55 protein-coding genes (1 of these 55 running past the window's edge) are annotated in these 56,695 nt (G+C 56.3%); 34 read left to right on the top strand and 21 right to left on the bottom strand.

Translation table 11 applies throughout. The features are described from left to right. Nucleotides 1–105 carry the 3' portion of a DUF2754 family protein gene (locus LDK53_RS03350; RefSeq protein WP_025756225.1) on the top strand. The gene continues 132 nt to the left of window position 1, outside the view, so the window shows 105 of its 237 coding nt (coding positions 133–237); its start codon lies off the left edge, out of view; its stop codon occupies nucleotides 103–105. On the opposite strand, the gene ddlA is transcribed toward LDK53_RS03350, so the two are convergent. Continuing rightward, nucleotides 102–1,202, bottom strand: a complete 1,101-nt coding sequence (gene ddlA, locus LDK53_RS03345) for a D-alanine--D-alanine ligase (RefSeq protein ID WP_225284312.1) — start codon at nucleotides 1,200–1,202, stop codon at nucleotides 102–104. The two genes, LDK53_RS03350 and ddlA, sit on opposite strands and share 4 nt — an antisense overlap. Nucleotides 1,203–1,305: 103 nt before the next feature. On the opposite strand from ddlA, the gene LDK53_RS03340 reads away from it, so the two are divergent. From LDK53_RS03340 to adrA, 6 genes are all read left to right on the top strand, one after another. Further along, nucleotides 1,306–1,989, top strand: a complete 684-nt coding sequence (locus tag LDK53_RS03340) for an extensin family protein (RefSeq protein ID WP_225284296.1) — start codon at nucleotides 1,306–1,308, stop codon at nucleotides 1,987–1,989. A 168-nt stretch (nucleotides 1,990–2,157) separates the two neighbouring features. Continuing rightward, nucleotides 2,158–3,372 (top strand): multidrug efflux MFS transporter, encoded by a 1,215-nt coding sequence (locus LDK53_RS03335; RefSeq protein WP_225284294.1) that lies wholly within the window; start codon nucleotides 2,158–2,160, stop codon nucleotides 3,370–3,372. Nucleotides 3,373–3,526: 154 nt separating this feature from the next. After that, nucleotides 3,527–3,787: an anti-adapter protein IraP gene (iraP, locus tag LDK53_RS03330; protein WP_045285202.1), complete on the top strand. Its 261-nt coding sequence runs from the start codon at nucleotides 3,527–3,529 to the stop codon at nucleotides 3,785–3,787. Nucleotides 3,788–3,886: 99 nt separating this feature from the next. Continuing rightward, a complete protein-coding gene (gene phoA, locus LDK53_RS03325; protein WP_225284292.1) occupies nucleotides 3,887–5,302 on the top strand; it encodes an alkaline phosphatase in 1,416 nt (471 codons plus the stop codon). Between the two features lie 89 nt (nucleotides 5,303–5,391). Continuing rightward, entirely contained in the window at nucleotides 5,392–5,712 is a 321-nt protein-coding gene (psiF, locus tag LDK53_RS03320; protein ID WP_025756219.1) for a phosphate starvation-inducible protein PsiF, read from the top strand. Nucleotides 5,713–5,814: 102 nt separating this feature from the next. Next, the gene (gene adrA, locus LDK53_RS03315) at nucleotides 5,815–6,918 is read left to right on the top strand and encodes a diguanylate cyclase AdrA (RefSeq protein ID WP_104556247.1); all 1,104 of its coding nucleotides are present in this window, start codon (nucleotides 5,815–5,817) and stop codon (nucleotides 6,916–6,918) included. Between the two features lie 16 nt (nucleotides 6,919–6,934). Here adrA and proC read toward each other — a convergent pair whose 3' ends face one another. After that, nucleotides 6,935–7,744 carry a pyrroline-5-carboxylate reductase gene (gene proC, locus LDK53_RS03310; RefSeq protein WP_025756217.1) on the bottom strand — a complete coding sequence of 270 codons (810 nt, stop codon included), beginning with the start codon at nucleotides 7,742–7,744 and terminating at the stop codon, nucleotides 6,935–6,937. Between the two features lie 97 nt (nucleotides 7,745–7,841). Here proC and LDK53_RS03305 point away from each other — a divergent pair, with 97 nt between their 5' ends. The 5 genes from LDK53_RS03305 (at nucleotide 7,842) to ppnP (ending at nucleotide 10,479) form a co-directional block, all read left to right on the top strand. Further along, a complete protein-coding gene (locus LDK53_RS03305) occupies nucleotides 7,842–8,300 on the top strand; it encodes a YaiI/YqxD family protein (protein WP_045285205.1) in 459 nt (152 codons plus the stop codon). Between the two features lie 144 nt (nucleotides 8,301–8,444). Next, nucleotides 8,445–8,969 carry a shikimate kinase AroL gene (gene aroL, locus LDK53_RS03300; RefSeq protein WP_094918613.1) on the top strand — a complete coding sequence of 175 codons (525 nt, stop codon included), beginning with the start codon at nucleotides 8,445–8,447 and terminating at the stop codon, nucleotides 8,967–8,969. A 44-nt stretch (nucleotides 8,970–9,013) separates the two neighbouring features. Beyond that, complete coding sequence (yaiA, locus tag LDK53_RS03295; RefSeq protein WP_008503272.1) at nucleotides 9,014–9,205, top strand: protein YaiA; 192 nt, start codon at nucleotides 9,014–9,016, stop codon at nucleotides 9,203–9,205. A gap of 237 nt (nucleotides 9,206–9,442) precedes the next feature. Next, nucleotides 9,443–10,120, top strand: a complete 678-nt coding sequence (locus tag LDK53_RS03290) for an AroM family protein (protein ID WP_225284281.1) — start codon at nucleotides 9,443–9,445, stop codon at nucleotides 10,118–10,120. A 71-nt stretch (nucleotides 10,121–10,191) separates the two neighbouring features. Beyond that, nucleotides 10,192–10,479 carry a pyrimidine/purine nucleoside phosphorylase gene (ppnP, locus tag LDK53_RS03285; RefSeq protein WP_008503270.1) on the top strand — a complete coding sequence of 96 codons (288 nt, stop codon included), beginning with the start codon at nucleotides 10,192–10,194 and terminating at the stop codon, nucleotides 10,477–10,479. A gap of 46 nt (nucleotides 10,480–10,525) precedes the next feature. Here the strand turns inward: ppnP and rdgC are convergent, their stop codons facing one another. Continuing rightward, the gene (gene rdgC / locus LDK53_RS03280; RefSeq protein ID WP_025756213.1) at nucleotides 10,526–11,440 is read right to left on the bottom strand and encodes a recombination-associated protein RdgC; all 915 of its coding nucleotides are present in this window, start codon (nucleotides 11,438–11,440) and stop codon (nucleotides 10,526–10,528) included. A 123-nt stretch (nucleotides 11,441–11,563) separates the two neighbouring features. On the opposite strand from rdgC, the gene mak reads away from it, so the two are divergent. After that, entirely contained in the window at nucleotides 11,564–12,469 is a 906-nt protein-coding gene (mak, locus tag LDK53_RS03275) for a fructokinase (RefSeq protein WP_032672414.1), read from the top strand. Nucleotides 12,470–12,567: 98 nt separating this feature from the next. Here the strand turns inward: mak and sbcC are convergent, their stop codons facing one another. After that, nucleotides 12,568–15,699 (bottom strand): exonuclease subunit SbcC, encoded by a 3,132-nt coding sequence (sbcC, locus tag LDK53_RS03270; protein WP_225284279.1) that lies wholly within the window; start codon nucleotides 15,697–15,699, stop codon nucleotides 12,568–12,570. After that, on the bottom strand, nucleotides 15,696–16,901 hold the full coding sequence (sbcD, locus tag LDK53_RS03265) for an exonuclease subunit SbcD (RefSeq protein WP_225284277.1): 1,206 nt from the start codon (nucleotides 16,899–16,901) through the stop codon (nucleotides 15,696–15,698). Before sbcD ends, sbcC begins: the two co-directional genes overlap by 4 nt. A gap of 187 nt (nucleotides 16,902–17,088) precedes the next feature. On the opposite strand from sbcD, the gene phoB reads away from it, so the two are divergent. From phoB to LDK53_RS03230, 7 genes are all read left to right on the top strand, one after another. Further along, complete coding sequence (gene phoB / locus LDK53_RS03260; protein ID WP_008503265.1) at nucleotides 17,089–17,778, top strand: phosphate response regulator transcription factor PhoB; 690 nt, start codon at nucleotides 17,089–17,091, stop codon at nucleotides 17,776–17,778. A 21-nt stretch (nucleotides 17,779–17,799) separates the two neighbouring features. After that, complete coding sequence (phoR, locus tag LDK53_RS03255; protein WP_025756209.1) at nucleotides 17,800–19,095, top strand: phosphate regulon sensor histidine kinase PhoR; 1,296 nt, start codon at nucleotides 17,800–17,802, stop codon at nucleotides 19,093–19,095. Nucleotides 19,096–19,504: 409 nt separating this feature from the next. Then, nucleotides 19,505–20,824 carry a branched-chain amino acid transporter carrier protein BrnQ gene (gene brnQ, locus LDK53_RS03250; protein ID WP_025756208.1) on the top strand — a complete coding sequence of 440 codons (1,320 nt, stop codon included), beginning with the start codon at nucleotides 19,505–19,507 and terminating at the stop codon, nucleotides 20,822–20,824. An 80-nt stretch (nucleotides 20,825–20,904) separates the two neighbouring features. Next, nucleotides 20,905–22,278, top strand: a complete 1,374-nt coding sequence (gene proY, locus LDK53_RS03245) for a proline-specific permease ProY (RefSeq protein WP_045285210.1) — start codon at nucleotides 20,905–20,907, stop codon at nucleotides 22,276–22,278. A 163-nt stretch (nucleotides 22,279–22,441) separates the two neighbouring features. Beyond that, complete coding sequence (gene malZ / locus LDK53_RS03240; RefSeq protein WP_225284276.1) at nucleotides 22,442–24,259, top strand: maltodextrin glucosidase; 1,818 nt, start codon at nucleotides 22,442–22,444, stop codon at nucleotides 24,257–24,259. Between the two features lie 91 nt (nucleotides 24,260–24,350). Next, nucleotides 24,351–26,966, top strand: coding sequence for a DUF2339 domain-containing protein (locus LDK53_RS03235; RefSeq protein ID WP_225284274.1), 2,616 nt, complete (start codon nucleotides 24,351–24,353; stop codon nucleotides 26,964–26,966). Further along, nucleotides 26,963–28,348 carry a DUF3999 family protein gene (locus LDK53_RS03230; RefSeq protein ID WP_225284264.1) on the top strand — a complete coding sequence of 462 codons (1,386 nt, stop codon included), beginning with the start codon at nucleotides 26,963–26,965 and terminating at the stop codon, nucleotides 28,346–28,348. Before LDK53_RS03235 ends, LDK53_RS03230 begins: the two co-directional genes overlap by 4 nt. 42 nt (nucleotides 28,349–28,390) lie before the next feature. On the opposite strand, the gene LDK53_RS03225 is transcribed toward LDK53_RS03230, so the two are convergent. After that, a complete protein-coding gene (locus tag LDK53_RS03225; RefSeq protein WP_225284255.1) occupies nucleotides 28,391–28,993 on the bottom strand; it encodes a peroxiredoxin in 603 nt (200 codons plus the stop codon). 127 nt (nucleotides 28,994–29,120) lie between these two features. Next, complete coding sequence (gene acpH, locus LDK53_RS03220; protein WP_025756205.1) at nucleotides 29,121–29,702, bottom strand: ACP phosphodiesterase; 582 nt, start codon at nucleotides 29,700–29,702, stop codon at nucleotides 29,121–29,123. 92 nt (nucleotides 29,703–29,794) lie between these two features. Between acpH and queA the strand changes: the two genes are divergently transcribed. From queA to LDK53_RS03185, 7 genes are all read left to right on the top strand, one after another. After that, entirely contained in the window at nucleotides 29,795–30,865 is a 1,071-nt protein-coding gene (gene queA, locus LDK53_RS03215; protein ID WP_025756204.1) for a tRNA preQ1(34) S-adenosylmethionine ribosyltransferase-isomerase QueA, read from the top strand. A 55-nt stretch (nucleotides 30,866–30,920) separates the two neighbouring features. After that, nucleotides 30,921–32,048, top strand: coding sequence for a tRNA guanosine(34) transglycosylase Tgt (tgt, locus tag LDK53_RS03210; protein WP_025756203.1), 1,128 nt, complete (start codon nucleotides 30,921–30,923; stop codon nucleotides 32,046–32,048). A 22-nt stretch (nucleotides 32,049–32,070) separates the two neighbouring features. Then, entirely contained in the window at nucleotides 32,071–32,403 is a 333-nt protein-coding gene (gene yajC, locus LDK53_RS03205; protein WP_000007630.1) for a preprotein translocase subunit YajC, read from the top strand. Nucleotides 32,404–32,430: 27 nt separating this feature from the next. Then, the gene (gene secD, locus LDK53_RS03200) at nucleotides 32,431–34,278 is read left to right on the top strand and encodes a protein translocase subunit SecD (protein WP_071994021.1); all 1,848 of its coding nucleotides are present in this window, start codon (nucleotides 32,431–32,433) and stop codon (nucleotides 34,276–34,278) included. A 10-nt stretch (nucleotides 34,279–34,288) separates the two neighbouring features. Then, on the top strand, nucleotides 34,289–35,260 hold the full coding sequence (gene secF, locus LDK53_RS03195; protein ID WP_025756201.1) for a protein translocase subunit SecF: 972 nt from the start codon (nucleotides 34,289–34,291) through the stop codon (nucleotides 35,258–35,260). Between the two features lie 142 nt (nucleotides 35,261–35,402). Further along, nucleotides 35,403–35,768, top strand: a complete 366-nt coding sequence (locus LDK53_RS03190; RefSeq protein ID WP_225284245.1) for a VOC family protein — start codon at nucleotides 35,403–35,405, stop codon at nucleotides 35,766–35,768. 14 nt (nucleotides 35,769–35,782) lie between these two features. Beyond that, on the top strand, nucleotides 35,783–36,463 hold the full coding sequence (locus LDK53_RS03185) for a helix-turn-helix transcriptional regulator (protein WP_025756199.1): 681 nt from the start codon (nucleotides 35,783–35,785) through the stop codon (nucleotides 36,461–36,463). Nucleotides 36,464–36,573: 110 nt separating this feature from the next. On the opposite strand, the gene LDK53_RS03180 is transcribed toward LDK53_RS03185, so the two are convergent. Together LDK53_RS03180 and LDK53_RS03175 are read right to left on the bottom strand one after the other, a co-directional pair. Further along, nucleotides 36,574–37,458, bottom strand: coding sequence for a nucleoside-specific channel-forming protein Tsx (locus LDK53_RS03180; protein WP_025756198.1), 885 nt, complete (start codon nucleotides 37,456–37,458; stop codon nucleotides 36,574–36,576). Nucleotides 37,459–37,726: 268 nt separating this feature from the next. After that, the gene (locus LDK53_RS03175; protein WP_025756197.1) at nucleotides 37,727–38,266 is read right to left on the bottom strand and encodes a DUF3251 domain-containing protein; all 540 of its coding nucleotides are present in this window, start codon (nucleotides 38,264–38,266) and stop codon (nucleotides 37,727–37,729) included. Between the two features lie 152 nt (nucleotides 38,267–38,418). On the opposite strand from LDK53_RS03175, the gene nrdR reads away from it, so the two are divergent. From nrdR to thiL, 5 genes are all read left to right on the top strand, one after another. Next, nucleotides 38,419–38,868: a transcriptional regulator NrdR gene (nrdR, locus tag LDK53_RS03170; RefSeq protein ID WP_025756196.1), complete on the top strand. Its 450-nt coding sequence runs from the start codon at nucleotides 38,419–38,421 to the stop codon at nucleotides 38,866–38,868. Between the two features lie 4 nt (nucleotides 38,869–38,872). Then, nucleotides 38,873–39,976, top strand: a complete 1,104-nt coding sequence (gene ribD / locus LDK53_RS03165; protein WP_225284242.1) for a bifunctional diaminohydroxyphosphoribosylaminopyrimidine deaminase/5-amino-6-(5-phosphoribosylamino)uracil reductase RibD — start codon at nucleotides 38,873–38,875, stop codon at nucleotides 39,974–39,976. Nucleotides 39,977–40,063: 87 nt separating this feature from the next. Then, nucleotides 40,064–40,534, top strand: a complete 471-nt coding sequence (ribE, locus tag LDK53_RS03160) for a 6,7-dimethyl-8-ribityllumazine synthase (RefSeq protein WP_003859098.1) — start codon at nucleotides 40,064–40,066, stop codon at nucleotides 40,532–40,534. A gap of 21 nt (nucleotides 40,535–40,555) precedes the next feature. Continuing rightward, a complete protein-coding gene (gene nusB / locus LDK53_RS03155; protein ID WP_006809908.1) occupies nucleotides 40,556–40,975 on the top strand; it encodes a transcription antitermination factor NusB in 420 nt (139 codons plus the stop codon). A 77-nt stretch (nucleotides 40,976–41,052) separates the two neighbouring features. Then, entirely contained in the window at nucleotides 41,053–42,024 is a 972-nt protein-coding gene (gene thiL / locus LDK53_RS03150; RefSeq protein WP_025756194.1) for a thiamine-phosphate kinase, read from the top strand. Nucleotides 42,025–42,086: 62 nt separating this feature from the next. Here thiL and LDK53_RS03145 read toward each other — a convergent pair whose 3' ends face one another. The 4 genes from LDK53_RS03145 to xseB all read right to left on the bottom strand — a co-directional run bounded on the left by LDK53_RS03145 (nucleotide 42,087) and on the right by xseB (nucleotide 46,153). After that, complete coding sequence (locus LDK53_RS03145) at nucleotides 42,087–43,061, bottom strand: aldo/keto reductase (protein WP_045285217.1); 975 nt, start codon at nucleotides 43,059–43,061, stop codon at nucleotides 42,087–42,089. A 62-nt stretch (nucleotides 43,062–43,123) separates the two neighbouring features. After that, a complete protein-coding gene (gene dxs / locus LDK53_RS03140) occupies nucleotides 43,124–44,986 on the bottom strand; it encodes a 1-deoxy-D-xylulose-5-phosphate synthase (protein WP_025756192.1) in 1,863 nt (620 codons plus the stop codon). A 24-nt stretch (nucleotides 44,987–45,010) separates the two neighbouring features. Beyond that, the gene (gene ispA, locus LDK53_RS03135; protein ID WP_047957876.1) at nucleotides 45,011–45,910 is read right to left on the bottom strand and encodes a (2E,6E)-farnesyl diphosphate synthase; all 900 of its coding nucleotides are present in this window, start codon (nucleotides 45,908–45,910) and stop codon (nucleotides 45,011–45,013) included. Next, complete coding sequence (xseB, locus tag LDK53_RS03130) at nucleotides 45,911–46,153, bottom strand: exodeoxyribonuclease VII small subunit (protein WP_008503331.1); 243 nt, start codon at nucleotides 46,151–46,153, stop codon at nucleotides 45,911–45,913. It abuts the gene before it with no gap. Nucleotides 46,154–46,344: 191 nt separating this feature from the next. Here xseB and thiI point away from each other — a divergent pair, with 191 nt between their 5' ends. After that, nucleotides 46,345–47,793, top strand: coding sequence for a tRNA uracil 4-sulfurtransferase ThiI (gene thiI, locus LDK53_RS03125; protein ID WP_047957877.1), 1,449 nt, complete (start codon nucleotides 46,345–46,347; stop codon nucleotides 47,791–47,793). A gap of 93 nt (nucleotides 47,794–47,886) precedes the next feature. On the opposite strand, the gene yajL is transcribed toward thiI, so the two are convergent. Both yajL and panE read right to left on the bottom strand, forming a co-directional pair. Further along, nucleotides 47,887–48,480, bottom strand: coding sequence for a protein deglycase YajL (yajL, locus tag LDK53_RS03120; protein ID WP_069303737.1), 594 nt, complete (start codon nucleotides 48,478–48,480; stop codon nucleotides 47,887–47,889). Continuing rightward, a complete protein-coding gene (gene panE, locus LDK53_RS03115) occupies nucleotides 48,443–49,354 on the bottom strand; it encodes a 2-dehydropantoate 2-reductase (RefSeq protein ID WP_025756187.1) in 912 nt (303 codons plus the stop codon). Before panE ends, yajL begins: the two co-directional genes overlap by 38 nt. Before the next feature lie 121 nt (nucleotides 49,355–49,475). Between panE and LDK53_RS03110 the strand changes: the two genes are divergently transcribed. Then, entirely contained in the window at nucleotides 49,476–49,967 is a 492-nt protein-coding gene (locus LDK53_RS03110) for a YajQ family cyclic di-GMP-binding protein (protein ID WP_025756186.1), read from the top strand. 31 nt (nucleotides 49,968–49,998) lie between these two features. Here LDK53_RS03110 and LDK53_RS03105 read toward each other — a convergent pair whose 3' ends face one another. From LDK53_RS03105 to cyoA, 6 genes are all read right to left on the bottom strand, one after another. Then, nucleotides 49,999–51,360 (bottom strand): MFS transporter, encoded by a 1,362-nt coding sequence (locus LDK53_RS03105; protein ID WP_059385596.1) that lies wholly within the window; start codon nucleotides 51,358–51,360, stop codon nucleotides 49,999–50,001. A gap of 149 nt (nucleotides 51,361–51,509) precedes the next feature. Next, nucleotides 51,510–52,397 carry a heme o synthase gene (gene cyoE / locus LDK53_RS03100; RefSeq protein WP_025756184.1) on the bottom strand — a complete coding sequence of 296 codons (888 nt, stop codon included), beginning with the start codon at nucleotides 52,395–52,397 and terminating at the stop codon, nucleotides 51,510–51,512. Between the two features lie 11 nt (nucleotides 52,398–52,408). Then, nucleotides 52,409–52,735, bottom strand: coding sequence for a cytochrome o ubiquinol oxidase subunit IV (locus LDK53_RS03095; protein ID WP_025756183.1), 327 nt, complete (start codon nucleotides 52,733–52,735; stop codon nucleotides 52,409–52,411). After that, nucleotides 52,735–53,349: a cytochrome o ubiquinol oxidase subunit III gene (locus LDK53_RS03090; RefSeq protein WP_025756182.1), complete on the bottom strand. Its 615-nt coding sequence runs from the start codon at nucleotides 53,347–53,349 to the stop codon at nucleotides 52,735–52,737. Before LDK53_RS03090 ends, LDK53_RS03095 begins: the two co-directional genes overlap by 1 nt. After that, nucleotides 53,339–55,330, bottom strand: coding sequence for a cytochrome o ubiquinol oxidase subunit I (gene cyoB / locus LDK53_RS03085; protein ID WP_025756181.1), 1,992 nt, complete (start codon nucleotides 55,328–55,330; stop codon nucleotides 53,339–53,341). Before cyoB ends, LDK53_RS03090 begins: the two co-directional genes overlap by 11 nt. 16 nt (nucleotides 55,331–55,346) lie before the next feature. Then, the gene (cyoA, locus tag LDK53_RS03080; RefSeq protein WP_013095851.1) at nucleotides 55,347–56,294 is read right to left on the bottom strand and encodes a cytochrome o ubiquinol oxidase subunit II; all 948 of its coding nucleotides are present in this window, start codon (nucleotides 56,292–56,294) and stop codon (nucleotides 55,347–55,349) included. Between the last annotated feature and the right edge of the window lie 401 nt (nucleotides 56,295–56,695).

Raw genomic sequence — 56,695 nt, 5'->3', positions numbered from 1 at the left:
TTGGTGACCTGGGTCATCAGTTTCTGGCTGGCGGGGTTGATTATCCGCCGTCGTCCTGAAGAGACGACAGCGGATGAGACGGAAACGGCGAAGAGAGCCGATTAACCGTTTACGGAACTTTTCAGCGCGCTGTCGGCGGCGTGACGCTCCAGCGCCAGTTCAATCAGGCGGGTGATCAGGTCTGAGTAGCTCAGGCCGCTGGCCTGCCACAGTTTCGGATACATGCTGATGTTAGTGAAGCCCGGCAGCGTGTTGATTTCATTGATCACCACCTCGTTTTCCGGCGTCAGGAACACATCCACGCGCGCCATGCCGCAGCAGCCGAGCGTCTGATAGGCGCGAATGGCGATCGCCCGGATCTTATCGTTGATGTCCGGATCGATAGCCGCAGGCACAACCACCTGGGCGCCTTTATCATCAATGTATTTGGTGTCGTACGAGTAGAAATCGCTATTTAAAACCACTTCACCGCAGGTGCTCGCCTGCGGAAAATCGTTGCCCAGAACGGCGCATTCAATTTCGCGGCCTTTGATGCCCTGCTCAATCACCACTTTATGGTCGAACTCAAATGCCAGACGGACGGCCTCGGTGAACTGTGCCTCGTTTGTCACTTTGCTGACGCCCACGGAAGAGCCCTGGTTGGCCGGCTTCACAAACAGCGGCAGACCCAACTGTTCGCTAATCTGCGCGAAGCTGTGTTTGTCGCGGTTGGCGCGGGTCAGGGTGACGAACGGCGCAATATTCAGCCCGGCATCGCGCAGCAGGCGTTTGGTGACGTCTTTGTCCATGCAGGCGGCGGAACCGAGAACATCCGAGCCGACGAACGGCAGGTTGGCCATGCGCAGCATTCCCTGCAGAGAACCATCTTCGCCCAGGGTGCCATGAACGATTGGGAAAACAACATCAATCTGGGCGAGAGCCTGTGCGTTACCTGCGTCGATGAGCTGCCCCTTCACGACGCCGGGTACGGTGGCGACGCTAATTTCCGAACGATTAAGGGCGATATGTGCCGGATCGTGGGCATTAAGCAGATACTGGCTGGCATCGTTAACGTGCCACTGGCCCTGTTTATCAATGCCCAGCAGCACCACGTCGAAACGGCTTTTATCGATCGCATCGACGATATTTTTGGCCGATTGCAATGACACTTCGTGCTCCGCTGATTTTCCCCCAAAGACAATACCTACGCGCTGCTTAGCCATCTCACTCTCTTCCAGTCTGACGAAAAGCCAATAACATACCACGATGCCCGGCGGGTTTCGCGACCTTCTGCCATAATGTTTTGGGGAATGTTGAGGGGGGCGAGTGAAAGGAAAAACGCTGCTGACCGTTTTGATTCTTATCGCAGTCGCAACGGTGGGTTACCACTGGTTGCCGCCTTACTACAACCCTTTCATACCGCTGACGCTTGACGACCCACCCGGCCGAATCACCCAGTATAAGCTGCGGCGTTTAACCCCCGAGGCGTGCACGAGTCTGCTGTCCCAGGCTAACCAACGCGCGCTAATCCGCTCCCAGCCGGTGGCGGACAGCGGCGGAGCGTGCCCGCTTAACAACGTCGTGCGCGTGCGCGATTTCGGCCCGGTCAGCCTGAACAGCAGTTTCCTTGCCAGCTGTCCGCTGGCGCTCGGCTCAGCGCTCTATATCCACCAGCAGGCCCGGCCACTGACAAAACGCTTTATGGGCAGTGAGCTGACGCGCATCGATCACCTCGGCAGCTTTGCCTGCCGCAATATTTATCACCGCCCCGACGCGCGACGCAGTGAACATGCCACGGCGGAGGCGCTGGATATCGCCGCTTTTCGGCTGGCAAACGGAGAGCGCGTCACGGTGCTGAACGGCTGGAAAGGAGCAAAAACGCAACCATGGCTTAAGGCCATGCTGGCGGCGAGCTGCGGCTATTACGGGAACGGCCTGGGGCCGGAGTATAACGCGGCGCATGCCAACCACTTTCATCTGGGGATGCGCGGCTTCGGGCTCTGCCGCTGAAGCATAATATTCCGTCAGAAAATGGATGAATTGTGACTTATTTCACAAATATGATGACTGGGAAGATAAAACACCAAAGTCTGTCGGGCCGCATCTCTGGTGCGACGTCAACACGCGTAACTTGCTAATCTGTCGGCGAATTCGCCTAAAAATGAAGACTGTTTCTTTATGGAATCCTGGAAAGTTAATCTCATCTCGGTCTGGTTCGGTTGCTTCTTTACCGGGCTTGCCATCAGCCAGATCTTGCCGTTCCTGCCACTGTACGTTTCACAGCTGGGGGTAACCTCGCATGAAGCGCTTTCCATGTGGTCCGGTTTGACCTTCAGCGTCACGTTTCTGGTGTCCGCGATTGTGTCGCCGATGTGGGGCAGCCTGGCCGACCGGAAGGGCCGGAAGCTGATGCTGCTGCGCGCTTCGCTCGGGATGGCGATCGCCATTCTGCTGCAGGCCTTTGCCACCAACGTCTGGCAGCTGTTCATCCTGCGGGCGGTGATGGGACTGACTTCCGGGTATATTCCCAATGCCATGGCGCTGGTCGCCTCTCAGGTACCGCGTGAGCGGAGCGGCTGGGCGCTGAGTACGCTCTCCACAGCGCAGATAAGCGGCGTTATCGGTGGCCCGCTGCTGGGAGGCTTTCTGGCGGACCATGTCGGGCTGCGCGCGGTATTTATCATCACTGCGGTTCTGCTGGTGATCAGTTTTCTGGTGACGCTCTTTCTTATCAAAGAGGGCGGCCGCCCGGTTATCAGCAAGTCTGAACGCCTGAGCGGTAAGGCCGTGTTCGCCTCGCTGCCTTATCCGGGGTTGATGATCAGCCTGTTTGTGACCACCATGGTTATCCAGCTCTGTAACGGTTCGGTGGGGCCGATTCTGGCGCTGTTTATTAAATCGATGGAGCCAGACAGCAACAATATTGCGTTTCTCAGCGGGATGATTGCCGCCGTGCCGGGGGTATCGGCGCTGATTTCCGCGCCGCGTCTTGGAAAACTGGGTGACCGGATCGGCACCGCGCGCATTCTGATGGCGACGCTTTGCTTTGCGGTGGTGCTCTTTTTCGCCATGTCGTTTGTCACCTCTCCGCTGCAGCTGGGCGTCCTGCGTTTTCTGCTCGGCTTTGCCGATGGTGCCATGTTGCCTGCGGTACAGACCTTGCTGGTCAAATATTCCAGCGACCAGGTGACCGGGCGTATTTTTGGATATAACCAGTCATTTATGTATCTGGGGAATGTTGCCGGTCCGCTTATTGGCGCATCCGTTTCGGCGATGGCGGGTTTTCGTTGGGTATTTGCTGCCACGGCGATGGTTGTTTTAATCAATATTATCCAGCTGGCAATTGCGCTGCGCCGCCGCAGACAAATGGCGGAGGCGAAATCGGCGAGATAACCGTATCGCTTTTTAATAGAAAAACGTTTCGCTGGTCGTGATGGGCATTTATTTTTATGCCCACATCACTTTTGCATACCATAATAAATATCTTCTCTTTGCATAACCGATTCAGAATGCTAACTTCAGACAAAACTGATAAGGAAATAGCACGATGAAAAATCTGATTGCGGAATTGCTGGTCAAGCTTGCACAAAAGGAAGAGGAATCAAAAGAGCTGGTCGCCCAGGTCGAAGCGCTGGAAATTGTGGTTACCGCGCTGCTGCGACAGATGGCGAAAAGCGAGCAACAGGCGTTGATTGAGAGCGTGGAAGGTGCGCTGGAGAGCGTCAGGCCTGAATCGCAGGTGCCGGTTGAGGATGCAGAGATGCTTCATCAGTACGTAAAGAAGCTGTTAAGGCATCCGCGCAGCTAAACCGTCACAGGACGTAACGACGTGTCATAGAATTGTCATGCAGGATGCCTATAGTCGCTCTGTTTTTATTTTTATGTATTTGTACATGGAGAAAATAAATTGAAACAGAGCGCACTTTTCATTGCATTACTTCCCCTGTTATTTACCCCTGCCATTTATGCTGACACCCACCAGACCCGCGTGCTGGATAATCGTGCAGCAAAAGGGGATATCACCCAGCCTGGCGGCGCGCGCCGATTGTCGGAAGATCAAACCGCCGCTATTCGTGCTTCGCTTAATGACAAACCCGCGAAAAATATTATTCTGCTTATCGGCGATGGAATGGGTGATTCCGAAATCACGGCGGCGCGAAATTATGCTGAAGGTGCGGGCGGTTTTTTTAAAGGTATCGACGCATTACCCTTGACCGGACAATATACCCATTATTCGCTGGATAAAAAAAGCGGTAAACCGGATTACGTAACCGATTCGGCGGCCTCGGCCACGGCGTGGTCCACGGGCGTGAAAACCTATAATGGCGCGCTGGGTGTCGATATTCACGAAAAAGATCATCAAACGATTCTGGAGATGGCAAAAGCGGCGGGGCTGGCAACCGGCAACGTCTCCACCGCTGAGCTTCAGGACGCAACCCCGGCGGCGCTGGTGGCCCATGTAACCTCCCGTAAATGCTATGGCCCGTCAGTGACCAGCGAAAAATGCCCCACGAACGCGCTGGAAAAAGGCGGCAAGGGTTCCATTACGGAACAGCTGCTGAATGCGCGTCCTGACGTCACCCTGGGCGGCGGCGCGAAAACCTTCGCGGAGACCGCGACGGCGGGCGAGTGGCAGGGCAAAACGCTGCGCGAGCAGGCACAGGCTCGCGGCTATCAGCTGGTGAGCGATGCCCGTTCTCTGGCGGCGATAACCGAGGCGAACCAGGACAAACCGCTGCTGGGGCTTTTCTCCGACGGCAACATGCCCGTGCGCTGGGAAGGACCCAAAGCCTCTTATCACGGCAATATCGATAAGCCTGCCGTGACCTGTACGCCTAACCCGAAACGCACTGACAGCGTACCGACGCTGGCGGAGATGACCGATAAAGCGATCTCGCTGCTGAGCAAGAGCGAAAAAGGATTCTTCCTGCAGGTAGAGGGCGCGTCGATCGATAAGCAGGATCACGCGGCCAATCCGTGCGGCCAGATTGGCGAAACGGTCGATCTGGACGAAGCGGTGCAGAAGGCGCTCGCGTTCGCGAAAAAAGAGGGTAACACCCTGGTGATCGTCACCGCGGACCATGCGCACGCCAGCCAGATCATTCCGGCGGATACCAAAGCCCCGGGCCTGACGCAGGCGCTGAACACCAAAGATGGTGCCGTCATGGTGCTGAGCTATGGCAACTCGGAAGAAGAGTCCATGGAGCACACGGGCACCCAGCTGCGCATTGCCGCCTACGGCCCACATGCGGCCAACGTGGTCGGGCTGACCGATCAGACGGATCTGTTCTACACCATGAAGGCGGCGCTGGGTCTTAAATGATAAAAGCCCGGTGGAAATCACATCTGCCGGGTGGTTTTTTTCCTGTCACGAACCAGACTTACAGGGAATGTTCACAAAAGGATGGTGCAATGAAAACAACATTACTGGTCACTCTGCTTTCTGGTCTGTTCCTGGTCACATCAGCGAACGCGGAAGAGAAAACGTTAACGCCGCAACAACAGCGTATGACCACCTGTAATCAACAGGCGACGTCACAAAGTCTGAAGGGGGATGCCCGTAAGACCTATATGAGCGACTGCCTCAAAAACGGTGCTTCGAAGCCTGATGAAAAAAGCCTGACGCCGCAGCAGCAAAAAATGCGCGAGTGTAATGCGAAGGCAACCGAGCAGTCCCTGAAAGGGGACGACCGCAGCAAGTTTATGAGTGCCTGTCTGAAGAAAAAAGTGTAGTTCTAACGGGTGAGTGGCTCCGGCGGCTCACCCGAAATTTCATACTTTCCCCGCAGACCCCCTCTCTATAATTTGGGAAAATGTTTCAGAATATTCCCAAAAATGATGAATGATGAAACGTATTACAACAAAAAGCGCATTCGGGAAGAGTGGAATTTAACCCTTTCTCAGGATGACCCTCACCGAGCCGGCATTCAGTTTGCCCGGCGGGTTCGGCTGGCGCGCGCTGTCGGGCTGGCAGTCATGTTTTTTCCCATTGCCGGAATGCTGGTCACCCATTTCTTACCCGGTGGCTGGTGGCTGTTACTGGTGGGGTGGTCCTTCGTCTGGCCCCATTTCGCCTGGCAGCTTTCCTGCCGTGCCGCTTCACCGCATCAGCAGGAAATCTTCAATCTGAAGATCGATGCCATTATCGCCGGGGTCTGGATTGGTCTGATGGGGATGAATGCGTTGCCCACCGCCGCGCTGGTGATGATGGTGGGGATGAATATGATGGGCTCTGGCGGCTGTCGTCTGTTTGTTCCGGGGATCTTCCTGACACTGCTCTCCGCGCTGGTGACGCTGCCGCTGGCCGGACGGATAGTTTTCTTCACTCCCGATCCGGTGGAGTGGGGGTTAACGCTTCCCGTGCTTGTGCTTTATCCCATGCTGTTTGCCTGGCTTAGCCACCGCACCGCCGTCAGGCTTGCAGAGCATAAACGGCGGCTGGAAATGATGAGTACTCGCGACGGCATGACCGGGGTCTTTAATCGCCGGCACTGGGAAATGCTGCTGCGAAATGAATTTGAGCAGTGCCGTCGCAACCACTGCACCGCCACGATACTGCTGATCGATATCGATCATTTCAAAAATATCAACGACACCTGGGGGCACGATGTGGGCGACGAGGCGATCATTGCCATTACGCGCCAGCTGCAGATGTCGGTGCGGGCAGGGGATGCTATCGGCCGCTTTGGCGGGGATGAATTTGCGGTGATTATGTCGCAGACCGCGGCGGAAAGCGCCATCGCCGTCATGTCCCGGGTACACGAGCGGCTGGAAAAACTGTCGTTACCGTGCGCGCCAAAAGAAGCGCTGCGCATAAGCGTAGGCGTTGCCCCCTGGGGGCCGCAGTTTGGACATTATCGGGAATGGCTGAAGGCGGCTGACGTCGCGTTGTACAGGGCGAAAAATGCCGGGCGCAGCCGCACCGAAGTGGCTGCCTGACGCCCGGCGGAGGTCATCAGGATTTACTCAGCTTCTCTGATTTTTCCATGCATTTTGCCATCGCTTCAATGACCGCCGAGCGGAACCCGCGCTCTTCCAGCACCCGCACCGCTTCGATGGTGGTACCGCCCGGAGAGCAGACCATATCTTTCAGTTCACCAGGGTGTTTGCCGGTCTCCAGCACCATTTTGGCGGAGCCCATGACGGCCTGGGCGGCGAACTTATACGCCTGCGCGCGCGGCATACCGCCAAGCACCGCGGCGTCGGCCATCGCTTCTAAAAACATAAAGACATACGCCGGGGCAGAACCACTCACGCCGACCACCGGGTGGATCATCGGTTCGGCAATCACTTCCGCCTCACCGAAGCAGCGGAAGATGTTCAGCACATCGGCCACTTCCTCTGAGGTCACCAGGGCGTTTGGCGTGACGGAGGTCATGCCGGCGTTCACCAGTGAAGGGGTATTGGGCATCGCGCGGACGATTTTGCGGTCGTGGCCCAGCGCGCGCGCCAGCTGATCGAGCGTGATGCCAGCGGCAATCGACACCACCAGCGTCTCTTTATTCAGGCTGGAGGTGATGTCGCTCAGCACTTTGATCATAATGTTCGGCTTAACGGCACCAAAGACGATATCGGCGACCTGGGCCACTTCCTGCGCGCTTTCGGCGGCGTTGATCCCGTATTGATCGCGCAGCGCGGCGACCTTGTCCGGTGACGGGGTATAGACCCAAATCTGACCCGGCAGCACCTGCCCGCTGGCGATCAGGCCGCCCAGAATGGCTTTGCCCATGTTACCGCAGCCGATAAACCCGATTTTCTTGTCCATCACGATCCTCCGTCATTATGCGTTGTTTTCTCTGATTGATAGCTTAACAACGAAATGCAGGCGACAATAGTCGGCAGAGTCATTATGGGGAGACAATATGGCGATTTGGGTTGATGCGGACGCGTGTCCGAATGTGATTAAAGAGATTTTGTTTCGCGCTGCCGAGCGCGTTCAGATGCCGCTGACGCTGGTGGCGAACCAGAATATTCGCGTACCGCCATCGCGGTTCATCCGCTCGTTGCGGGTTCCTGCGGGGTTTGACGTGGCGGACAACGAAATTGTGCGTCTGTGCAGCGCGGACGATCTGGTGATCACGGCGGATATCCCACTCGCCGCTGAAGTGCTGGAGAAAGGGGCGGCGGCGCTCAATCCGCGCGGCGAACGTTACTCGCCATCGACCATTCGGGAAAAGCTCACGATGCGCGATTTTATGGATACACTGCGGGCCAGCGGCGTCCAGACCGGCGGACCGGACAGCCTGTCCCAGCGCGATCGCCAACAGTTCGCTGCCGAGCTGGATAAATGGCTGCTGGAAGTGAAGCGCCGCACCGCGTAATGATAATTATTGTCAATTTGTGGTACAGTGTGGCCTCCACAGGGTTGTCATCCCGTACCGCTTTGCAGTAAAGTAATCGCAACATCTTCTGCAATTATTTCTTTACACTCTTCAGCCATCCGGCATCAAGGGGAACACCTGGTTATGACCCAACCCATCTTTTTAGTTGGCCCCCGCGGCTGTGGGAAAACCACCGTTGGTCTGGAGCTGGCACGCGTATGTCATCGCCAGTTTGTGGATACCGACCACTGGCTGCAAACCGAGGCCGGTAAAACCATCGCCGACATTGTAGAGCAGGAAGGGTGGGAGAGTTTTCGCGCACGCGAAACGGCCGCGCTGAAAGCAGTCACCACGCCATCAGCGGTGATTGCGACCGGCGGAGGCATTGTTCTGGCAGAGTGTAATCGTCGCTTTATGCGCGAAAAGGGGATTGTTATCTATCTCAGCGCGCCGGTTTCGGCTCTGGTCGGGCGTCTGGAGGCGTTTCCGGAAGAGGGGCAACGCCCGGCGCTGACCGCCAGACCGCTCAACGAAGAGGTGAGTGAAGTGCTGGCCGAACGCGATGCCCTGTACCGCGAAGCGGCTCATCACATCGTGGATGCGTCAGCGGCGCCCGAAGACGTTGTGATTCAGATTATTACCGCCCTGCGATTGGCGTGTGCCAGCTAAGCGGCGTCTATACTTATAGCTCAGACATAATAGAAGGATGAGCTATGCCAACCAGACCTCCCTATCCGCGTGAAGCGCGCATTGTTACCGTTGAAAAAGGCCAGACGGGTCATACCGTGACCTGGTATCAACTGCGTGCCGATCACCCCAAACCGGACTCGCTGATCAGTGAACACGAAACTGAACAGGAAGCGCTGGATGCGAAACGGCGCTACGAAGATCCCGACATAACCTGAACGTTTTCCTAAACGCTCCAGAATCGTGCCTGAATCACACTTTTTACTCATCGGGAAAGTTAAGCAGGAGTTAATATTTAGTTATTACAAGTAACTCCGGTATCGGCAGGCGATCTTTACATTTCGATGTCGGGATCACCTGCTACGCTTGGTGCTGTTTTGTTGAAAAAACGAACTGTACAGCGTAGTGAGCCTGTACCTGTGTGCACGATGTTGGAGTAATGGAAGGCGATAAAGATGAAGGCAACGTTGGCGATCCTCACCATTGGTGTGGTCCCTGTAAGCGAAGTGTTACCGCTCTTAACCGAGCATGTATCTGAACAACAGATAACGCATCTCAGCCTGCTGGGCAAGATGAGTCGGGAAGAGGTCATGGAAGACTACGCTGTAGAGGCGGGGGAGGATCCCCTGGCGACGTTATTAAGTGACGGTAACCTGGCGCATGTTTCCCGCCAGAAGATCGAGCGATCGCTACAGGGCGTGATAGAAGTGCTCGATAATCAGGGTTATGACGTGATTTTGCTGATGAGTACCGCACCCATTAAGGGACTCACGGCGCGCAATGCGATTTTGCTGGAGCCGATGCGGATTATTCCGCCGCTGGTGGCCTCGATTGTTGATGGTCATCAGGTGGGGGTGATTGTCCCCATCGAGGAGCTTATGGACAATCAGGAAGCAAAATGGCACGTACTTGAAAAAGTGCCCTTATATGCACTGGCCAATCCGTTCTGGGACAGTGAGGCCAAACTCATTGCCGCCGGGAAGGAGCTGCTCGAGAGAGGGGCCGATGTCTTGATCCTGGATTGCCTGGGTTTCCACCAGCACCACCGTGATTTACTGCAAAAAGCGCTGGATGTGCCCGTGCTGTTATCCAACGTTCTGATGGCTCGCCTGGCCTCGGAGCTTTTGATGTAATGATTTTGCGTGACAGGTGATGAGCATGGCCCCTATAGTGAATTTTTATCTAAAAATATAAGGGCCAGTTCATGCTTCAGAGTAACGAATACTTTTCCGGTAAAGTGAAATCCATTGGTTTTACCAGCAGCAGTACTGGCCGCGCCAGTGTTGGCGTGATGGCGGAAGGGGAGTACACCTTCGGCACGGCGGAAGCGGAAGAGATGACGGTGGTCAGCGGGGCGCTGAACGTCTTACTGCCGGGTGAAACGGAATGGAAAGTTTACGCTGCCGGACAGGTTTTCAACGTGCCTGGTCACAGTGAGTTCCATCTGCAGGTCGCTGAACCGACCTCTTATTTGTGCCGCTACCTGAAATGATTTTATCCCCTCTCCCCCATGGGGAGAGGGTTAGGGTGAGGAGGAATTATCTCTGCGCTTCGCCGCCGAGGCCTTCCACCAGATTCTGAATCAACGCGGCCAGCTCGCCGGTCATCAGGATGAAGTCCGCGTCAAAGCGCTGGGCGTAATCTTCCCTGTCGATATCTTCGTTCTGATCGCGCAACTCATCGCAGAACTTCAGACGCTTGATGGATCCATCGTCGCACATCACAAACTGAATACGCTGCTGCCAGTCGAGCGCCAGTTTTGTCACCACTTTTCCCGCTTCGATATGTACGGCGATCTCGTCGCTCACCAGATCCTGCTTTTTCGCACGGATCACGCCGCCATCTTCCAGTAGAGCTTTCAGCTCGGCTTCATCAAGGATCTGGAATCCCTGCGCCGCCGCACCGCTGCGTACCCATTCGGTCAACGTTAGCTCAATTGGCGTCTCCAGCGCTAGCGGAACGACCGGTAAAGAGCCGATACTTTTACGCAGCAGGGCCAGCGTATCTTCCGCTTTTTTCGCGCTGGCGCAGTCCACCATGATCAGCCCGTTAACGGTATCGATCCACATCATGGTCTGGCTGAAGCGGCTGAAGGCGCGCGGCAGCAGTGAGTGCAGAACTTCGTCTTTCAGCGAATCTTTTTCGGTTTTTTTCAGCTTGCGGCCCTGCTCGGCTTCCAGCTTGAAAATTTTCGCTTCGAGCGCCTGCTTCACCACCGGCGTGGGCAGAATTTTCTCTTCTTTACGGGCGCAGACGATGATTTGACCCGTGCTGCTGGCGTGGGTCAATGCATCGCTCTGTGAACCCATTGGCGGAACCCAGCCGGTTTTTGCCATATCCTGGCTACCGCAAGGGGAAAAGGTATAAGCGGCTAACTGTTTTTCCATCTCTTCTGCACGCAGCGAAACGTCGCGGCTGAGACGGTAAACCATCAAATTTTTGAACCACAGCATGATAATTTCCACGGCCTTGTCGTTAAATCAGCGGGCATGATAACGAATTGTCGCATCGCTTGCATTGCTAATCGGGAAGCGTGCTTCTACTCTGTTGATAATCAAAATAATGAGGAGAGTCTTGTGCGTATTGGGATTGATTTGGGCGGCACCAAAACCGAAGTCATCGCGCTGAGCGAGCAGGGCGAGCAGCTGTTCCGCCACCGTTTGCCGACGCCGCGCGATGATTATCACCAGACTATCGAGACGATTGCCACGCTGGTCGGGATGGCAGAGCAGGCGACAGGGCAAACCGGCAGCGTCGGGATGGGGATCCCAGGGTCGATCTCACCGTATACCGGGGTGGTAAAAAACGCCAACTCGACCTGGCTCAACGGCCAGCCATTTGATAAAGATTTAAGCGCGCGCCTCAACCGTGAAGTGCGTCTGGCTAACGACGCTAACTGTCTGGCGGTCTCTGAGGCCATCGACGGCGCGGCAGCCGGCGCCCAGACCGTGTTTGCCGTCATTATTGGTACCGGCTGCGGCGCGGGCGTGGCCTTTGGCGGTCGCGCCCATATCGGCGGTAACGGCACCGCGGGCGAATGGGGGCATAACCCGTTACCGTGGATGGATGAAGACGAGCTCAAATACCGCACTGAAGTCCCGTGCTACTGCGGAAAACAGGGCTGTATTGAGACGTTTATCTCCGGCACCGGTTTTGCGACCGATTACCATCGTCTGAGTGGTCAGCCGCTCAAGGGCAACGAGATCATGCGTCTGGTCGAGGAGCAGGATCCGGTGGCGGAGCTGGCCCTGAGCCGCTACGAAATGCGTCTGGCGAAATCTCTGGCGCATGTGGTGAATATTCTCGATCCGGACGTGATTGTGCTGGGCGGCGGCATGAGCAACGTCGACCGGCTGTATGCCACGGTACCGACGCTGGTGAAGCAGTGGGTCTTTGGTGGCGAGTGTGAAACCCCTATCCGCAAAGCTGTCCACGGTGACTCCAGCGGCGTGCGCGGCGCGGCGTGGCTGTGGCCGGAATGAACGCAAAACGGCAACGCAAGTTGCCGTTTTTAATGTTTGTACCCTCTCCCTGTGGGAGAGGGCCAGGGTGAGGGCACCAGACCGCACCATCCCACCATTTATTCCACCGCAAACACCTTATCCAGCCTGCTATACCCCAGCCCGTTAATCTTCTTCACCTTGATCTGCACCGGAATACGCTCTTTCATCGCCTCAACGTGGCTGATCACGCCGATGGTTTTCCCGGTGGCGTTCAGCGCATCAAGCGCATCCAGCGCGGTATCCAGCGTTTCGCTGTCGAGCGTGCCAAACCCTTCATCCAGGAACAGCGAATCGATCCGCGTTTTATGACTCACCAGATCGGAAAGCGCCAGCGCCAGCGCCAGACTGACCAGGAAGCTCTCGCCGCCGGAGAGGGTACGGGTATCGCGCACCGCATCCGCCTGCCAGGTGTCGACCACTTCCAGCTCCAGCGCGTCGCTGGCCTTGCGCTGCAGCAGGTAGCGCCCGTGCAGGCGGTTAAGCTGCTGGTTGGCGAGCCAGACCAGATTATCCAGCGTCAGCCCCTGCGCAAATTTACGGAATTTGTCGCCGGTGCTGGAGCCGATAAGCGCGTTGAGATATCCCCAGTCGTCTGCCAGACGCGCAGCCTCTTCAATTTGCTGCATCAATGCCAGCTGATGCTGCCGGTTGTCGCTGTCCTGCTTAAGCTGTTGGCGGATCTCGCCCTGATGGGTGGCGTTCTCCCGAAGCTGTTGCGCCAGCTGCTGCAGATGGGTTTGAAGCGTCGGCGCGTCGGCGTCGAGCCCTTCCGGCCGCAGCGCCAGATGAGACTGCAGCTGCTGGTTAGCTTGTCCGCACAGCGCCGCGGCCTGCTGGATCTGGTTTTGCAGCGTCTGTTTCAGCTGTTCGAGGTGACGAAGCGTGGCTTCGTCCAGCAGCGCAGCAAGAAACGCATCCTGGTCGGCAAAACAGCTTGCAGAGAGCGCCGAGGTGAATTGCGTCTGCGACTGCTGCAGGCGCGCTTGCTCCAGCGCTTCCTGCTGCTGCTGTGCACTAAGCTGGCTTTGCAGCGACACGCACTCGTCGTGGATGGCGCGCCAGTCATCCGGAATAGTCGCTTCAGTGTCTTCACCCGGGCTTACCGGCAGCGCGTCGAGCAGCGGCTGCAGAGCGTTCATTCGTTCCTGAAGCACACCCTGCTGCGTTTGCTTCTCCTGCCACTGGGCAAATTCAGCCTCACGGGCCTGCAGCCAGGCGGCTTCATCTCCCTCTTCCGGGACGTTAAGTGATAATGAGAACAGGGTGTGCTCCAGCGCCTGTCGCGCGGCGGCCAGCTGCTGCTGATACTGCCGCTCCTGTGCCTCCTGTTCATGCAGTTGGTTTTGCAGGGTCAGGCGCTGACTGAGCTGATAAAGCTGGCGCTCGTAGTGTTCCTGCTCGTTCATCCATGGCGCGATATCGTCCTGAATCGTTAACGCGACATTCAGGGACGCGCAGGTTTCCTGCCACTCTTTAGCGAGCGCTTGCTCTTCCTGAGACAGCGTCTGCGCGTCGTCTGTCTCACGCTGGATCTGCTGAGTGAGGGCATTGACCTGTCCCAGCACCAGCAGGCCTTCCTCTTTAAGCGAGGCGACCTCTTTTTCCAGGGCATCACGGCGACGTTGATTATCCGTCAGTTCAAGCGAGCGGTATGTCTCCACGGCAGGATGCTCGCTGGAGCCGCACAGCGGACAGGGTTTGCCTGCCTCAAGTTGAGAACGGTAATGCTCCAGCTTCTTAATTGTCGCTTCGGTTTCGCACAGGGCTTTCAAATCGAGATAGTGCTGGTTTTTCTCTTTGTACTGCTGGCGGCGCAGCGTCAGCGTTTCAGTGAGCTTCGCCTGTTCCGCCTGGGCTTTTTGCAGGATTTGCGCATTCTGAAGCAGACGTTTTTGCAGTGGCTGATAGCGCGCATGAAGCGACGTTAGCCGCTGGCGCAGTGGGCGCGTCCGGGACTGTTGCTCCATGGCGGCGCTCATCTCATCGGCGGTCAGCGTCAGCGTGTTTTCCGGCATCTCTGCCAGCTTCTGGCGTAGCTCAGCCATTCGTGCGGCAAGGGTGGCGATGTGCGTTTTATCGCGGGTCAGCTGGCTGAATTGCGCGCGCCAGCCGGCAATTTCCTGGCCCAACAGGCGATAGCGTTCGTGCTCCGCCAGCCACTGCGCCAGTGCGGTCAGTTCGGTCTGAAGCTGCGCGTGGTTACGCAGGGCGGTATTGCGGATCCGCGCACGCAGCGCAGTTCTGGATTGTAAGCGAGTATTTACTTCGATAATTCGCTGCCGGGTTTGCGTCAGACGCACGGTTTGCTCCTGCAGATGTTCCCAAAGCGGGCGGAGCTGAGCGGCTGGCTGAGCAAGCTGGAGTTTGGCCAGTTCAGGCGCAGCGTTCGTCAGCGCCTGTTGCGCCTGCTGCTGCATCGCGGTGACACGCTGCTGCTCGCGCACCAGTTCATCATGGCGCGTAAGCCACTGAAAATCTTTCTGCTGGCTTTGCTGCTGTACCAGCAGGGTTTTCTCTTCGTCAGTAAGTGCCTGCAAACTTTGCTGTAACTGCTGCTGTTGCTCTTCGCTCAGCAGCACGACGCCCGCCGCCTGCGCCTCATACTTTTCAAGCCTACTGCGGGCGGATTTATGTTTCTCAAAGACCATGGCGGAGATCTGGCCGTAGATCTCGGTGCCGGTCAGCTCTTCCAGCAGTTCAGCCCGATCGCCCGGTTTGGCATTGAGGAAGGCGGCAAATTGTCCCTGAGAGAGCAGCATTGAGCGGGTAAAACGGCCATAATCCAGCCCGGTGAGGGCGGCAGTTTGCTCCAGCTTATCCGTCACTTTGTCGGCCAGGATTTTGCCATCTTCGCAGCGCGCCAGCTCCACACGCGGCGCCTGCAGGTTGCCGTCAGGCTGATTGCGCGCCCGGTTCTGGCTCCAGAAAGCGCGATAGGCCGTCCCTTTTACCTCAAACTCAACCTCAGCCAGACACTCGGCGGTGTCGCGCGTCATCAGGTCATTTTGCGCCTGAGAAACCTTACTCAGACGTGGGGTTTCGTGATAAAGCGCCAGGCAGATGGCGTCGAGCAGGGTGGTTTTGCCTGCCCCGGTCGCACCGGTAATGGCAAACAGTCCGTTGCTGGCAAAGGGCTCAGCGGTAAAGTCAATTTTCCACTCGCCCTTGAGGGAGTTGAGGTTTTTCAGGCGCAGGCTCAGAATTTTCATGCGTTTTCATCCTCATCATTGAGCGCATGCAGGGTATGGGAGAACAACTCGCTGAGCCTTGCGCGCTTCGCGTCGTCTATCTCCTCCTGCAAAAGCCTGCGTTCGAACACCTCTTCTACCTTCAGCTCGCTGAGGGTTTCACGCCGGGCGCTGAGCAGAATTTTCTCGCGCTGCTCGCGGCTGCGGCGCACCAGTAAGACTTCAACCGGCAGATCTTCAGTCAGCGCCTGGATTTTTCGCTGCATATCATGCAGGTAGTCATCGGTGGTGATTTCGATGTCCAGCCAGATGGGGGGATCCTGCTCGACATCGCGCCACTGCTCCAGCTGGGCGGTAATGGCGTCGAGATCGCCTTTCAGCACCGCCAGTGGCTGAGTGACCGGAACGTCCAGCGTCTCGACGGCGCTGAGTTTTCCGTCGCAGAAGCTCACCAGATGCACGGATTTGGCTTTACCCGTTTCATCGAAGCTGAGTGAAAGGGGGGAGCCGCAGTAGCGAATGTGTTCGCAGCCGCCGATAACCTGCGCGCGGTGGATATGCCCAAGCGCGATGTAGTCCGCTGGCGGGAAGTTTTGCGCCGGAAAGGCGTCCAGCGTGCCGATATAGATGTCACGAACGGCGTCACTTTTACTGGCCCCGACGGTGGTGAGATGCCCGGTCGCAATCACCGGAATCGGCTGTTCGCCGCGCAGGGCGCAGGCTTCGGCGTACTGCTGGTGATAATACTCGGTGATGGCCTGTAAAAGATGTTGCTGTTTTTGTGCGCCTGACAGCCCTGCCTGGCTTTGCACGATATCGCGGGGACGTAAAAACGGGATAGGGCACAGTACCGCCCCTGGTGTACCGTCCCGTTTTTTCAGGAGCTGCGGCGCGTGCCCGGCGCTGGCGACGACGGTGGTATTAAGAAAGGCCAGGATGTCGCGGGATTCGTTGAGCGTCGCGACGGAATCATGGTTACCGGCGACAATCACCAGATGACAGCCGGTTTGCTGTAAATTCACCACGAAGCGGTTATACAGTTCTCGCGCATAGCTGGGAGGAGAGCCGGTATCAAAGATGTCACCCGCCACAATAATCGCGTCCACCTCATGCGCCTGGGCCACTTCCAGCAGCCAGTTCAGGAACGCGTCATGTTCGGCCGCACGGCTTTTGCTGTAAAAATTTTGACCCAGATGCCAGTCCGAGGTGTGAAGTATGCGCATAGCTGATCCGTGGCGAAAAAGAGAAAGCAGGATTATAAACCTTCAGGGAAGGGAAAATAACCGCTGTAATAAAACAACAGTTTGGCTATTGTCGTGGTACTGTTTTTCATAAATCTGTCATAAATCTGACGCATAATGGCGCCGAATTACAAACTTGTAACGTACATAAGATAAGACAGGGCAAAGTATGGCGAGACGTATTCTGGTCGTAGAAGATGAAGCTCCAATTCGTGAAATGGTGTGCTTCGTGCTCGAGCAAAATGGCTTCCAGCCGGTTGAAGCGGAAGATTATGACAGCGCAGTGAACCAGCTGAATGAACCCTGGCCCGATCTGATTCTGCTGGACTGGATGCTGCCCGGCGGTTCCGGACTGCAGTTTATCAAGCACCTGAAGCGTGAAGCGCTGACCCGCGACATCCCGGTGGTGATGCTGACGGCGCGCGGTGAAGAAGAGGATCGCGTGCGCGGTCTGGAGACCGGCGCGGACGACTACATTACCAAACCGTTTTCACCGAAAGAGCTGGTGGCCCGCATTAAAGCCGTGATGCGCCGCATTTCACCGATGGCGGTGGAAGAGGTGATCGAGATGCAGGGACTGAGCCTTGACCCCACCTCACACCGCGTAATGACCGGTGAAAATCCCCTCGACATGGGGCCTACCGAATTTAAACTCCTGCACTTCTTTATGACTCACCCGGAACGCGTTTACAGCCGCGAGCAGTTGCTGAATAACGTCTGGGGAACTAACGTGTATGTCGAAGACCGGACGGTTGACGTACATATCCGCCGCCTGCGAAAAGCGCTGGAACTGAGCGGCCACGATCGCATGGTGCAGACGGTCCGCGGCACGGGTTATCGTTTTTCTACCCGTTTCTGAACAATGACAGGAGTGTGACGCGTGCTGGAACGTCTGTCATGGAAAAGGCTCGTCTTTGAACTGATCTTATGCTGTATTCCGGCCTTCATTCTGGGGGCCTTTCTTGGACACCTGCCGTGGTTTCTGCTGGCGTCGGTCACCGGGCTGCTGATCTGGCATTTCTGGAACCTGCTGCGCCTCTCCTGGTGGCTGTGGGTTGACCGCAGTATGACGCCGCCGCCGGGAAGCGGCAGCTGGGAGCCGCTGCTGTACGGTCTGCATCAGATGCAGATGCGTAATAAAAAGCGCCGCCGCGAGCTGGGAAGCCTGATTAAGCGTTTTCGCAGCGGTGCGGAATCGCTGCCGGATGCGGTCATCCTGACCACTGAAGAAGGGACCATCTTCTGGTGTAATGGTCTGGCACAACAGCTGCTGGGCCTGCGCTGGCCGGATGATAATGGCCAGAATATCCTCAACCTTCTGCGCTATCCCGAGTTCACGCTGTACCTGAAAAAGCGTGATTTTACCCGACCGCACAATCTGAAGCTCAATAACGGTCGCCATCTGGAAATCCGCGTGATGCCCTACAGCGATAAGCAGTGGCTGATGGTGGCGCGCGATGTCACCCAGATGCACCAGCTGGAGGGGGCGCGTCGCAACTTCTTTGCAAACGTCAGCCATGAACTGCGGACTCCGCTGACCGTGCTTCAGGGCTACCTGGAGATGATGCAGGAGCAAACGCTTGAAGGTGCGCCGCGCGAGAAAGCGCTGCACACCATGCGCGAGCAAACGCACCGGATGGAAGGCCTGGTGAAGCAGTTGCTGACGCTCTCGAAGATTGAAGCCGCGCCAACGCTTGCGCTGAATGACACCATCGATGTGCCAATGATGCTGCGGGTCGTGGAGGGTGAAGCGCAAACCTTAAGCCACAACAGGCATCACCTGACCTTTGAGGTCGACAACACGCTAAAGGTGCTGGGCAGTGAAGATGAACTGCGTAGTGCCATTTCTAACCTGGTGTATAACGCGGTGAATCATACGCCGGAAGGGACGGACATCGTGGTGCGCTGGCACCATACCCCGACGGGAGCCGAATTTAGCGTGGAGGACAACGGGCCGGGTATCGCGCCGGAGCATATTCCGCGTCTCACCGAGCGCTTCTACCGCGTGGATAAAGCGCGTTCGCGGCAGACCGGAGGAAGCGGCCTGGGGCTGGCGATTGTTAAACATGCGGTGAATCACCACGAAAGCCGTCTCGATATCGAGAGCACGCTGGGTAAAGGAACCCGCTTCAGCTTCGTGATCCCGGAACGATTAATTGCCAAAAAGATCGCCTGACAGCCTGTGTGTCATTTTACCTTTCCATGGGTCAGCCTCTGCTGGCCCGTTTGCTTTGCAGCCAGGCGAAACGCGGATGAATTTTATACGGTTGATGCTTTTTTGTTCGCATGATTAGCCATGGCTTTTTCATGAAATTAGCGAATTATTCTGGTCCGTATTTTCATGCTGGCATATTGTTCTGGTTTTGCGATCCCTCCTTGCCTTTAAACGTTATAAGCGTTTAAATTGCGCCCCAGATACTGTCAGACCGACTGTATTTGCGTGGTAAATCGAAAAACTATTCTTCTCCACGCCAGGACGGGAGCATTTCCCGCTGAAATTGAGCAATTTTTCGGCTGTATCGTCCCACCAGGGAAAACGAAAATCTCAATGTTTTCAACACCACATCCACAGGCAGTAAGGTTTTATGACCCATCACTTAAAATCGCGTGACATCATCGCGCTGGGCTTTATGACATTTGCGCTGTTCGTTGGCGCAGGCAACATCATTTTTCCTCCCATGGTTGGCTTACAGGCGGGTGAACACGTCTGGACGGCCGCGTTTGGTTTCCTGATTACTGCCGTGGGTCTGCCGGTGCTGACCGTCATCGCGCTGGCGAAAGTCGGCGGCGGTGTGGATAGCCTCAGCACCCCGATTGGCAAAGTGGCGGGCGTTCTGCTGGCAACCGTCTGCTACCTGGCTGTTGGTCCACTGTTTGCGACCCCGCGTACGGCGACCGTTTCCTTCGAAGTGGGGATTGCTCCCCTGACCGGTGACGGCGCGATGCCGCTGTTTATTTACAGCCTGATTTACTTCGCGATTGTGATTCTGGTTTCCCTCTATCCGGGCAAGCTGCTGGATACCGTGGGTAACTTCCTTGCACCGCTGAAAATTGTGGCGCTGATTGTCCTGGCGGTAGCGGCTGTTGTCTGGCCTGCAGGCCCGATCAGCGACGCGATGGACGCCTACAAAAACGCCGCGTTCTCTAACGGCTTTGTGAACGGCTATCTGACGATGGATACGCTGGGGGCGATGGTGTTTGGTATCGTTATCGTTAACGCCGCACGTTCCCGCGGTGTGACCGAAGCGCGCCTGCTGACCCGCTATACCATCTGGGCTGGCCTGATGGCCGGCGTGGGTCTGACGCTGCTGTATCTGGCGCTGTTCCGTCTGGGCTCCGACAGCGCCATGCTGGTGGATCAGAACGCGAACGGTGCGGCTATCCTGCACGCTTACGTCCAGCACACCTTTGGTGGCGCGGGCAGTATGCTGCTGGCGGCGCTGATCTTCCTGGCGTGTCTGGTGACCGCGGTTGGCCTGACCTGCGCCTGTGCAGAGTTCTTCGCGCAGTATCTGCCGCTCTCTTACCGCACCCTGGTGTTTATCCTCGGTATCTTCTCCATGGCGGTGTCTAACCTCGGTCTGAGCCACCTGATTCAGGTCTCGATTCCGGTGCTGACAGCGATTTACCCGCCGTGTATCGTGCTGGTGGTGCTGAGCTTTACTCGCCCGTGGTGGAATAACTCCTCACGAATTATTGCGCCAGCCATGTTTATCAGCCTGATTTTTGGTATCCTTGACGGGATTAAAGCATCAGCGTTTGCGCAAATACTGCCAGCCTGGACACAGCGTCTGCCGCTGTCCGAGCAGGGCCTGGCCTGGCTGATGCCTACCGTTGTTGCACTGGTGCTGGCGATTATCTGGGACCGTGCTGCAGGGCGTCAGGTGACATCAAACGCCCATTAATCAACGGCAACAAACTGTTTAACCACGGGGCTTAAGGCCCCGTGGTTTTTTGTTTTTTCGTGTTGAATGGCAAGATTTAAATGGAAAGCACTAACAAACTCAAACGTGGGCTGAGCACGCGCCACATTCGCTTTATGGCGCTGGGCTCTGCTATCGGTACCGGTCTTTTTTATGGCTCGGCAGATGCCATCAAAATGGCCGGTCCCAGCGTTCTGCTGGCCTATATCATCGGCGGCGTGGCGGCGTATATCATCATGCGCGCCCTCGGTGAAATGTCTGTTCACAATCCGTCCGCCAGCTCATTCTCGCGCTATGCGCAGGAAAACCTCGGCCCGCTGGCCGGGTTCATCACCGGCTGGACCTACTGTTTCGAAATCCTGATTGTGGCGATCGCCGACGTAACGGCGTTTGGCATCTATATGGGCGTCTGGTTCCCGGCGGTGCCGCACTGGATTTGGGTCCTGAGCGTGGTGCTGATCATCTGTGCCGTTAACCTGATGAGCGTGAAGGTGTTTGGCGAACTGGAGTTCTGGTTCTCCTTCTTCAAGGTCGCCACCATCATCATCATGATTGTGGCCGGTTTCGGCATCATCATCTGGGGGATTGGCAACGGCGGTCAGCCAACCGGTATCCATAACCTCTGGAGCAACGGTGGCTTCTTCAGCAACGGCTGGCTCGGCATGGTGATGTCGCTGCAGATGGTGATGTTCGCTTACGGCGGTATCGAGATTATCGGTATCACCGCCGGGGAAGCAAAAAACCCGGAGAAATCCATTCCACGCGCCATCAACTCCGTGCCGATGCGTATTCTGGTGTTCTATGTGGGGACGCTGTTCGTCATTATGTCCATCTACCCGTGGAACCAGGTGGGCACTAACGGTAGCCCGTTTGTGCTGACCTTCCAGCATATGGGCATTGCGTTTGCGGCCAGTATTCTGAACTTTGTGGTGCTGACCGCCTCACTTTCCGCGATCAACAGTGACGTTTTTGGCGTGGGCCGTATGCTCCACGGCATGGCGGAGCAGGGCAGTGCGCCGAAGGTGTTCGCTAAAACCTCACGTCGCGGCACGCCGTGGGTAACGGTCGTGGTCATGACCGTTGCGCTGCTGTTCTCGGTTTACCTGAACTACATCATGCCGGAGAACGTCTTCCTGGTGATTGCGTCTCTCGCGACCTTCGCAACCGTCTGGGTGTGGATCATGATCCTGCTGTCGCAGATTGCGTTCCGCCGTCGTCTCTCGCCGGACGAGGCGAAAGCGCTGAAGTTCAAAGTCCCGGGTGGTGTCGCAACGACCGTCGTCGGGCTGATCTTCCTGGTGTTTATCATTGGCCTGATTGGCTACCACCCGGATACCCGTATTTCTCTCTACGTCGGCTGTGCGTGGATCGTGCTGCTGCTGGTGGGCTGGATGTTTAAGTGCCGCCGCGACCGCCAGCTGGCGGAAGCGCAGTAAGGTAAAAATGCCGGGTGGCGCTGCGCTTACCCGGCCTACACTCCCTTTTACCCCCGAAAAAAACTCCTCCCCCGTCCTCCTCCCCCAATAAATCACGTCATGGTGAGCTATCCTTAACCACCCTGTGGCAAGGTGACGTCAATTTCATCAAAGGGGATTCGTGATGTTAAATGCCTGGCACCTTCCGGTTGCGCCATTTGTTAAGCAAAACAAAGACAACCTTGTGATTACGCTCTGGCTGGCCGGGGAAAACCAGCCTGAACGCGTGACGCTCCGCGCCGAAGTGGATAATGAAGAAACCACGCTGAAAATGCATAAACAGCGCAGCCAGCCGCAGCCGGGGATCACGGCGTGGCGGGCGAATATCGACCTGAGCAGCGGCCAGCCGCGCCGTCGCTACAGCTTCAAACTGCTGTGGAATAACCGCCAGCTGTGGTTTACCCCGCAGGGATTTAGCCGTTTCCCGCCCGCACGGCTGGAACAGTTTGCCGTTGATTACCCGGATAACGGCCCGCAGTGGGTTAACGATCAGATCTTTTACCAGATCTTCCCGGACCGTTTTGCCCGCAGCCAGAAGCGGACTGCCGAACAGGATAAGGTCTATTACCACCATGCGGCGGGCCATGACATCATTCTGAAAGCGTGGGATGAACCATTAACCGCGCAGGCTGGCGGCTCGACCTTTTACGGCGGCGATCTGGACGGCATCAGCGAGAAGCTGCCGTATCTGAAAAAACTGGGCGTAACGGCGCTGTATCTCAACCCGGTGTTTAAAGCCCCGAGCGTACATAAATACGATACCGAAGATTATCGCCACGTTGACCCGCAGTTTGGCGGTGATGAGGCGCTGCTGCGCCTGCGTCAGAATACGCAAAATGAAGGCATGCGCCTTATTCTCGACGGGGTGTTCAACCACAGCGGCGATTCTCACGCCTGGTTTGACCGTCATAATCAGTCGATGGGCGGGGCATGTCATAACCCGGATTCGCCGCAACGCGACTGGTACAGCTTTAACGAGGAGGGCCGTGCACTGGACTGGCTGGGCTACCCGAGCCTGCCGAAGCTGGATTTTCAGTCGCCTTCTCTTATCAATGAAGTTTACGGCGGTGAAAACAGTATCGTCCGTCACTGGCTGAAGGCGCCGTGGAATATGGACGGCTGGCGTCTGGACGTGGTGCATATGCTGGGGGAAGCGGGCGGGGCGCGGAATAACCTTCAGCACGTCGCCGGGATCACGCGCTCGGCAAAAGCGGCCCAGCCTGAGGCGTTCGTCTTTGGCGAACACTTTGGTGACGCGCGCCAGTGGCTGCAGGCCGATGCGGAAGATGCGGCGATGAACTATCGCGGCTTTACCTTCCCGCTGTGGGGATTCCTCGCCAACACTGACATCTCCTACGATCCGAATCATATCGATGCGGAAACCTGCATGGCGTGGATGGAGAACTATCGCGCCGGTCTGTCCCATCAGCAGCAGCTGCGGATGTTTAACCAGCTCGATAGCCACGATACCGCGCGCTTTAAATCCCTGCTCGGCAAGGATGTCGCGCGTCTGCCGCTGGCGGTCACCTGGCTCTTTACCTGGCCGGGCGTACCGTGCATCTACTATGGCGACGAAGTGGGGCTGAACGGTAACAACGATCCGTTCTGCCGCAAAACGTTCCCGTGGGCACCAGAGCAGCAGGACAAGGTACTGTTCAGCCTGTATCAGCGGCTGGCGAAGCTGCGCAAGCAGAGTCTCGCCCTGCGCTACGGCGGCTGCCAGGTGGTGTATGCTCACGACAACGTGGTGGTCTTTGTCCGGATTTATCAGCAGCAGCGCGTGCTGGTGGCGATTAACCGGGGCGAGGCCTGCGAAGTGGTGCTGGAATATTCACCGCTGCTGGCAGATAAAACGTGGAAGAGCAAAGAGGGTAAAGCGACGTTGCAGGACGGCGTGCTTTCGCTTCCGGCGATCTCCGCGGCGGTCTGGTTCGGCAGTTAAGCGCGGACGGAACGGTTTTCACCTTTTAAGATGGCGCAAATGCAACGAGTTGTGTCAATCTTAACAGATCGTTTACGGTGAAGGTGGAAACATGGACGAGCTTTACATCCTTGGCTGTTTATTTCTGGTTTTTGCGCTGGTGGTTGCGCCCGTGCTTGCGGTTATTGGCTTTAATCGAAGCTCGGCGGCACAACAGGAGATCGCCCGACTTCGCCAGCGCATTGAGGCCCTTGAACAGCGCGGCGTGGCGGAGAACGCACCGGAGCCTGAACAGGCCGTTGCGCCGGCGGACATGACCGAACCGGTGGTCGATGACGCGCCCGCGTCTGTCGACCCCTGGCGCCCGGAGAGTCCCGCCGTTGCGGCAGTACCCGTTGCACCCCCAGCGCCAGCGACCAAACAGCCTTCTGCCTTTGGCGGTATGCTGTCGTCGCTGGTGCGCTGGTTCATGCAGGGTAATCCGCTGGCGAAACTGGGGATCCTGTTGCTCTTTCTTGGGCTTTCATTCCTGCTGCGCTATACCGTCGAGCACTCCCTGTTCCCGCTTGAGCTCCGCCTGGCCGCGACGGCGCTGTTTGCTATCGTCCTGCTGGCCCTCGGGTGGCGGCTGCGGCACAGACAGCGCGTCTATGCGCTGATCCTGCAGGGGGGCGCGACAGGCATTCTCTATCTGACCGTCTTTGGCGCTTTCCGGCTCTGGCAAATGTTGCCGATGACGCTGGCCTTTGCATTGCTGGTGGTGATTTGCGCGGCGAGCGTCGGGCTGGCGGTGCTGCAGAAGGCGCTGAGCCTGGCCATGCTGGCAAGCCTCGGTGGCTATCTTGCGCCGCTGCTCTTGTCTACCGGGGGCGGTAGCTTTGTGGCGCTGTTCTCTTTCTATCTCCTGCTTTCTATCGGCATTCTCGCGATTAGCATCTGGCAGCACTGGCGCGAGCTCAATCTCCTCGGGCTGCTGTTTACGTTTGGCGTGGGCGGCCTGTGGGGGCTGAACGACTACAGGCCAGAAGACTATTGGGTCTGCCAGCTGTTCCTGATTGCTAACACGTTGATATTCGGCGTGCTGAGCGTGGCGCTGTCGCTGCGGGCGCAGGAGAAAGGCAAGCAGATTATTGACGGTGTCCTGCTGTTTGCCCCACCGCTGGTTGGTTTTGGCATGCAGTATGGCATGACGCAGCACTGGACCTACGGCCCGGCACTGAGTGCCCTCGGATATGGCGCCTTTTATCTTACCCTTGCGTTCCTCGCCCTGCGGCGCTATCCCTCTCTCGGACGGCCGCTGGTTATGGCGGCGCTGGCAATCGGCGGCGGGTTTGCCACGCTCGCCATTCCGCTGGCGCTGTCGGCGCGCTGGACGGCAATGGCCTGGGCGCTGGAGGGGCTGGGCATCCTCTGGCTGGGCGTACAACAGCAGCAGCGGCGCATGAGCTATAGCGGGACGGCGCTGCTGGTGCTGGCGCTTGGCAGCGCGCTGTGGGCGCAAACGAATGGTGTGACGTCTCTGAGCCTGTTGCTGATCTTCACCATCCTCAGCCTCTGCTGGCTGGCTGCAGCCTGGCTGTGGCGGACTCTCTTGCTGCCGGTCAGCTGGGCGCTGCTGGCAGGCGGGCTGTTGTTCTGGATAGTGGCGCAGCTGGGGGCGGCGCAGCTAATGCTGAAGCAGGAATTATCTGTTCTGGCAGGCGTGCTGGCGCTCTCGGCCGTGTCGGTCTGGGGCTGGCGGCAGGCCGCCGCGCGTCTGGCGTGGCGAGAGCTGGATGCCAGCAAATGGCTGCTGTGGCCGCTGATGCTGCTGATGGTGGGTTATCAGCTCTGGCATCAGCAGGTCTTTGCCGCCGGCTGGTCAAATCTGGCGTGGTGCGTTGCGCTTCCTGCCGCGCTGATGCTGCTGTGGCGCGACGGTAAAAGGCTCCTCCCGCGTATCGCGATGGGGCTGCATCTGTCGCTGTTCTGGATGATTTTACTGGCGCTGGCGGCGGAGCTTTACTGGTTTGCCCGGTCGCTGCCGTGGGGGATGGCGGCCTGGGGCAGTGGACTGGCGATGGCCGCGGGGGGCGGTTTGATTATGGCGCTCCGGGCGGCGGTACGGCGTCGCGTTTGGCCCTTCCGGGAGTGGCCTGCGCTTTATGCCTGCCTGGCACCGATCCCTGTGGTCGTGACGCTGCTGGTATTGCTGGTCGTGACCAATTTCCAGGACGGTGTGGTCTATCGTCAGACCTGGCTGCCGCTGGTGAATCCGCTGGAGGAAGGTGCCGCGTTCGCACTGCTGGGGCTGGTGATCTTTTATCGGGCGGTGGAGCGCTACTACCCGGCATTGCTTGCGCAAGCGCGCCCGTGGCCTGCCGTCGCGCTGATGGCGTTTGGCTTCTGGTGGCTTAACGGTGCGCTGATGCGCGCCCTGGCCTGGTACGGCGACGTGGCCTGGAATATGGCATCGCTGTGGGATTCGCGGCTTATCCAGACCAGCTTTGCCCTGTTCTGGATGCTGAGCGCGCTGGTGGTCATGATCCATGCCACCCGTCGGGCTTCCCGGCAGGAGTGGCTCTGCGGCGCCGTGCTGCTCGGTGTGGTGATGGTTAAACTGATGCTGGTAGACAGCGCGGGCGGAGGCGGTCTGTCGCGCGCGGTGGCGTTTATCGGCGTGGCGATACTGGTGCTGATTGTGGGGTATTTCTCACCGCTGCCGCCCAAAACAGGAGATGAAAAATGAAATGGATGAATGCGGTAGTGTTTACCGCGCTGCTGGCGCTTTGCGGCCCGGCGCTTTGCGACGAGGGACAAACGGAATCGCCGCGGGACTATGCCTTTGGTCGTTCACTCGATACATCTGTCCCTTCCCAGTGGTATCGGGTCATGCTCCCGCTCGCCGTTTATGAACAGAGCACGTCACCAGAACTGCATGATGTTCGCGTCTTTAATCAGTCGGGCGAGCCGGTGCCTTTTAGCCTGGTCACCGCCACGCGTCCGCAGGCGACCCCGCAATCCACGGCGCTGCGCCTCTTCCCTCTGGACGCGTCGCCGCTTGCGCCTTCGCGAGACGCCGGGGATAGCGATAAGGTCCTGCTCCGTTCCCGCAACGGCGTGGAGATTGTGCTGGAAGGGCAAAACACGGCCGCCTCAGGGCAACATTACCTCCTGACGCTGCCGGAGCAGAACGCAGGTGAGATTGTCCTGTCCCAGCTTCAGCTGCTCTGGAATGCTCCCCGGACACCGTGGCAGGGAACCGCGTCGGTCTATTACAGCGAGGATCTTAAGCGTTGGTTTAGCCTGCGTGAGGATATGCCCTTGCTGGATGTCGTCAGCGGTCAGGATCGTCTTAAGCTCGATCGGATCGATACCGACATGGTGCTGTCTCCCGATGCGAACCGCTATCTGCTGGTGGTGCTGAATTCGGAACACCCGGGCCTGACACTGACCGGCGTAAACGCAATTAGCGCACCTGCGCAGGCCATGTCTGAAGAAATGAGTCTGGAGGGCGAGGCGGAACCGTTATCGGCAAGCGAAGCGCAATGGCACTGGACACATCCGCAGCCCCTGAGCGCGGTCAGTATCACCCTGAATGGTGACGGTGTCCTTCCCGTGGAAATCGCCTGGCGGAGTACGGAAAAAGACAGATGGCACCCCCTGAAGAAAGAGGTCCTTTACCGTCTGGAGGGGAAAACATCGGCACCGGTTTCGCTCAACGGCGGGCTGGTCCAGGCGGTGAAAATCACGACTCTGAATGCGCGTCTGCCGGAAAACCTGCCGGTCGTGACGGGGCATCGCGACCGCTATGACCTCGTGTTTAACGCGCAGGGGAAAGCGCCGTACGTGCTCGCCTGGGGCAACGGAGCAGCAAAGCCTGCCAGCGTGGAGCCCGACATGCTGATCCCTGCCGACCTGCGCAAAACCTATGATCTGGCAAATCTGCCGCAGGCTGACATTCAGGATAATGTCGCATTAGGCGGCGAGGGGCGTTTAACCGCCACGTCCGCGGCCGAGCGGGAGAGCAGGATGAACACGCTACTGGTCTGGGGCGTGCTGATTGCGGGTGTCGTTCTGCTGGCGGGCATGGCCTGGCGCATCTGGCGAGAGACGCAGCGTAAGGCATAAAAAAAGGCCCGCATTAGCGGGCCTTCTCGTAAACCGTGCCGATTACAGGCTGGATACGTTCTCGGACAGGTATTTTGCTACGCCGTCTGGAGAAGCAGCCATACCTTCTTTTCCTTTTTCCCACTGAGCCGGGCACACTTCACCGTGCTCTTCGTGGAACTGCAGCGCGTCAACCATACGCAGCATTTCGTCGATGTTACGACCCAGCGGCAGATCGTTTACAACCTGGTGACGCACGATGCCGTTTGCGTCGATCAGGAAAGAACCACGCAGTGCAACGCCAGCGTCCGGATGTTCGATACCGTAAGCCTGCTGGATTTCGCGTTTGATGTCCGCAACCATTGCGTATTTCACCGCACCGATGCCGCCTTTGTCGACAGGGGTGTTACGCCATGCGTTGTGTACAAACTCAGAGTCGAAGGAGACGCCAACCACTTCCACGCCACGCTTCTGGAATTCTTCATAACGTTTGTCGAACGCGATCAGTTCAGACGGGCAAACGAAAGTGAAGTCCATTGGCCAGAAGAACAGAACGGTCGTTTTACCGTTGGTGTGCTGTTTGAAGTTGAAGTTTTCAACGATTTCACCGTTGCCCAGAACTGCTGCAGCTGTAAAATCCGGAGCCGGACGAGTTACCAGAACCATATGATTCTCCTGTAGATACTAAGGTTATTTGGAACGCAACGCGAGCCAGTATAGAGAGTGTTCAGGGATAAGACAAAGAGGTGGTGACAATCGTTCCGCCAGCTTTTACCTATCAATGTGAAATCTGTCAGAGCTGTTTGCTTTTCGCCTGGGCCATCATGCGCGGGTAAAATTGCCAGAAACGCGTTTCCAGCGCGTCGTAATGTTCATCCAGGTCATACCAGGAGTCGCGCAGGGCATCCAGCCGCGGGCGCCGGCTCGCCATGCCGTTTAACACATTCTGAATGAAGTCCATATCGCGGTAGCGCTCCAGCCAGCGTTCTGACCACAGATAGTTATTGAGATTCACAAAGCGCGGCGGCGAGTCGGGCAGAATAATCGACACTTGCTGATGGGCGTAGCGTACAAACTCCGGCAATGGCATCTCCGGCGACAGCTGTCCCCAGTGGCGCGACAGGAAGTGATCCCACATCACGTCGAGCGTGATCGGCGCGACGCGGCGCGTTTCGGGGCGAAACCACCCTTTGGCCTCGGTCACTTCCGGCAGGTTATCCGTCAGAACGTCGATGCGGCGATGCATAAAAATGCCGTCGACCACCTCAGGGGAATAGTTTTCAGCGGGGTTGCCGCGCACGAAATCGGCCAGCAAATTACCGGAAAGGGAGCTGTCAGCGAGGTGAGCGAGATGCAGGTGAGCGAGAAAATTCATGCGTTTTATTTGTCCGGGGGCGGCTAGTTGTTGCAGCAAAAGGGTGTGAGCACTAGACTATGCCGCCTGTTTTTAAGTCACGAGTATACGTCATGCGCGTCGCCGATTTCTCCTTTGAACTACCTGAATCCCTGATTGCTCACTACCCCATGCCTGAGCGCAGTAGCTGTCGTTTGCTGTCACTGGATGGGCCAACGGGCGAGCTGACGCACGGTACTTTCACCGATTTGCTCGACAAGCTCAACCCTGGCGATCTGCTGGTCTTTAACAATACCCGCGTGATCCCGGCGCGTCTGTTTGGCCGTAAAGCCAGCGGCGGCAAGATTGAAGTGCTGGTCGAACGTATGCTCGATGATAAACGTATTCTGGCACATATTCGCGCGTCTAAGGCGCCGAAGCCGGGTGCGGAACTGCTGCTGGGCGATGATGAAAGCATCAACGCGACCATGACCGCGCGACACGACGCGCTGTTCGAAGTGGAGTTTAACGACGAACGCACCGTGCTCGACATTCTGAACGCCATCGGCCACATGCCGCTGCCGCCGTACATTGAGCGTCCGGACGAAGAGGCCGACCGCGAGTTGTACCAGACCGTCTACAGCCAGAAGCCTGGCGCGGTCGCGGCGCCGACGGCAGGCCTGCACTTTGATGAACCCCTGCTGGAAAAACTGCGCGCGAAAGGGGTTGAGATGGCGTTTGTGACGCTGCACGTCGGGGCGGGAACCTTCCAGCCGGTGCGCGTGGACAGCATCGAAGATCACATCATGCACTCTGAATATGCTGAAGTGCCGCAGGATGTGGTGGATGCGGTGCTGGCGGCGAAAGCGCGCGGTAGCCGTGTCGTTGCGGTCGGTACGACCTCGGTGCGCTCACTGGAGAGTGCCGCGCAGGCGGCGAAAAATGGTCTTATCGAGCCGTTTTTTGGCGATACGCAGATCTTTATCTACCCGGGCTATCAGTACAAAGTGATTGACGCGCTGGTGACCAACTTCCATCTGCCTGAATCAACGCTGATTATGCTGGTCTCCGCGTTTGCGGGTTATCAGCATACAATGAATGCCTACAAGTCTGCGGTAGAACAAAAATATCGCTTTTTTAGCTACGGGGACGCGATGTTTATCACGTACAATCCGCTGGCTTTGAATGAGCGTGTCGGGGAATAAGTCCGCGGCACCGGAATAATGTGTTGGACTGTTTTTCTGGCACAGAGGAAAGAAAATGAAATTTGAACTTGATACCACCGATGGCCGCGCGCGTCGCGGCCGCCTGGTGTTTGATCGCGGCGTGGTGGAAACCCCCGCGTTTATGCCTGTGGGCACCTACGGCACCGTCAAAGGGATGACGCCGGAAGAGGTGGAAGCCACTGGCGCGCAGATTATCCTCGGCAATACTTTCCACCTGTGGCTGCGCCCGGGCCAGGAGATCATGAAGCTCCACGGCGATCTGCATGATTTCATGCAGTGGAAAGGCCCCATCCTGACCGACTCCGGCGGCTTCCAGGTCTTCAGCCTTGGTGATATCCGTAAGATCACCGAAGAGGGTGTTCACTTCCGTAACCCGATCAACGGCGATCCGATTTTCCTCGATCCTGAAAAATCGATGGAGATTCAGTACGATCTCGGCTCTGACATCGTGATGATCTTCGACGAATGTACGCCGTACCCGGCTGACTGGGATTACGCGAAGCGCTCAATGGAGATGTCGCTGCGCTGGGCGAAGCGTAGCCGCGATCGTTTTGACTCCCTGCAGAACAAAAATGCGCTGTTCGGCATTATCCAGGGCAGCGTTTACGAAGATTTACGCGATATCTCTGTTAAAGGTCTGGTAGAGATAGGTTTTGATGGCTACGCTGTCGGCGGTTTGGCTGTCGGTGAGCCGAAGGAAGACATGCATCGCATTCTGGAACATGTCTGCCCGCAGATCCCGGCTGATAAACCCCGTTACCTGATGGGCGTGGGTAAACCAGAAGATCTGGTTGAAGGCGTGCGCCGCGGCATCGATATGTTCGACTGCGTCATGCCAACCCGCAACGCGCGTAACGGTCATCTGTTTGTTACCGATGGCGTGGTGAAAATCCGTAACGCGAAGCATAAAAGTGACACCAGTCCGCTCGACGCCGAGTGCGATTGCTATACCTGTCGCCATTATTCTCGCGCGTATCTGCATCATCTCGATCGTTGCAATGAGATTTTGGGCGCGCGTCTCAATACCATTCATAACCTTCGCTATTATCAGCGCTTAATGGCTGGTTTACGCAAGGCTATCGAAGAGGGTAAATTAGAGAGCTTCGTGACCGATTTTTACCAACGTCAGGGTCGAACCGTTCCACCTTTGAACGTTGATTAATATTAATAATGAGGGAATTTGAATGAGCTTTTTTATTTCTGATGCGGTAGCGGCAACAGGTGCTCCGGCGCAGGGCAGCCCGATGTCTCTGATTCTGATGCTGGTTGTGTTCGGTCTGATCTTCTACTTCATGATCCTGCGCCCACAGCAGAAGCGTACCAAAGAGCACAAAAAGCTGATGGACTCCATCGCGAAAGGCGATGAAGTACTGACCAACGGTGGTCTGGTCGGTCGTGTAACGAAAGTGGCTGAAAGCGGCTACATTGCTATCGCCCTGAACGACACCACTGAAGTGGTCATCAAACGTGACTTCGTAGCTGCCGTTCTGCCGAAAGGCACCATGAAGGCGCTGTAATCCCAACTTTTCCCAAAGGGAACTGCCGTGTTAAACCGTTATCCTTTGTGGAAGTACATCATGCTGGTCGTCGTGATTCTCGTCGGCCTGCTGTACGCACTTCCCAACCTGTATGGTGAGGATCCGGCTGTTCAAATCACTGGCGCGCGCGGTGTCGCCGCCAGTGAGCAAACGCTGATCCAGGTCCAGAAAACGTTACAAGAAGAAAAAATTACCGCTAAGTCTGTGGCTCTGGAAGAGGGTGCAATTCTTGCTCGCTTCGACACCACCGACACGCAGCTCCGCGCTCGTGAAGCGCTGATGGGCGTGCTGGGTGATAAATACGTCGTGGCGCTTAACCTTGCTCCTGCAACCCCGCGTTGGCTGGCTGCGCTGAGCGCTGAGCCAATGAAACTCGGTCTTGACCTGCGTGGCGGCGTTCACTTCCTGATGGAAGTGGATATGGATACCGCGCTTGGCAAACTGCAGGAACAAAATATCGATAGCCTGCGCAGCGATCTGCGTGAAAAAGGCATCGCTTACACCACCGTGCGTAAAGAAGATAACTACGGTATGAGCATCACGTTCCGCGACAGCGCGGCGCGCGATCAGGCTGTAGATTACCTGACGCAACGTCACCGTGACCTGGTGATCACCTCTCAGGGCAGCAATCAGCTGCGTGCGGTGATGACCGATGCTCGACTGAAAGAAGCGCGTGAATATGCCGTTCAGCAGAACATCAATATTCTGCGTAACCGTGTAAACCAGCTGGGCGTCGCTGAGCCGCTGGTACAGCGTCAGGGTGCTGACCGTATCGTGGTTGAACTGCCGGGTATTCAGGACACCGCGCGTGCGAAAGAGATTCTGGGTGCGACCGCAACGCTGGAATTCCGTCTGGTGAATACCAACGTTGACCAGTCTGCTGCCGCTTCTGGCCGTATTCCGGGTGACTCGGAAGTGAAACAGACTCGCGAAGGTCAGCCGGTGGTGCTGTACAAACGCGTGATCCTGACCGGTGACCATATCACCGACTCCACTTCCAGCCAGGACGAATACAACCAGCCGCAGGTTAACATCTCGCTGGATAGCGCGGGTGGTAACATCATGTCTAACTTCACCAAGGACAACATCGGCAAACCGATGGCGACCCTGTTCGTGGAGTACAAAGACAGCGGTAAGAAAGATGCAAACGGCCGTGCGGTACTGGTGAAAGAAGAAGAGGTGATTAACATCGCCAACATCCAGTCTCGTCTGGGTAACAGCTTCCGTATTACCGGTATTAACAACCCGAACGAAGCGCGTCAGCTCTCTCTGCTGCTGCGTGCCGGTGCGCTGATTGCGCCAATTCAGATTGTTGAAGAACGTACCATTGGTCCAACGCTTGGGATGCAAAACATCCAGCAGGGTCTGGAAGCGTGTCTGGCCGGTCTGGTGGTCTCTATTCTCTTCATGATCTTCTTCTACAAGAAGTTTGGTCTGATTGCGACCAGCGCGCTGATCGCTAACCTGGTGCTGATCATCGGCATTATGTCCCTGCTGCCAGGGGCGACGCTGACCATGCCGGGGATTGCGGGTATCGTTCTGACCCTCGCGGTGGCGGTCGACGCCAACGTACTGATTAACGAACGTATCAAAGAAGAGTTGAGCAACGGTCGCTCTGTTCAGCAGGCGATTGACGAAGGTTACAAAGGCGCGTTTAGCTCCATCTTCGATGCGAACGTAACAACACTGATTAAGGTTCTTATCCTGTATGCAGTGGGTACTGGCGCGATCAAAGGCTTTGCGATTACAACCGGTATCGGTGTCGCAACGTCAATGTTTACCGCTATTGTCGGCACCCGTGCCATCGTGAACCTGCTGTACGGCGGCAAGCGCGTCAAAAAGCTGTCTATCTGAGGAGTGCGTTGTGGCACAGGAATATACTGTTGAACAATTGAACCACGGCCGTAAAGTCTGGGACTTTATGCGCTGGGACTACTGGGCCTTCGGCATTTCAGGTTTCCTGCTGATCCTGTCCATCGTCATTATGGGCGTGAAAGGCTTTAACTGGGGGCTTGATTTCACCGGGGGGACGGTCATCGAGATCTCCCTGGAAAAACCGGTCGATATGGACGAGATGCGCCTGTCTCTGCAGAAGGCGGGCTTTGAAGAGCCACTGCTGCAGAACTTCGGCAGCAGCCGCGACATCATGGTGCGTATGCCGCCGGTGCACGATGCCAACGGCAGCCAGGAGCTGGGCAGCAAGGTTGTGAACGTGATTAACGAAACAACCAGCCAGAATGCGGCGGTCAAACGTATTGAGTTCGTCGGCCCAAGCGTGGGTGCTGACCTGGCGCAAACCGGGGCCATGGCGCTGCTGGTGGCGCTGATTTCCATCCTGGTCTACGTCGGTTTCCGCTTTGAGTGGCGACTGGCGGCCGGTGTGGTTATCGCTCTGGCGCACGACGTGGTGATCACCATGGGGATACTGTCTCTGTTCCATATTGAGATTGACCTGACGATTGTGGCATCCCTGATGTCCGTTATCGGTTACTCACTGAACGACAGTATCGTGGTATCTGACCGTATCCGTGAAAACTTCCGTAAGATCCGTCGCGGTACGCCGTACGAAATCTTTAACGTGTCGTTGACCCAGACGCTGCACCGTACCTTGATCACATCCGGTACTACCCTGATGGTGATCCTGATGCTGTTCCTGTTCGGTGGCCCGGTACTGGAAGGCTTCTCGCTGACCATGCTGATTGGTGTCACCATCGGTACGGCGTCGTCTATCTACGTTGCGTCCGCACTGGCGCTGAAACTCGGCATGAAGCGCGAGCACCTGCTCCAGCAGAAAGTCGAGAAAGAAGGGGCGGATCAGCCGTCGATTCTGCCGTAAGCCGACGTTTAGCGCGTTATCGAAATCCCGGTCTGTTGACCGGGATTTTTTTTATCTGCTCCTGACAAACACTCCTGACAGTATGCTGTCAGGAGCCCTGTCGTAGACTCTTTTCGAACCCAAACAACCGTCAGGAGGATGTATGAGAAATGTGATTAACTGGTTTGAAATCCCGGTCACGGATATGGATCGCGCGATGAGTTTTTATGAGCCCGTGATGCAGGTGTCATTAAAACGCGAGAAAATGGACTGTGCTGAACTCGCCGTTTTCCCCCATGAGGAACCGTCTACTGGCGGGGCGCTGGCAAAATTTGAGGGCATTGTGCCGTCTCATGAAGGCGCTATTATCTATCTGCATACCGACAATCTGGCGGCCACGCTCGATCGCGTTGCCTCTGCTGGCGGCGAGTGCGTGTTTGGCCCACTGGAACTGCCGCATGGTATTGGCACTATCGCGTTGTTTACCGACAGCGAAGGTAATCGCGTCGGCCTCCATCAACCTGCCTGAGAGTTAACGAATCTATGACCCGACGCGCTGACCGTTTGTTTCAGATAGTGCAGATCCTGCGGGGCAGGCGTCTGACAACGGCAGCGCATCTGGCGGACCGCCTTGGCGTGTCCGAACGCACGGTCTATCGCGATATCCGCGACCTGTCGCTTTCCGGCGTGCCGGTGGAGGGCGAGGCAGGGAGCGGATACCGGCTGATGTCGGGTTTTGACCTGCCGCCGCTGATGCTGACAAACAAGGAGTCTGAGGCGTTGATTGTCGCGATTCGCCTGCTCAAAACCTGGGGCGGGGAGTCGCTGTCGCGTGAGCTGGAATCGGCTCAGGAGAAAGTGCTGGCGATCCTGCCCGAGGAGAGTCGTCGAAAGGCGGAGCAGACGCGGATTTACGCCCCGGACTTTTGCATGCAAAGCCACTCCCGCAGCGATTTTGACAGGATCCATCAGGCGATTTCCGCCCAGCGCGTGCTGGCGTTGCATTACCGTGATGAAGCCGGACAGCTCTCTAAACGCGAAGTTCAGCCGCTGGGGTTGTTCTTTTGGGGCGAGCGCTGGCTGCTGGCAGCGTGGTGCGAACGGCGCGAGGACTATCGCTGTTTCCGGCTCGACAGATGTCTCAATATTGCGCAGACGGAGAGGCGCTTTAGCGAGAGTGCGGACAGGTCGTTGGCGGATTTTTTACGGAAGGTGAAGCAGTAATAAGCCAGCCCTTGAGCTGGCTTTTTTGCCCGGCGGCGCTGCGCTTGCACGGGCCTACAGGTTTTGTAGGCCGGGTAAGGCGTAGCCGCCACCCGGCAACAATCATACGATTAGAAGTTGTAACCCACCACCAGGTAACCACCCCAACCGGTAGAACGAACGCTGAAGTCGCCGTTGCCGAAGTTCAGGCTGGCGTCGTCGTTCCACTGACCACCGTTGTGCCAGTAACGTGCCACAACAGAGTAGTGCCAGTGATCGTAGTTCAGCGCCAGGATGTGGCTGGATGCGATGGAGTCGTTGGTGCGCGCTTTCTTACCGTTCAGGTCGCGGAAGTCGTTGTCGCCCAGATCTGAACCCCAGTCAAAGTTGGTGAAGCCGATATAGCTCAGGTTGCCGCCCCACAGCTGGGTGATTGGCACAAAGTATTTCACTTTGAAACGGTAGCCATCCCACTCGTTTTCGTTCGCGGCACCGTAGTTCTGCCACTGATATTTCGCGTACACGTTCAGAGACAGGCTCATTGGCAGACCGGTGTCGATGTCCGTACCCAGACCCATGTACCAGGTGCTCTGGCGACCGGACTTATTACGGCCCATGTCGTAAATATAGTTGTTCGCGAAATACCACTCTTTGAACGGACCAAACGCCAGGCTGGTACCGGTCAGCTTATCAATAGAGAAGCGCGGTTCGATCTCCATGAACAGTGGGGAACCGTGGTTCCAGATACCTTTCGCGTCGGTGTTACCACCGAAGAAGACAGGTGCATCCATATAACCGTAGAAATCAAACCAGTCTTTCTTGGCGAATGCTTCGTATTCCAGGTAGGTATCGTTACGGATCTGTGGTCCGAAGCGGGTGTGGTAGCTGCCGACCACGTTAACGCTCTGGTGCCACCAGTCGGAGAGGTATTGTGGTTTATCGTTTTCCGCTGCGTTAACAGTGAAAGAAGAGGACAGTGCCAGCACGGCGCCAGCTGCGAGTAATGTTTTTTTCATAATCATGCCACTGATTGAAATTCCCTTCCGGGAGTGAAAAATGCGCGAATTGCGTTTCTAAATATTTCGTGTTTCTGCGGTGCCTATTATAGGAATCCCTGCTCACAAAAATATGTGTTGTTTCACATATCTCTCATACACGTAATCGATTGCGTTCACGTTTGCGTACTTTAAACGGGCGGGATTGTAGCGGCAATCATTTATGTTGCCAATCCATACGAAATGTAAATGTTAGCGGAGTGACATTGCACTCCGCGAAAAGAAGGGGTTATTGCGCGGCGGGTTGGATATCGTGAATACGGATAAAACCTAACTGATCCGGGGTCAGTCCGGTGAGCTGCAGCGGAATGTCAACATCGCTCGGAGCAAGCACGCTGGCGGGTGCAGTGAAAAGCTGATTTCTGACATTCACTTCCTGGTAGTTCTCCGTGGTGCCCTGGATCTGGCCCCACTCGACGGTGCCGCTGAAGGCCGGCAGCGGATCGTTGGATTCTCCCTGGATGCGTAATGTTGCGCGAGTACCATCTGCATTCGCCGCCACATTCACCAGAGACATTTTTAGCGTGCCAACCTGGCTGTTAAGTCGCGCAGGGGTATTCGCGCCCGGCAGCAGATAAACCCCGCTGCTGGATTTGGCGTTCAGCGCATTTTGCTGGGTGATCTTCACCGTTTCTTTGTTCAGTTTGTCCATCGCGGTATTAAGCGTATTCACGCTCTGTTTCATCTGACGGACTTCGGTTTGCTGTGCACAGGCGCTAAGGGTGAAGAGGCTCCCCACCAGCAATATTTTCAGGTAACGTCTTGTCATTGCGTTTATTTCCTTGAAATAACGGATCGCCCTAATGGTAGCCAGCATTGTGGCGTCAGACATAGATCCTTTATCTCAAAAAGCTCTTCCTTTGTTGTCAGGCCAGATCAGGGTAAAATGAAAATCAGTTAACCAGATAACAGGGATACCGTATGCATTGCCCATTTTGCTCCGCTGTGGATACCAAAGTCATCGACTCTCGTCTTGTGGGCGAAGGATCATCCGTACGCCGTCGTCGGCAGTGTCTGGTGTGTAACGAGCGTTTCACGACCTTTGAGGTGGCAGAGCTGGTCATGCCGCGCGTGGTAAAAACTAACGACGTGCGTGAACCCTTCAACGAAGAGAAATTGCGTAGCGGGATGCTGAAGGCCCTGGAAAAACGGCCCGTCAGTGCGGATGACGTTGAAATGGCGTTAAACCACATAAAATCTTACCTTCGTGGTTTGGGCGAGCGTGAAGTGCCCAGCAAGATGATCGGTAATCTGGTGATGGAACAGCTGAAAAAGCTCGATAAGGTCGCCTATATCCGCTTCGCCTCTGTTTATCGCAGTTTCGAAGATATCAAAGAGTTTGGCGAAGAGATCGCCCGCTTACAGGATTAAGTCCATGCAGGATGAGATGTACATGGCGCGCGCCATGAAACTGGCGCAGCGCGGTCGTTTTACCACCCACCCTAACCCGAATGTCGGGTGCGTTATCGTTAACGATGGCGAGATCGTGGGGGAAGGTTTTCACTACCGCGCGGGTGAGCCCCATGCTGAGGTTCATGCTCTGCGCATGGCCGGCGAGAAGGCGCGCGGCGCCACAGCCTACGTTACGCTAGAGCCCTGCAGCCATCACGGGCGTACGCCGCCGTGCTGCGACGCGCTGATTGCCGCAGGTGTTGCACGCGTGGTCGCATCAATGCAGGATCCGAATCCGCAGGTGGCGGGCCGGGGTCTGTATCGCCTGCAGCAGGAAGGGATTGAGGTCAGCCATGGCCTGATGATGCAGGACGCAGAGGCGCTTAATAAAGGCTTCCTGAAGCGCATGCGCACCGGGTTCCCGTATATTCAGCTTAAGCTGGGCGCCTCGCTGGATGGACGCACGGCGATGGCAAACGGTGAAAGCCAGTGGGTCACTTCGCCGCAGGCAAGGCGCGATGTGCAACGTCTGCGTGCGCAAAGCCATGCTATCCTCACCAGCAGTGAAACCGTTCTGGCTGACGATCCGGCGCTGACCGTGCGCTGGGACGAACTGAATGCCGATACCCAGGCGCTCTATCCGCAGGAGAACCTGCGCCAGCCGCTGCGTATTGTGATTGATAGTCAGAACCGTGTGACGCCAGAGCACCGCATTGTCCAGCAGCCGGGTGAAACCTGGTTTGCGCGCACCAAAGATGATACGCGCGTATGGCCGGAAGGTGTGCGCAGTATCAGGGTGCCGGAGCACAACGGACGTCTGGATCTCGTGGTGCTGATGATGCTGCTCGGTAAGCAGCAGGTGAACAGCATCTGGGTGGAAGCGGGCCCGACGCTGGCCGGCGCGCTGCTGCAGGCCGGGCTGGTGGATGAGCTGATTGTTTACGTGGCGCCTAAACTGTTGGGCAGCGACGCGCGTGGCCTGTTTGTGCTGCCCGGCCTTGAAAAACTGGCTGATGCACCACAACTCAAATTCAGCGAGATTCGTCCGGTGGGCCCGGATGTCTGCCTCCACTTAACGACAGCGTAATTGCTCCCGAAATAGGGAAGCAGTGCGCAAAGTATTATGATAAAATCCGCCCCCCTGCGGGGCCAAATGAACCCGTAAAGGAAGAGTATGAACATTATTGAAGCTGCTGTAGCTACCCCGGACGCTCGCGTCGCCATCACCATTGCGCGTTTCAACAACTTCATCAACGACAGCCTGCTGGAAGGTGCGGTTGATGCCCTGAAACGCATCGGCCAGGTTAAAGATGACAACATTACCGTTGTGTGGGTTCCAGGTGCTTACGAACTGCCACTGGCAGCGGGCGCGCTGGCGAAAACCGGTAAATACGACGCGGTGATTGCGCTGGGTACCGTTATTCGTGGCGGCACTGCGCACTTCGAATACGTTGCGGGCGGTGCAAGCAACGGTCTGGCACACGTTGCACAGGATGCTGAAATTCCTGTCGCGTTCGGCGTGCTGACCACCGAAAGTATTGAACAAGCCATCGAACGTGCTGGCACCAAAGCCGGTAACAAAGGTGCAGAAGCTGCACTGACCGCGCTTGAAATGATCAATGTATTGAAAGCCATCAAGGCCTGATTTTTTTGTAAGGGGAATTCCGTGAAACCTGCTGCTCGTCGCCGCGCCCGTGAATGTGCCGTCCAGGCACTTTACTCCTGGCAGTTGTCCCAGAACGACATCGCTGATGTTGAATACCAGTTCCTGTCAGAACAGGACGTGAAAGACGTTGACGTTCTGTACTTCCGTGAACTGCTGTCGGGAGTGGCGACTAATAGCGCGTATCTCGATGGTCTGATGAAGCCATACCTGTCCCGTCTGCTCGAAGAGCTGGGCCAGGTTGAAAAAGCAGTGTTGCGCATTGCGCTGTTTGAGCTGTCAAAACGTGATGATGTGCCGTACAAAGTGGCCATCAACGAAGCGATCGAACTGGCGAAAACCTTCGGCGCTGAAGACAGCCACAAGTTCGTAAACGGCGTTCTTGATAAAGCAGCACCTGCGATCCGTCCCCACAAAAAGTGATCCGCAAACCGGAGTCCTGCATTGCCTGACGGGCAGTGCGGCTCCGGTTTTTTCTTTTATTTGCTGAGGCATAACGTATGGCATGCGGCGAATTCTCCCTGATTGCCCGTTATTTCGACCGTGTCAGAACCTCTCGTCTTGATGTTGAAACCGGCATTGGCGATGACTGCGCACTTCTCAATGTTCCCGAAAAACAGACGCTGGCAATCAGCACCGACACCTTAGTGTGCGGACGTCATTTTTTACCGGATATCGATCCTGCCGATCTGGCGTATAAAGCACTGGCGGTTAACGTTAGCGATCTGGCGGCAATGGGGGCCGATCCCGCCTGGTTAACGCTGGCTCTGACGTTGCCTGAGGTGGATGAAGCCTGGCTTGAAGCCTTTAGCGATGCGCTGTTTGAGCAGCTTAACTACTACGATATGCAGCTGATCGGCGGTGATACCACGGCCGGGCCGCTGTCGATGACGCTGGCGATCCACGGCTATGTGCCGCTCGGTCGCGCGCTGAAGCGCTCGGGTGCAAAACCCGGCGACTGGATCTACGTGACCGGTACACCGGGCGACAGCGCCGCGGGCCTGGCGATTCTTCAGGATCGCTTAACCGTGAAGAACGCTGACGATGCGGCCTATCTGGTGAAACGCCATCTGCGCCCGACGCCGCGTATTCTGCACGGTCAGGCGCTGCGCGAGCGGGCAAGCTCGGCTATCGATCTCTCTGACGGGCTTATCTCAGATCTCGGGCATATTCTGAAAGCCAGCGGCGTTGGCGCACGCATCGATCTGGATCTGTTCCCGCTGTCAGAGCAGCTGCTTCGCCATGTGGAGCCTGAGCAGGCTCTGCGCTGGGCGCTCTCGGGTGGTGAAGACTATGAATTGTGCTTTACCGTTCCGGAACTCAACCGTGGCACGCTGGATGTGGCGTTAGCTCATCTCGGCGCGAAATTTACCTGTATCGGGCAAATTATGCCGGAGAGTGAAGGGCTGAAGTTTGTGAAAGACGGTGCGCCCGTGACGCTGGACTGGAAAGGGTACGACCACTTCGCGTGATGTTTTGCGCTCTGTATTGCCGGGTGGAGGCTACGCCTTACCCGGCCTACATAAGAGAGGGCTTATTTATACCCCACTACCGGATGCTGCTGATACGGCGTCTCCAGCTCGGCAATCTGCTCTGGCGTCAGCGTGATATCCACCGCATTTAACAGTTCGTCCAGCTGCTCTTCCCGGGACGTGCCGATAATGGGGGCCGCGACACCACGCTTGCCCAGAAGCCACGCCAGGGCCACCTGGGCGCGGGTTGCACCGGTATCGTCGGCGATCCCGGCCAAACGTTCGGCAATCAGCGCATCGCTGGCCTCTGTTCCGCCGTACAGATTTTTCCCCACCTCATCGGATACCAGCCGGGCCGTGGTTTCCCCCCACGGACGGGTCAGACGTCCACGCGCCAGCGGGCTCCAGGGGATGACCGCTACTCCCTCCTGGTAGCACAGCGGTAGCATCTCGCGCTCTTCTTCACGATAGATCAAATTGTAGTGATCCTGCATGGTGACAAAGCGCGCCCAGCCGTGCTGCGCCTGGAGATCCAGCGCCTGGGCAAACTGCGATGCGTGCATGGACGATGCGCCGATGTAGCGCGCTTTACCGGCTTTCACCACGTCGTTGAGCGCTTCAAGCGTCTCTTCGATCGGCGTGTTGTAATCCCAACGGTGAATTTGCAGCAGGTCGACGTAATCCATGTTCAGGCGTCTGAGGCTGTCATCAATAGAGCGCAGGATCTGGGTGCGAGAAAGGCCTTCCGCCAGATCGCCCACCGGGTAGTACACCTTGGTGGCGACGACGATTTCATCCCGGCGTGCAAAATCACGCAGGGCACGGCCAACAATCTCCTCACTGCTGCCGTCGGAGTAGCTGTTAGCGGTGTCAAAGAAGTTAATGCCGCCCTCAATGGCGCGTTTGATAATCGGACGGCTGCTCTCTTCCGGCAGCGTCCAGGCGTGGTTCCCCCGGTCGGGCTCACCAAAGGTCATGCATCCCAGACAAAGTCGGGAAACCCTGAGATCTGTTTTTCCTAATGTCGTGTATTGCATGGTTCCGCTCCTGCTGTTTAAACAATACGTTTAAGCATAGCAGGAGCGGAAAAGGGGTGGGATCAGGCCAGCCAGCTGCGGATTTTGGCTTCGATACCGGCAGCATCCAGGCCAATCGCCGCGCGGGCTTCGTCCTGAGTGCCTTGTGGGATGAAGTAGTCCGGCAGACCGAGGTTAAGCACCGGAACGGCTTTACGGTTCGCCATCAGCACCTCGTTCACGCCGCTGCCTGCGCCACCCATGATGGCGTTTTCTTCCAGGGTCACCAGCACGTCATGCGTTTCAGCCATGCTGAGGATCAGGGATTCGTCGAGCGGTTTCACAAAACGCATATCCACCAGCGTGGCATTCAGCGATTCCGCCACCTTTGCGGCCTCTGGCATCAGCGTGCCGAAGTTCAGGATCGCCACTTTCTCGCCACGACGTTTTACCAGTCCTTTACCGATCGCCAGTTTCTCCAGCGGCTGCAGCTCAACGCCCACCGCATTACCGCGCGGGTAGCGAACCGCGCTCGGCCCGTCCTGATAGTGGTAGCCGGTAAACAGCATCTGACGACATTCGTTCTCGTCGCTTGGCGTCATGATCACCATCTCCGGGATGCAGCGCAGGAAGGAGAGATCAAATGCGCCCTGGTGCGTCTGGCCGTCAGCACCGACTATGCCGGCACGATCGATTGCAAACAGTACCGGCAGTTTCTGAATCGCCACGTCATGAATAACCTGATCGTAAGCGCGCTGCAGGAAGGTGGAGTAGATCGCGACAACCGGTTTGTAGCCGCCAATCGCCAGACCCGCCGCAAAGGTGACCGCATGCTGCTCGGCAATGGCCACGTCAAAGTACTGGTCAGGATATTTTTTAGAGAACTCCACCATGCCGGAGCCTTCGCGCATGGCCGGGGTGATCGCCATCAGCTTATTGTCTTTCGCGGCGGTTTCGCACAGCCAGTCGCCGAAGATTTTTGAATAGCTCGGCATACCGCCGCTGCTTTTCGGCAGACAGCCGCTGGACGGGTCAAATTTCGGTACCGCGTGGAAGGTGATCGGATCTTTTTCCGCCGGTTCGTAACCACGCCCTTTCTTGGTCATGATATGCAGGAACTGCGGGCCTTTCAGGTCGCGCATGTTTTTGAGCGTGGACACCAGCCCCAGCACGTCATGACCGTCAACAGGACCAATATAGTTAAAGCCCAGCTCTTCAAACAGCGTGCCTGGCACGACCATGCCTTTGATGTGCTCTTCGGTACGTTTGAGCAGCTCTTTGATCGGCGGTACGCCGGAGAAGACTTTCTTGCCGCCTTCACGCAGCGTTGAGTAAAGCTTGCCGGAGAGCAGCTGTGCCAGATGGTTGTTCAGCGCGCCGACGTTTTCGGAAATCGACATTTCGTTGTCGTTCAGAATCACCAGCATGTCCGGCTTGATGTCGCCCGCGTGGTTCATGGCCTCAAAGGCCATCCCGGCGGTGATGGCGCCGTCGCCGATCACGCAGACGGTGCGGCGCTGCTTGTTCTCTTTTTCAGCGGCCACGGCAATCCCGATGCCCGCTGAAATGGAGGTGGAGGAGTGACCGACGCTCAGTACGTCGTACTCGCTCTCACCGCGCCACGGGAACGGATGCAGGCCCCCTTTCTGACGAATGGTGCCAATCTTATCGCGACGTCCGGTCAGAATTTTGTGCGGATAGGCCTGGTGGCCCACGTCCCAGATAAGCTGATCGAACGGCGTGTTATAGACATAGTGAAGCGCCACGGTCAGCTCAACCGTGCCAAGCCCGGAGGCGAAATGGCCGCTGGAGCGGCTTACGCTGTCGAGCAGGTAACGACGCAGCTCGTCGCACAGCTTCGGCAGGCTCTCTTTCGGCAACAGACGTAACTCCTGGGTGGAGTCAACTAACGCCAGTGTCGGGTATTTGGCAATATCAAAACTCATCAAAGGCTCATCGAGATAGTGTGTTTATTTATCACGCTGGATTATATAGTCCGCTAGCGCTTCCAGTGCCGAAGTATCCAGTGATTGCGCGGCCAGCAGATTCAGCGACTGGCGGGCATCGTCAATCAGATCCCGGGCTTTACGCTGGGCTTGCTCAAGACCCAGCAGGGCGGGGTAGGTACTTTTGCCAAGCTGCTGATCCGCACCCTGACGTTTTCCCAATGTTGCAGTATCGCCCACCACATCCAGAATGTCATCCTGAACCTGGAATGCCAGACCGATACTTTCGGCGTATCTGTCCAGAATCGGCAGGGCTTTGCGCCCTCGCTCACCCGCGCTCAGCGCGCCCAGGCGTACGGCTGAACGAATCAATGCCCCGGTTTTATGGCGATGAATACGCTCCAGCTGTTCCAGATTAACCTGACGTCCCTCCGCGTCCAGATCGAGGGCCTGTCCGCCGCACATGCCGGCCACGCCGCTGGCCATTGCCAGTTCGGAGATCATCGCCAGGCGGTCGCGGTCAGCCACTTCCGCCATCGGTGCATCGCTCAGGATCGAGAATGCCAGCGTTTGCAGGGCATCACCCGCCAGAATGGCATTCGCCTCGCCAAATTTGATGTGGCAGGTAGGTTGACCCCGACGCAGATCGTCATCATCCATGGCCGGTAAATCATCGTGGATCAGCGAATAAGCATGGATGCACTCCACGGCGGCTGCCGGGGCGTCCAGCGTGTTATCGCTGATACCAAACATATTGCCTGTGGCGTACACCAGAAACGGGCGCAGGCGCTTTCCCCCCAAGAGTGCGCCATAGTGCATGGCTTCAACCAGTGGAGTGTTCTGAAAAGGCTGGGGCGCAATGAAACGGCGCAGGGCGTCGTTGGCGCGCACGACACGCGCCTGAAGCTTGTTGGCAAAATCCATTTACTCGGCGTCCGGTGTAAAAGGCGTGGTTTTCGCGTCTTCGCTGTCGGACAGCAGGATCTGTACGCGCTGTTCAGCCTGCTGCAGCTTGACCTGCCCCTGGCGCGCCAGCTGCACGCCGCGCTCGAATTCGTTGAGCGCCTCTTCCAGCGGGAGATCGCCGCTCTCAAGGCGGGTAACAATCTGCTCCAGTTCACTCAGCGCAGTTTCGAAACTGGCCGGTGCGTCGTTCTTCTTCGGCATAGTGAATTGACTCTTATATTCTCAGCCCCGACATGGTAACGGACTCAGGGCAATTATCAAATAACGCGCAATGTGCACAGGAGCGGCGCGATGGTGGTATACTTGCGCGCCTGGATGCAGCCACGGGTGTGGGCTGCTGTACTCTTTTCCATTACAAGCCTTAATACGCTTGCCTAAGAAACATTGCCGCCATGAAGTTTATCATTAAATTGTTCCCTGAAATCACCATCAAAAGCCAATCTGTGCGTTTGCGCTTTATTAAAATTCTCACCGGGAACATTCGTAACGTATTAAAGCACTACGACGAAACCCTCGCCGTGGTGCGCCACTGGGACCACGTTGAAGTCCGTGCGAAAGACGAAAACAAACGTCAGGACATTCGTGACGCCCTGACCCGTATCCCGGGGATCCACCATATTCTGGAAGTGGAAGATGTCCCGTTCAGCGATATGCACGATATCTTCGAGAAAGCGCTGGTTCAGTATCGCGACCAGATTGAAGGCAAAACCTTCTGCGTGCGCGTGAAGCGTCGCGGTAAACACGAATTCAGCTCCATTGAAGTGGAACGTTACGTCGGCGGCGGTCTGAACCAGCACGTTGAGTCTGCGCGCGTGCGTCTGACCAACCCGGACGTGACCGTGAATCTGGAGATCGAAAACGATCGCCTGCTGTTGGTGAAAGGGCGCTATGAAGGTATTGGCGGTTTCCCGATCGGGACTCAGGAAGATGTCCTGTCCCTGATCTCCGGCGGCTTCGACTCCGGCGTCTCCAGCTATATGCTGATGCGCCGCGGCTGCCGCGTGCACTACTGCTTCTTCAACCTGGGCGGTGCGGCGCACGAAATTGGCGTTCGTCAGGTCGCGCATTATCTGTGGAACCGCTTCGGCAGCTCCCACCGCGTGCGTTTTGTGGCGATCAACTTCGAACCTGTGGTCGGCGAAATTCTTGAGAAAGTGGACGATGGCCAGATGGGCGTCATCCTGAAGCGTATGATGGTGCGTGCGGCCTCCAAAGTGGCGGAGCGCTACGGCGTGCAGGCGCTGGTCACCGGGGAAGCGCTGGGCCAGGTCTCCAGCCAGACGCTGACCAACCTGCGCCTTATCGACAATGTGTCTGATACCCTGATCCTGCGCCCGCTGATTTCCCACGACAAAGAGCACATCATCGACCTGGCGCGTGAAATTGGTACCGAAGATTTTGCCCGCACCATGCCGGAATACTGCGGTGTGATCTCAAAAAGCCCGACCGTTAAAGCGGTGAAGGCAAAGATCGAAGCGGAAGAAGAGAACTTCGATTTCAGCATTTTGGATAAAGTGGTGGCGGAAGCGTCCAACATTGATATCCGCGAAATTGCCCAGCAGACCGAACAGGACGTGGTTGAAGTGGAAACCGTGAGCGGTTTCGGTGCGAACGATGCGATTCTGGATATCCGCTCTATTGATGAGCAGGATGACAAGCCGCTGCAGGTAGACGGTGTGGAAGTGGTTTCGCTGCCGTTCTACAAGCTGAGCACGAAGTTTGGCGACCTCGACCAGAGCAAAACGTACCTGCTGTGGTGTGAGCGCGGGGTGATGAGCCGTCTGCAGGCGCTGTATCTGCGCGAGCAGGGCTTTGCCAATGTGAAGGTGTATCGTCCGTAGTTTCTCGCCAGGTAGCGCTTCGCTTACCGGGCCTACGATACCGTGCATTTGTAGGCCGGGTAAGGCGTAGCCGCCACCCGGCTTTTTTATGCACTACTCTTCATAGTAATTATAAATTCCCGCCGGCATCACCAGCGATGACGCCACTTCGTACGCTTTTTCGCGCCCGACCAGCAGGTCGATAATCTTTAAGCCAAAATCAATCGCGGTGCCTGGCCCCTGGCTGGTCAGCAGGTTGACGCGCGGATCCCAGACTACGCGTTTATCCACCCAATGCTCTTCCGGGATCGTATCCTTAAGCCCCGGGAAGCCGGTCATGTTGCCGATGGGGAAGATGTCATGGGGTACCAGCACCGTTCCGGCCGCAGCACAAATGGCGGCCACGATGCGGCCCGAAAGATGGAACTGACGCACGGTCTCGACCAGCAACGGGCTGTCACGAAAACACTCCGCACCCTTCAGGCCACCGGGCAGCACGATAATGTCATAATCCCCGTCAGCCACCTGCACAAGCGGGGCATCCGCGAGGATCTTCACCCCGCGCGAGCAGGTGATAGCCAGATTACCGTCGCTGGCGACGCTGGCGGTGGTGACCTTAATGCCGCCGCGCACCATCAAATCAATGGTAGTGACCGCTTCCATCTCTTCGCTACCAGGGGCGAGACAGATCAGTGCTGACGCGCTCATATTCACTCTCCTTACGTTTAACCAGGTCATACAGACGGGCGTTTTCCGGCACCGCGATGCCGTGCGCGCGAGCGCGTTTAAGCAGATATCCCGTGATGTAGTCGATCTCTGTGTGGCGTAATGCCCGAACATCCTGCAGCATCGAGGAGATGTTTTCTGCGGTACTCTCAATGACCTGTTCGACATAACAGCGTAAATCGTCTGCCGAGGTATGCAAGCCTTCCCGCTCAACGACCGCCGCGACTTCCGCACACAGCAGCGCAACCTCATCTGGATGATTTTTCAGCTCCCCGTTTGGGCAGTTCCACAGCGCCGTCAGCGGGTTAATCACGCAGTTGACGGCCAGCTTGCGCCAGAGTTGAGGACGAATGTGGTTATGCCAGGCCACGTCAGGTAATACCTTCTGCAGGACATCAGCCAGATAACTGTAGTCCCCATCCTGCGGTCTGGCAGGCCCGATGTGCGTCACGCCGCTGGCGACATGGACAATAATGTTACCGTCGCGGCGTGCAGCGTGAGTGGTTGTCGCCATCAGCAGGGGCTGCGGGACGCTTTTCAGTTCATCCAGGGTCCCCATGCCGTTATGCAGCAGCAGGATGGGGGACGTGGGGGGGAGCTGCGCGGCCAGGGTTTTGACCGCGTCCGAGACCTGCCACGCTTTGAGCGTCACCAGTAAAAGGTCGCTTTGCGCCAGGAAATCCGGATCGTTCGCAGTGAGGGATTCGTTAAAGATGCTTCCGTCTTCACCAATCAGGTTTACACTGCAATAGGGCTGGGGCACGCGCAGCCAGCCCTGAACCTCATGTCCATGCTTGCACAACGCAGTCAGCCATAGCTGACCAAGGGCTCCGCATCCGAGCACTGTAATTTTCATTGTTCCTCCTCACCTGCAACTGCGCCAGGTGTTACAGCTTAATTATACAGCTAAGCTTCTGTTGAGTTATGTCTCGTAGCGGGTATTATGCAACGCAACAAAAGTGAAGGGAGAAGAAAAGATGCCATCTTTCGATATTGTTTCCGAAGTTGATATCCAGGAAGTTCGCAACGGCGTTGAGAACGCAACCCGCGAAGTTGAGTCACGTTTCGATTTTCGTGGCGTAGAGGCGTCGTTTGAGCTGAACGATGCAAATAAGACCATTAAGGTGCTGAGCGAGTCTGATTTCCAGGTGAACCAGCTGCTCGACATTCTGCGCGCTAAGCTGTTAAAACGCGGCATTGAAGGGACGTCTCTGGATGTGCCGGAAGACTTTGTCCACAGCGGTAAAACCTGGTTTGTGGAAGCCAAACTGAAGCAGGGCATTGAGAGCGCGGTGCAGAAGAAGATCGTTAAGCTCATCAAAGACAGCAAGCTGAAGGTGCAGGCGCAGATCCAGGGCGAAGAAATTCGTGTGACCGGAAAGTCACGCGATGACCTGCAGTCCGTGATGGCGCTGGTGCGTGGCGGCGATCTGGGACAACCGTTCCAGTTTAAAAACTTCCGCGATTAATAAAGAGAGCCCGGTTTAACCGGGCTTTTTTTCAGGCGCTGAGCGCCTGCTCGACCTCAAAGCGGTTGGTCACTTTACTGTCTATTTTGACGTAAGCGCTGCGTTCTTCCGCGACAATAAGCACCTCTGTCACCCCCTCTTTGGCTTCGAGACGCTGCTTCAGCGCATCGTTAATCGCAACGTCATCCGGAATTTCTACCCGCAGGCTGCTCACGTAGCGCGGCTCTTTCATGGTGCTGGCGACCAGCAGCCAGACCGTCGCCAGTAGCGCACCGGCGAGAAATACGGTTTGTGAATCAAACAGCCCGTCAACCCAGCCACCAAGCGAGCCGCCGATCGCCACGCCGAGAAACTGGCTGGTGGAGTAAATGCCCATCGCCGTACCTTTGTAGCCGGCGGGAGACTCTTTGCTGATCAGCGACGGGAGCAACGCTTCCATCAGATTAAAGGCGAGGAAGAAGAGCTGCACGCCGGCGATCAGCTCCCAGAAGTGCGGGCCGGCGCCCCAGAGCACGATCTCGGCAATCAGCAGGACCGCCACACAGCCCACGAAGACGCGCTTCATTTTGCGCTTCACTTCGGCGTAGATGATAAACGGCACGACGGAGACAAACGAAATCAGCATCGTGACCAGATAAATTTTCCAGTGCTCAGCCGCCGGGAAACCTGCAGCGGCAAGCTGGCCGGGCAGTGCGACAAAGGTGGACATCAGCAGGATGTGCAAACACATAATGCCAAAATTGAGCTTGAGCAGGCGGGGTTCAACAATCACCTTGCTGAAGCAGCCTTTTACCATCCCTGATTCCCGGTTCAGGACGTGGTTTTTGCTGTCCGGCACCACCCACAGGGTTAAGGCAATCCCGACCGTCGCCAGCACGGCAATCATCCAGAACAGGGCGTGCAGACCAAGCGCATGGGTAATAATGGGGCCCAGCACCATTGCAATCGCAAACGTAACACCAAAGCTCACGCCGATAAACGCCATCGCTTTGGTACGGTTCTGCTCGCGGGTTAAGTCTGACAGCAGCGCCATCACCGCGGCGGCAATTGCGCCGGAACCCTGCAGGGCGCGGCCAAGAATAATTCCCCAGATGGAGTGGGAGAGGGCGGCAATGATGCTGCCGAGAACAAAGACCAGCAGTCCGCCGACGATCAGCGGCTTGCGGCCCACCCGGTCAGAGAGCAGGCCAAACGGGATCTGGAATACCGCCTGTGCCAGGCCGTAAATGCCAATCGCCAGGCCAATCAGCGCCTCGCTGGCACCCTGCAGGGCCATACCGTACGTGGTCAGAACAGGCAGGACCATAAACATGCCAAGCATCCGTAGCGAGAAGACAGTCCCTAAGCCCCAGGTCGCGCGAAGCTCGCCTGGCGTCATTTTATAATCGTTCATTACCACCTCAGTTCAAAAGCAGGCCATAGTGTAGTGCGGGGAAGGGGCGGGGTAAATAAAGGGTTATTTAACAAATATTACATGCGTTATTAATAGGTTCAGTGAATAAAAAAGGGTGCCGAAGCACCCCTTTATTCACCTGTTGTGGCTTACCAGACGTAAGTCAGCAGGTTGTGTGAATCCGGCACCATAAAATCTACGGACATCATCACGGAAAGCGAGGTGATGGCGACAATCGAGAACACAAACAGTTTGCGAGCCCAGACTTTGTCATCTTCCACTTTGTAACCGCGCAGCGCCATACCGAGCCACCAGACGCTCACTGCAGCCGCTACCGCCAGATATTTGTATCCAGCGTAGCCACCCAGAGAGAGCATCAGCGTTGCGACAGCAAAGGCGATGATGTAGAGCGTAATGTGGTTCTTGGCTACAGAGATGCCTTTCACGACCGGCAGAACCGGGATGTTCGCTGCCTGATAATCCTTAAAGCGGAAAATCGCGATGGCATAGGAGTGCGGCATCTGCCACAGGCTAAAGATAGCCAGCAGGATAGCCGCACCGCTGTCGAACTCGTTCGTGACCGCGCAGTAGCCAATCACCGGCGGCGCAGCGCCGGAGAGAGAACCAATCAGCGTGCCGTACACGGAGTGACGCTTCATATACAGGCTGTAAATGCCCACATACACCACGAACCCCATCACCCCTAGCCAGCAGGCCAGCGGGTTAGCACCAAACCACAGCAGCATAAAGCCAGCAATACCCAGCAAGGTGGCGTACACCAGCGAGACGGAAGGGGCGATCAGGCCTTTCACCAGCACCCGATTTTTGGTCCTTTCCATCTTCTTGTCGATATCCATGTCGATGTAGTTGTTAAATACACAACCGGACGCAACAACCAGTGACACACCGACCAGCGTGTAAATAAAGAGGGTGTAATCAATGCTGCCTTTAGAGGCCAGCAGGAACCCTCCGATCACGGAGATCAGGTTGCCAAAGATGATGCCTGGTTTCGTTACTTGCAGGTATTGCTTAAACATACTCGCCGCTCTTAGTGAACCATCATGTTGTAGTTGAGGTTCCACATAATCCAGATGGAACCGACTACCAGGATAGCGATGATAATCACGGTAAAGATGAAGGCCGTCATGTTCCAGCCTTCATCGGACTTGGTGTTCATGTGCAGGAAGCAAACCAGATGCACCAGAATCTGAACCACCGCGGTCACCAGGATTGCACCCAGAATAACCGGCTTGGAGGCAGAACCGCTCATCACCATCCAGAACGGGATCACCGTCAGGATGATCGACAGGATAAAACCTGTCATGTAGGTTTTTACGCTACCGTGGGAAGCGCCATGATCGTTTGAATGACTCATTACATCGCCCCCATCAGATACACTACAGAGAACACACAGATCCACACCACGTCCAGGAAGTGCCAGAACAGGCTCAGGCACAGGATACGGGTACGGTTAGTACTGGTCAGGCCACGACGGGAGATCTGGAACATCAGTACTGCCATCCAGATCAGACCGGAGGTCACGTGCAGACCGTGGGTACCGACCAGCGCGAAGAACGCTGACAGGAAGCCACTGCGATCCGGACCGAAGCCTTCCAGGATCAGGTGATGGAATTCATAGATTTCCATCCCGATAAATCCAGCACCAAACAACCAGGTCAACGCCAGCCAGGAGACAACCTGGCTCTTGTTGTTTTTGTACATGGCGATAGCCGCCATGCCGTAGGTGATGGAGCTGAATAACAGCAGTGCGGTTTCAACCAGAACGAACGGCAGTTCAAAGATGTCCTTACCGGTCGGGCCGCCCGCAGTGCCGTTCACCAGAACGGCATAGGTCGCGAACAGACAGCAGAACAGAATGCAGTCGCTCATCAGGTAGATCCAGAAACCGAAGACTTTGGTCGGTCCTGTATCGTGGTGCGCATGTTCATGCGCGTGGGCAGTCGAGTGCGCCAGAGTATCAGTTGCCATTTTTCAGCCCCGCTTTAGAAATCTCGTCGAAATGCTGATTTTCCAGCTTTTCAACTTCACGGACTGGTACGTAGTAGTCCACGTCCTCGTCAAAGCTCTTCACAATCCAGCTGATTACGATGCCAGCGAAGCCAACAATCGCCATCCACCAGATGTGCCAGATCATTGCGAAACCAAATACCGTTGCGAAAGCGGCAATCACAATGCCCGCACCGCTGTTTTTCGGCATGTGGATCTCTTCGTAATGAGCAGGTTGCTTGTACGCTTCACCTTTTTCTTTCATTTCCCAGAATGCGTCGCGTTCATGAACCTGCGGCACAACGGCAAAGTTATAGAAAGGCGGTGGAGAAGAGGTTGCCCACTCCAGCGTACGGCCACCCCATGGGTCACCGGTCAGGTCACGGTTCTGGTCGCGGTCGCGAATAGACACGTAGAACTGAATCAGCTGAGACGCGATACCACAGGCAATCAGCACCGCACCGCCCGCTGCAACCATCAGCATTGGGTGGAACTGCGGATCAATCTGCTGGCTCAGACGACGGGTCATACCCATGAAGCCCAGCACGTACAGCGGCATAAATGCCACGAAGAAACCGATGATCCAGAACCAGAACGCGCGTTTACCCCATTTCTCGTTCAGCGTGAAGCCGAACGCTTTTGGCCACCAGTAGGTTACGCCAGCGAAGCAGCCGAAGACCACGCCACCGATGATAACGTTATGGAAGTGCGCAATCAGGAACAGACTGTTGTGCAGAACGAAGTCAGCACCTGGTACCGCCAGCAGTACGCCGGTCATCCCACCTACGGAGAAGGTCACGATGAAGCCGATGGTCCACAGCATGGCTGAGTGGAACACGATACGGCCCTGATACATGGTGAACAGCCAGTTGAAGATCTTCACCCCGGTCGGGATGGCGATAATCATGGTGGTAATACCGAAGAAGGCGTTTACGTTCGCGCCCGCACCCATGGTGAAGAAGTGGTGCAGCCAAACGATGAACGACAGAACGGTAATACAGACGGTTGCCCACACCAGCGAGGTGTAACCAAACAGACGTTTACGCGAGAAGGTTGCTGCGATTTCGGAGAACACACCGAAGACAGGCAGAACCAGGATGTACACTTCCGGGTGACCCCAGGCCCAAATCAGGTTGATGTACATCATCATGTTGCCACCCATATCATTCGTGAAGAAATGGGTGCCCAGGTAGCGGTCCAGGGTCAGCAGCGCGATGGTGACGGTCAGAATTGGGAAGGACGCGATAATCAGGATGTTGGCGCACAGCGATGCCCAGGTAAATACCGGCATCTTGAACATGGTCATGCCCGGGGCACGCATCTTGATAATGGTCACGAAGAAGTTGATACCGGTCAGGGTTGTACCAACACCAGAGAGCTGAAGCGCCCAAATCCAGTAGTCGACACCTACGCCCGGACTGTACTCGATTCCTGACAGCGGCGGGTAAGCCAGCCAGCCGGTCTGCGCGAATTCGCCCACACCAAGTGACAGGTTAACCAGGATTACGCCGACAACCGTGAACCAGAAGCTCAGGTTGTTCAGGAACGGGAACGCAACGTCGCGCGCGCCGATTTGCAGCGGAACGACCACGTTCATCAGACCGATAACCAGCGGCATCGCCACGAAGAAGATCATGATAACGCCGTGGGCGGTAAAGATCTGATCGTAGTGGTGCGGCGGCAGGAAGCCGGCTTCACCCGCAGACGCGAGTGCCTGCTGGCTACGCATCATGATCGCATCCGCAAAGCCACGAATTAACATGACGATACCGACGATGCAGTACATGATACCGAGTTTTTTGTGGTCAACCGAAGTCAGCCACTCGTTCCACAGGTAGCTCCACTTACCGAAGTAAGTGATTAAGGCCAGTAAGGCCGCACCACCGATGATAATCGCAGCCACCGTAACCATGATAATCGGTTCATGGTAGGGCACTGCATCCAGTGTCAATTTTCCGAACATTTTCTTCCTCGGCCCCTTAGTGAGCGGTTTCCGCGTGGCTCATGTCCATGCCTTCCATACCTTCGTGCGCGCTGTGCTCGCCTTCAGGCTGGGTCATGTCCATGCTCTTGCCGTGATCCATAAATTTGCCAATAACGTCTTTGAACAAATCAGGTTTCACGTTAGAGAAGTACTCCACCTTGTTGTATTCGCTAGGTGCAGCCACTTTTTCGAACGCCGCCATGTCAGACATGGTGTTTGGAGACTGCTTCGCTTTTGCAACCCACTGGTCGAAAGCGGCACGGTCCGGCGTTGCGATAGCTTTGAACTTCATACCTGAGAAGCCCGGGCCGCTATAGCTGGCGGAGATACCATCATAGGTGCCTGCTTCATTCGCGATCAGGTGCAGGTTAGTCTGCATACCGGCCATCGCGTAAATCTGGCTACCCAGACGTGGGATGAAGAAGGAGTTCATTACGGAGTTGGAGGTCACTTTGAACTGAACCGGAGTGTTCGCCGGGAAGGCGATTTCATTCACGGTAGCAATGCCCTGCTCTGGATAGATGAAGAACCATTTCCAGTCCATGGAGACCACTTCGATGGTAATAGGTTTTTCATCGTGAACCAGCGGTTTGCTTGGCTCAAGTGCGTGAGTGGTTTTCCAGGTCAGCACGGCAAGGAACAGGATGATAAGGATAGGTACCGTCCAGACCACAGCTTCCACTTTATTGGAGTGTGACCAGTTCGGGCTATACTTCGCATCTTTATTGCTCGCACGATACTTCCAGGCGAAACCAACAGCCATCAAAATGGCTGGAATAACCACAATCAACATCAGGCCAAAAGCCGTCAATATCAGTGAACGTTGTTCCAGTCCAATCTGTCCTTTGGGGTCTAGTAGTGCAGAATCACAGCCACTGAGTAATACAGTGCCTGCGAATAATGACAACCATCCCAAACTTTTATTGTATTTCCTGAGTCTCATTTAACGACCTCAATTCCACGGGAGTCTGGTGGCGTTTAAAGTGTGCGGGCATTTTACGGGAAGGTTACATTACTGTAAACATCATTAGGCCTGTGTCAGGAAGGTGTTACCGGGTTCTGCCGCACGTGTCACAAGTGTTGCAAATTATGTCGGTTTTTATGACCGAAGCCGCATGGCATGGGCTTTATAACGAAAGGACCCCCAAGCATACCCTAAAAGGGGCAATTGGTATAACCATTGTTAAAAATAAACAAAAAATTAACAATTAATTATCAATAAAAAGACATCTAAAAAACGAAAAATCAAACTTTCTAATGCTGAATCGTTTAATGAAAAATAGTGTTTTGGAACCGGAGCCAATAATTTCCAAATCCTATCCCGCACAAAACAACAAATATTTT

This window comes from Enterobacter sp. K16B, assembly GCF_020216105.1.
GTDB lineage: Bacteria > Pseudomonadota > Gammaproteobacteria > Enterobacterales > Enterobacteriaceae > Enterobacter > Enterobacter sichuanensis.
The sequence above is the reverse complement of the archived record's forward strand: the minus strand, read 5'-3'. Positions and strand labels throughout refer to the sequence as shown.

What these genes read in the sequence shown, in the direction of transcription:
- iraP (WP_045285202.1), top strand. Translation starts at nt 3,527, where the DNA reads ATGAAAAATCTGATTGCGGAATTGCTGGTCAAGCTTGCACAAAAGGAA.
- LDK53_RS03185 (WP_025756199.1), top strand. Translation starts at nt 35,783, where the DNA reads ATGACCCGACGCGCTGACCGTTTGTTTCAGATAGTGCAGATCCTGCGG.
- ddlA (WP_225284312.1), bottom strand. Translation starts at nt 1,202, where the DNA reads ATGGCTAAGCAGCGCGTAGGTATTGTCTTTGGGGGAAAATCAGCGGAG.
- queA (WP_025756204.1), top strand. Translation starts at nt 29,795, where the DNA reads ATGCGCGTCGCCGATTTCTCCTTTGAACTACCTGAATCCCTGATTGCT.
- LDK53_RS03145 (WP_045285217.1), bottom strand. Translation starts at nt 43,061, where the DNA reads ATGCAATACACGACATTAGGAAAAACAGATCTCAGGGTTTCCCGACTT.
- ppnP (WP_008503270.1), top strand. Translation starts at nt 10,192, where the DNA reads ATGCTTCAGAGTAACGAATACTTTTCCGGTAAAGTGAAATCCATTGGT.
- sbcD (WP_225284277.1), bottom strand. Translation starts at nt 16,901, where the DNA reads ATGCGCATACTTCACACCTCGGACTGGCATCTGGGTCAAAATTTTTAC.
- ribD (WP_225284242.1), top strand. Translation starts at nt 38,873, where the DNA reads ATGCAGGATGAGATGTACATGGCGCGCGCCATGAAACTGGCGCAGCGC.
- yaiA (WP_008503272.1), top strand. Translation starts at nt 9,014, where the DNA reads ATGCCAACCAGACCTCCCTATCCGCGTGAAGCGCGCATTGTTACCGTT.
- ispA (WP_047957876.1), bottom strand. Translation starts at nt 45,910, where the DNA reads ATGGATTTTGCCAACAAGCTTCAGGCGCGTGTCGTGCGCGCCAACGAC.
- proY (WP_045285210.1), top strand. Translation starts at nt 20,905, where the DNA reads ATGGAAAGCACTAACAAACTCAAACGTGGGCTGAGCACGCGCCACATT.
- yajC (WP_000007630.1), top strand. Translation starts at nt 32,071, where the DNA reads ATGAGCTTTTTTATTTCTGATGCGGTAGCGGCAACAGGTGCTCCGGCG.
- nrdR (WP_025756196.1), top strand. Translation starts at nt 38,419, where the DNA reads ATGCATTGCCCATTTTGCTCCGCTGTGGATACCAAAGTCATCGACTCT.
- malZ (WP_225284276.1), top strand. Translation starts at nt 22,442, where the DNA reads ATGTTAAATGCCTGGCACCTTCCGGTTGCGCCATTTGTTAAGCAAAAC.
- aroL (WP_094918613.1), top strand. Translation starts at nt 8,445, where the DNA reads ATGACCCAACCCATCTTTTTAGTTGGCCCCCGCGGCTGTGGGAAAACC.
- thiI (WP_047957877.1), top strand. Translation starts at nt 46,345, where the DNA reads ATGAAGTTTATCATTAAATTGTTCCCTGAAATCACCATCAAAAGCCAA.
- acpH (WP_025756205.1), bottom strand. Translation starts at nt 29,702, where the DNA reads ATGAATTTTCTCGCTCACCTGCATCTCGCTCACCTCGCTGACAGCTCC.
- rdgC (WP_025756213.1), bottom strand. Translation starts at nt 11,440, where the DNA reads ATGCTGTGGTTCAAAAATTTGATGGTTTACCGTCTCAGCCGCGACGTT.
- phoB (WP_008503265.1), top strand. Translation starts at nt 17,089, where the DNA reads ATGGCGAGACGTATTCTGGTCGTAGAAGATGAAGCTCCAATTCGTGAA.
- proC (WP_025756217.1), bottom strand. Translation starts at nt 7,744, where the DNA reads ATGGACAAGAAAATCGGGTTTATCGGCTGCGGTAACATGGGCAAAGCC.
- LDK53_RS03230 (WP_225284264.1), top strand. Translation starts at nt 26,963, where the DNA reads ATGAAATGGATGAATGCGGTAGTGTTTACCGCGCTGCTGGCGCTTTGC.
- LDK53_RS03290 (WP_225284281.1), top strand. Translation starts at nt 9,443, where the DNA reads ATGAAGGCAACGTTGGCGATCCTCACCATTGGTGTGGTCCCTGTAAGC.
- psiF (WP_025756219.1), top strand. Translation starts at nt 5,392, where the DNA reads ATGAAAACAACATTACTGGTCACTCTGCTTTCTGGTCTGTTCCTGGTC.
- adrA (WP_104556247.1), top strand. Translation starts at nt 5,815, where the DNA reads ATGATGAATGATGAAACGTATTACAACAAAAAGCGCATTCGGGAAGAG.
- LDK53_RS03110 (WP_025756186.1), top strand. Translation starts at nt 49,476, where the DNA reads ATGCCATCTTTCGATATTGTTTCCGAAGTTGATATCCAGGAAGTTCGC.
- LDK53_RS03175 (WP_025756197.1), bottom strand. Translation starts at nt 38,266, where the DNA reads ATGACAAGACGTTACCTGAAAATATTGCTGGTGGGGAGCCTCTTCACC.
- cyoB (WP_025756181.1), bottom strand. Translation starts at nt 55,330, where the DNA reads ATGTTCGGAAAATTGACACTGGATGCAGTGCCCTACCATGAACCGATT.
- sbcC (WP_225284279.1), bottom strand. Translation starts at nt 15,699, where the DNA reads ATGAAAATTCTGAGCCTGCGCCTGAAAAACCTCAACTCCCTCAAGGGC.
- ribE (WP_003859098.1), top strand. Translation starts at nt 40,064, where the DNA reads ATGAACATTATTGAAGCTGCTGTAGCTACCCCGGACGCTCGCGTCGCC.
- LDK53_RS03105 (WP_059385596.1), bottom strand. Translation starts at nt 51,360, where the DNA reads ATGAACGATTATAAAATGACGCCAGGCGAGCTTCGCGCGACCTGGGGC.
- cyoE (WP_025756184.1), bottom strand. Translation starts at nt 52,397, where the DNA reads ATGTTTAAGCAATACCTGCAAGTAACGAAACCAGGCATCATCTTTGGC.
- yajL (WP_069303737.1), bottom strand. Translation starts at nt 48,480, where the DNA reads ATGAGCGCGTCAGCACTGATCTGTCTCGCCCCTGGTAGCGAAGAGATG.
- brnQ (WP_025756208.1), top strand. Translation starts at nt 19,505, where the DNA reads ATGACCCATCACTTAAAATCGCGTGACATCATCGCGCTGGGCTTTATG.
- panE (WP_025756187.1), bottom strand. Translation starts at nt 49,354, where the DNA reads ATGAAAATTACAGTGCTCGGATGCGGAGCCCTTGGTCAGCTATGGCTG.
- LDK53_RS03190 (WP_225284245.1), top strand. Translation starts at nt 35,403, where the DNA reads ATGAGAAATGTGATTAACTGGTTTGAAATCCCGGTCACGGATATGGAT.
- LDK53_RS03335 (WP_225284294.1), top strand. Translation starts at nt 2,158, where the DNA reads ATGGAATCCTGGAAAGTTAATCTCATCTCGGTCTGGTTCGGTTGCTTC.
- LDK53_RS03090 (WP_025756182.1), bottom strand. Translation starts at nt 53,349, where the DNA reads ATGGCAACTGATACTCTGGCGCACTCGACTGCCCACGCGCATGAACAT.
- xseB (WP_008503331.1), bottom strand. Translation starts at nt 46,153, where the DNA reads ATGCCGAAGAAGAACGACGCACCGGCCAGTTTCGAAACTGCGCTGAGT.
- cyoA (WP_013095851.1), bottom strand. Translation starts at nt 56,294, where the DNA reads ATGAGACTCAGGAAATACAATAAAAGTTTGGGATGGTTGTCATTATTC.
- tgt (WP_025756203.1), top strand. Translation starts at nt 30,921, where the DNA reads ATGAAATTTGAACTTGATACCACCGATGGCCGCGCGCGTCGCGGCCGC.
- LDK53_RS03095 (WP_025756183.1), bottom strand. Translation starts at nt 52,735, where the DNA reads ATGAGTCATTCAAACGATCATGGCGCTTCCCACGGTAGCGTAAAAACC.
- LDK53_RS03225 (WP_225284255.1), bottom strand. Translation starts at nt 28,993, where the DNA reads ATGGTTCTGGTAACTCGTCCGGCTCCGGATTTTACAGCTGCAGCAGTT.
- LDK53_RS03305 (WP_045285205.1), top strand. Translation starts at nt 7,842, where the DNA reads ATGGCGATTTGGGTTGATGCGGACGCGTGTCCGAATGTGATTAAAGAG.
- LDK53_RS03180 (WP_025756198.1), bottom strand. Translation starts at nt 37,458, where the DNA reads ATGAAAAAAACATTACTCGCAGCTGGCGCCGTGCTGGCACTGTCCTCT.
- LDK53_RS03235 (WP_225284274.1), top strand. Translation starts at nt 24,351, where the DNA reads ATGGACGAGCTTTACATCCTTGGCTGTTTATTTCTGGTTTTTGCGCTG.
- thiL (WP_025756194.1), top strand. Translation starts at nt 41,053, where the DNA reads ATGGCATGCGGCGAATTCTCCCTGATTGCCCGTTATTTCGACCGTGTC.
- dxs (WP_025756192.1), bottom strand. Translation starts at nt 44,986, where the DNA reads ATGAGTTTTGATATTGCCAAATACCCGACACTGGCGTTAGTTGACTCC.